Genomic DNA, 56,120 nt, shown 5'->3' on the forward strand with positions numbered 1-56,120 from the left:
CAGATCAATACCGACGCCAGTGGCCGCTCCGGCAGCCATACCGCCGCCGACTTTGATGCCGAGCTGTTTGAGGGTTTCCGGGTTGAACAGGTCGTTGCCCCAGCGACCATCGAGCAGCGGCAGGTCGCCTGCCTTGGCGTCTTCTTTGCGGAAAGCGTATAGACGCAGCAAGGCTTCCACACACTGCTGCTCGCGCTTGCGGATGCTTTGGTGCAGGTCGCTGATCGCGCTCTGCTCAAGGTTGCCTTCGGTTGCGACGCTACGGCGGCACGCGGCGACGTCCATCAACAGTTCGGCGATCAGGCGGGTGCCGCTGTCGCGGCGCATCTGCCGCTGGGCTTGATGATCGTCGATCAGGCGCTGCAACTGCGGACGAGCCTTTTCCAGCAGTAGGGCAAGGCTGTCGTACAGGCGACGCTCGCCATCCACAGGTGGTGCCACGCTGTCGAAGCCAACCAGGGCATGCAGGCCGATACGCGCCAGCGCCTCGCGCCATTCCTGTTCACGGTGCTGATGGCCGCTGACAAAGTTGAGCACCGGCAGCAGTGGGCGGCCACACATGGTCAGTACGGCCAGCTCGTCGCGGTACTTGGCCAGCACCGGCTCGCGGGCATCGATTACGTACAGGCCAGCGTCTGAAGTCAGCAGTTGGCGCAGGACTTTTGCCTCCTGCTCGAAGCGTTGCCTCGCTTCACTGCCTGCGAGGAAACGCTCCAGCCGCGCCGGGCCGTCCAGTCTTTCGCCGGGACGATCCAGTTGCTCCAGATAGTCGAGCAGGGCGATGGCGTCTTCTAACCCCGGCGTGTCGTACAGCTCAAGCAGGGCCTCGCCATCCACTGACAGCCGCGCGCCCTCCACATGTCGTGTTGTGCTGGGACGATGGGAGACTTTGCCGAAGCCGACATCACGGGTCAGAGTTCGTAGCAGCGAGGTTTTGCCGACGTTGGTGTGGCCGACCACGGCCAGTTTCAGGGCTTCAATCATGGCCGGACTCCAACCAGGTTAGCGGCGCGCTGTCGCTATGGGGCAGGCCGAGCTGATCCAGCGCCTGATGCCAGTCACCAAGGCGCTGACTGTCGAGGGCTTCGCCCTGCGGTGGTTGCAGCAGCCAGACCCGCGTTGCCGAGGCGTTGCGGGCCAGTTCGCCAATCAGCGCGAGCGTGCCACGGTCCGGCGAGCGTCGCGGGTCGCAGGTGATCAGCAGGCGCTTGGCTGGGAAACGGGCGAGTTGATCCAGTAACTGGCGGCGCTGCTCACGGCTGTCGATGACGCCGGCATCACTGATGCCTTTCGGCAGAGCGGGCGGCCATGGGCGTTGCGGGTCCAGCTCGATCGCTACGATCAGTGAGCCGTCGCTAGCCTGATCATGCTGACCAGCCTGAGGTTGATACAGCTGGCCCGGATCGGCGTCACATACGCCCAGGCGTTCGCTGCTCGGTTGCAGGCGTTCGCGCAGCAGGCTATAGCCGGGTAGGCTGAGGTCCAACTGCAGATTGGTGGTGCCGCGCCGCCAGCGCCAGGCACACAGCAGACTCAATAGCAGGCGTGGCAGCAGGCCGTAGATGATCAAGACGCCCACCAGCCAGTGCGCCCAGATTTGCCGCGCGCCTTCGTTGCTGATTGGGTTGTCGCCGCTGGCGCGGATCAGCTCGGCATCCGGCAGGGTGAAGCCAACCAGGGCAGGCAGCTGGCCGATGCTATGAGTCAGGGCGATAAATGTGTCGCTGCTGAGCAGGGTACTTTCCCAGACAAAACCATAGCGCCGTGTGGCCAGCAGGATCAGCAGGGTGATCAGTGCTGACAGCGAAGTGACCAGCCAGAAAGCGTGGCTCAGCAGGCCGACGCCCCAGCGTCCAACACGCTGGCGTTGCAGGAGCAGCATCAGTGCCGGCGCCAGTTGTGCAGCCTGAGCATCGCGGGCCAGCTTTTCGCTGAGCCACAACCATAGCCGGCCCAAGGCATTGCTACTGTCACGGGCGAACAGGCCCAACGCCCATGCCAGCAGCATCAGCCAGTTGAGGCCAAGCAGGCTGCCCAGCGCCCAGAACACATTAACCGGCCGCTGGCCGTCGCCCAGTGCAGCAACGGCAAGACCGCTGCCAGTGATGATTGCCACCAGCAGCAAAAGCATGCCGGCCAGCCTGGCACCTTGCAGCCAATGCAGGAGTCCTTGCTGTTGGCCGTCACGCTGAGCAAGAAAAAGGGCGCGGGTCTGAATGCGTTCAGTCAGGTCGCCGCCTTGCACTTGGGCATGGCGGTTGGCTTCGCTGTCTTCAAGCAGGCCAGCCTGCTCTTCACGCAGGCGAATGGCTTCAGTCAGCCAGAGCGAGGTGAGCTCGGAGCGCTTGGTGTCAGTCAAATTTCCTCCTGAGACATCTGTACCGCCGGATGAATTTTGTCCGGGCATACGAGTCTGTTAAGCGGCAAACATAGCAAAAAGCGCTATATCACTCATGTCTGCCGTGTTTGTAATGAATGTTTTTTGAGTCAGGGAAGGGGGAGGGACAGATGGCTAAACGAGGAATGTTGCCGTTGGTGTTGATGCTAGGGATGTGTGGCGCATCAGCGGAAGATTTGTCGTCAGATTCACTGTTGCAACGCTATGGCGTGCAACCCGATGAGCTGCCTGCAACAACTGTAGTGGAGTCTGTTGAAAACACACCGCGCTTCAACATCCAGCCAGAGTCGCCACCGGTGACGTTTGGCAGTACTGACACGCCACTGGAGAAAACCGGGAATCCATCCATTGATGCGATGCAGGAGCGTGACCGCAGGCTTTGCCAGGATCTCAAACAGCGATCGATTGAAAAGAACGGCTATTCACGCCTGACTTGCCCGTAAGTACGGTGCTGTGTGCAGCACCGTACGTTATTGCCCTCAGTGCTGCTGGCGTAGGCGCACAGCAATATCTGGCTGGTCGATGAACAGTCCGTCTATGCCTGCATCAAGGAAGCGTTTGATCTCTGTGTTGATATCGCCACGGTCTTGCGGGGCATCGCCTTTGCGCAGGTCGGTTGGCAGAAAGTTATTTTCTGCACGGAAGGTGTACGGGTGCACTTTAAGCCGGGCGGCGTGGGCGTCCCGGACCAGTGTGGTCGGTGAGCCCAGATTGCCGTTGGCGTCACGCGGGATGACTTGTCCTTTTTCAGGTCCTATTCCAGCCGCGTAGCGGGCGATGTTGCGCAGACCAGCCGGTGTAACCATCTGTGCATAAGTCAGTTTGCTGCCGGAGCTCAGCTGGTCAAACGGCTGTCCTTGGGCTTCGAGCAGTTGGATCAGCGGAATTTTGGTCTGTGTGCTCAGGAACTTCAGGTTGTCCACTTCAAAGGACTGGATGTAAACCGGAGCTTTTGGTGTGTCGTAACCGTTCTTGCGCAGAACCTTGAGCAGAGGGCGCTCAAGTGCCAGACCAAGTTGCTGGAAGTGGGTCGGGTGCTTGGTCTCAATGTACAGGCCGATGCTGCGGCGCTGGCTGATCTCCAGGCTTTTCACCAGATTGATGATTTCCTGCAGTGTCGGGATCTCGAATGTGCCATCCAAGCGTGCATTGCCGGGACGGATAGTCGGGATGCGCTCAATGGCGCGCAGGGTTTTCAGCTCCGCCAGCGTGAAGTCTTCACTGAACCAACCAGTAAGGTTTTGTCCGTCGATATTCTGGGTGCGCTTACGGTCGGCAAACTCAGGGTGATTGGAGACGTCAGTAGTCAGTCCCAGCTCGTTGTCATGTCGAGCCAGTAGAACACCGTCCTTGCTCATGACCAGATCCGGCTCGATGTAGTCCGAGCCCTGCAACACGGCCAGTGCGTAGGAGGCCAGTGTGTGCTCCGGAACATAACCACTGGCACCGCGGTGACCGATGATCAGAGGTTTCTGTTCAGTGTGTTGTGTCCCCGTGCTGGCGCTGGGGTGCTGATTGGCCCATCGGATGGCTTTATTGACTGGGTCAGCCAGTGCGCTTGCCGAAGCCGTGAACAGGAACAAACATAGAGCGGAGCGGGCGAGGTGTTTCATAAAAGCGAATCCTTGCTTGGTGGCTATCAGGCAGTGTGCAGACAGAAGGTGACGTCACAATGACAGTTTGGCAATGGCGTCATGCCGATGTGCGGGGATGAACGAAAGGTAGGCTGCGAGCTGAACAAGCCCTCTGATATGCTTGCCCGCATGAACAAGACACTCCCTCTCTCTCTTATCGCCGCCCTCGCCGAAAACCGTGTGATTGGCCGCGACAATCAGTTGCCATGGCATTTGCCGGCGGACCTCAAACACTTTAAGGCGCTGACTCTCGGCAAGCCGATCATCATGGGCCGCAAAACCTGGGATTCTCTCGGTCGGCCGCTGCCGGGTCGGTTGAATCTGGTAGTCACTCGCCAAGCGGGTCTGCAGCTTGAAGGCGCGGAGGTCTTCACCTCGCTGGATGCTGCCGTACAACGCGCTCAGGAATGGGGGCTGGCAGAGGATTCCGAAGAAGTGATGTTGATCGGTGGCGCGCAACTCTACGAGCTTGGCTTGTCTCAGGCTGACCGCTTGTATCTGACCCGTGTGCTGCTGAGTCCGCAGGGAGATGCCTTTTTCCCCGAGGTGCCGGAGCAGGACTGGCATCTGGCTTCCGCCATTGAACATGCTGCTGATGTGGAAACACCGGGCTACGTGTTCGAAGTCTGGGAACGTCGCTAACCTACTTCTCTGCCAAACCTCAGGAGACACCACGTGCGCGCTCATATTGATAGGCTCAGACTCCTGTATTGGCGCTTACGTGCCCGCTGGCATCTGCAGTGTAACGATGTGCATGGTGCCATGCACCGGGCTTGGGCGTATGTGCACGCCAGTCATGTCAGCGGCGACTATTACGAGTTTGGCGTATATCAAGGCTCTAGCTTGGTGAGTGCCTAGCTGTCTTACCGGCAGTGCCGCAAACATCTGGACTATTCGACCGACTTGCCGTTCGAACGCAGAGGCTCGGTGAGTACCTTCATGTCAAGTCGTCCCAGCTTCTACGGTTTCGATACCTTTCCCGGGATGCCGCAGAATGACGAGGGCGATGACACCTTGGCCAGCGGTTCCTTCAGGGCAGGCATCGAAATCGCCACGGCGCGTTGCCGAGCGGTCGGCCTCCAGGCCCCGGAGCTGCAGTTGGTGCCAGGTCTGTTCGCCGACAACGCTGACAGAATTGGCGATCGCCCGGCGGCGATCGTCCACCTAGATTGTGATTTACATGCTTCGACACGTGACGCCCTGTGCTTGATTGGCCCACGCTTGGTCCAGGGCTCGGTGCTGCCGTGCGACGACTATGACCTGTTCCGAGCCGACAACCAGGCTGGCCAGCGACGTGCCTTGCGGGAGTTCACCGAGGCCAGCGGCATTCAGCTTGAAACCTGGTTTGCCTATGGTGCAGCGTCGCGGGCCTTCCTCTGTCATGTGAACCCCACATAACCGCTTCGAGTGTACCGTGCGGTATTGACAGCCTCTTCGTCCTCTACTCGTTGTGCGAGGGCGTGCTCGCCCTGCTTTTGGCACTGCGCTGGAGGCCTACATATAGCGTGTCCAGGAATGGGCGCTGACAGAGGAGCCGTGATTGTTGGCGCGCAACTCTATGAGCTTGGCTTGTCCCTGGCTGACCGTTTGTATCCGCCCCGTGTGCTGCTGAGCCCGCTGGCGGATGCCTTTTTCCCCGAGGTGCCGGAGCAGGGCTGGCATCTGGCCTCAGCCATTGAACATGCTGCTGATGTGGAAACGCCGGGCTTGAGGTTTGGGAGTGTAAGTAATCGCCTGCTGCAGTGTCGCGCAGCAGTTTCTGCCAGGACTATGGACCCTTAACCTAACAAGACTGATGTTCATGTTTCTTCCTGGTTGATTGACGTGTTTAGCTCATCTTTTAAGTTGTTTATTCAGTTGTTTAACGCCGAACTTAGTGTTTTATTTTGTGGCTCTTATTTGTGTACTTAAGTGCATGTGGATTGGTGAGTGATTGGCTCTTTTGTTCATGTTTGTCTGTTTATTTATACGGCCTTGAATATGTATTTGCAGCGAGAATAAGCTGGATGCTTAAATCCATTCGGTAGATTCAAACCACCGGCGTATACCGTTAAAAGGAGTTGACGTGATGAACCGTGTATTGAAACTTTCAGTAGTTATGCTACTGCCGATTATTTCTATCATGAGCTTAAGTACTACAGCATGTGCTGCAGATTTGGGAGAAACCCCCGGGACTTATACCAATTATCGATTTCTCAGTACTTCAGGAGTGAATGTTAATCAGGGTTTTGATTCGGTAAAGTTCGCGATTACTGTGGATAAAGATCCTGGCTACAGCTCCAGTGTTTATTGGTCCAATCAGTTCACTTTAGTTGGAACTGCCTCCGGTGCTTATGCCGGATTGCAGAGTAATGGCGGTAGTGCGCGGACATTTCTCTTCTCCGCCTGGGATACCACCGAAGCCAGACCTGGCAGTGCCAACAGCTACTGTGTGACGTTCTCGGGTGAAGGTGAGGGCAGAAGTTGCCGTCTGCATCTGGACTGGCAGGAGGGGCACACCTACCAGTTTACGCTGGCTTACTCGGAGGACTCCTGGCTGACCGCCACGGTGACCGACCTGAGCAGCAACACTTCGTTTGTCCTGGGAAGTATCAAGACCTCTGCCCGGCGCATTTCGGCAAACGGTATGGTCAACTGGGCTGAGTACTTTGAATGGAACAGCCCGAAGGCCACCTGCCGTAGCCAACCGTACAGTAAAGCCACGTTTGCTGTGCCGCAGGGAACGCAGGGCAATAATACGATTACGGCCAGTATCAGCAGCGTCAGTAACTCCACAACCTGTTCAGATATCTCCAGGGTGACTCAGATCAGTGCTGGAAGTGTGCAGGAGAATGCTCTGGGGCAGTCTGTTCGCGGGGCGATTACTAACGCCGGCGCGTGCCTGGATATCAAGTCTGGGCTGGCTGAGGGGAATGCTGTGATCACCTATAGCTGTAATAACGGCAAAAACCAGGGCTGGGTGAGAAGCGGTACTGATAACAAACTCGTCACTGCCGATAATTTATGCCTGGATGGTTCCAGTGGTATCAAAGTGATCAGCTGTAAGAATGCTCAGAATAATTACAGTGACTGGTCAGTGGAAAATGGATTGATCCGTAATATCGGCAATAACAGGTGTATTACTGCAGTGGGCCGCGGCTCCGACACGACGTTGGAAGCCTGTGTCGGTTCAGATAATCAGAAATGGCAGGTTGTGCCGCTGTGATAGGGGCAGGAAAGGCAGTCGATGAAGACTGCTTTTCCTGCCAGCCTGAACTGCCAGGGCCCGAGTGGAGGATTGCTGAGATCAGCCTTTCCGATAGCACCAATGCCACGGTTCAAAGTTGTATCCATAAGGATTTCCTCGTGGAAACGACAGGTAAAAACCGAAGCTTGCTGCGTTATCCGTGAGCCAGGCGAAGGCTGGGGATTGTTCAAACTCTGTTTCAAGCAGGGCGTAACCAGCAGTGCCAACATCAACTGCGTTCCCGGTGTGATGCTCGCTGCAACCGGGGAGTGCCGAGACCGAAAGAACCTCCGTAATGGACTGACCGGCCGCGAGCTTGCGACGAATCAGTTCGGCCTGCCGCTGCACGCTGCGAAACGCCGACACGATAAACAGCGAAATACCTGAGTTCAGGGCTGCTGCGTGCATTTCTTTCCAAGCCTTGGCTGCTTCGGGGCTTAGCCTGTGCTCCCGTCCATCAGCATTTGTTGCGGCGGTGACTAGCTGTTCAGCTTCCTCGTACTCAAGCACTTGGCGACACAGGAAAAAGTCATCTGGAACACCGAACTCCTGAGCAAAGTGATGAAGGCGTGCAGAGTTCATCGGGTACCTCGGCTGCAGATTGAGTAGAAATCGAACTGTTCAGGCTCAGTCCTCACGTAATGCCTCGATCAGGCTTTTATTAAACCCTGCCGGATCCTCCATCTGTGGCGCATGGCCCATGCCGGGGCGTTCGATCAGGCGTGAGCCCGGAATCATGGCGTTTTGTAGTGGCCGATCTTCGCTTTGACCTCAGCTGGCGCTATATCACTGCCAATTGCCGTGGGGCGACATCACCGATCATCAGGATCGTAGGTGCCTCGAGAGCAGGCAGTTCGTAGTACACCGGTTGGGTGAAAATCATGCTGTAGATCATCGCCGAGTTCTACGCGAGAAGACGGTGGCCTGGGCCTTTGTTCAGAGCGGCCAGCATGGAAGCGGTGGAATGAGCAATCTTCTCGGCTCGCTTTAACTGCACAGAGGTCACTCTAGGAAGGTTGTTCACCTACGGACTGGGTAAGTGGACGGGAGTTCTTAGCGGTTTCTGTGCGCAGACAGGCGGGTGTTGTACGGCGTATTGCAGATTGGAACAGTGCATAAGTGCAATTGTCCGATCAGCCATCGACTTTTCATCGTGCTGCGGCCCGTAATTTGCTTTGATGTGTGCTCTTTCATCAAAGGAATGATGGCATGGCAAACCCTCCTCAAGCGTTTGCGCAATCACGACGGGCGTCGTTGATTGCCGCGATTTTTATGATGGCGACTTCAGCCATCGGCCCCGGATTTCTAACCCAAACAGCCACGTTCACCGCAACTCTCGGTGCGGCATTTGCGTTTGGCATTCTGGCCTCGATCCTGATCGACTTTGTGGTGCAGCTGAATGTCTGGCGCATCGTCACCCTGAGCCGCATGCGTGCCGCCGAACTGGCCAACCGTGCTGTGCCTGGCAGTGGTTATTTACTCGCCGTGCTGGTGATATTCGGCGGGCTGGTATTCAGCATCGGTAATATCGCCGGAGCTGGTTTGGGGCTTAATGCACTGGTCGGTCTGGACCCGCTATGGGGCGGTGCGCTGAGCGCCTTATTGGCAATTGGCATATTCACTTCGCACCGGGCAGGCATTGCCATGGATCGCATCATGATGGCTCTGGGGCTGGTTAAGGTCGGCCTGATTGCCTTCGCCGCCTTTGCCTCTCATCCGCCACTAGGCGAGGCGCTGCGCCAGACGGTGTGGCCAGAGTTTGTGGATTTTGCGGCGATCACCACCATTGTCGGAGGCACAGTTGGTGGCTACATCACCTATGCCGGTGCGCATCGCTTGCTGGATCGCGGCACGGTAGGCGTGGAAAACATTGAGGCGGTATCCAAGGCGGCGCTGACAGGCATTCTGGTGACCGGCGTTGTGCGTTATGTGCTGTTTCTCGCCATTCTGGGCGTGGTCGCCAGTGGTGTGGTGATTGATGTCTCCAGCCAGGCTGCCAACCCAGCTGCACAGGCATTCGGCGCAACGGCAGGCAAGATCGGCTTGATGGCGTTCGGGCTGGTGCTGTGGGCGGCAGGCATCAGCAGTGTGATCGGCGCGTCTTACACGTCGATGTCGTTTATTACCGTGTTCTCGGTAAACATCACCGAGCGTGGACGTCATCTGACAACAGTCGGCTTCATTCTGATCGCACTGGTTGCCTATCTGGCGCTCGGCAAACCACCAGCGGCACTGTTGGTGTTTGCGGGCGGTTTTAACGGTCTGATCCTGCCACTAGGCCTGAGCATCTTTATGTATGTGGGCTGGCGGCGAGCTGATCTTCTCGATGGCTACCACTACCCGCGCTGGTTGCTGGTGCTGGGCGTGATGACCTGCGTGTTGTCTTGGTATATGGCGTTTAAATCAGCCGGAGCGATATTTGCGTTTGTGATTGGGAGTTGATTCGCTTAATACAATGGCATTGCGAACTTAACTGGCGTCCTGGTCAGGCTCTGTACAGAAGGTTGCCAAGCAGAGGTCAGACAAGGCGAAATCGCTCGAAGAAGCTCAGCTCTAATGCAGCAAATGAGGACTCTGAGAGCGATTTCAACGCGCTATTACCGTCAATATTTATGTCCGACGATATAACTTATAAACATCAGTGCCATACCGATGCAAAGGCAGAGATTACCGAATAGCTCATATTTCCATTCATTCTGGCGCTCGTCGTAATGGTCGATGAGTTTTAACAGAAAGTAGGCCGCTACCAATGTGCAGCTTATTACAAGAAGGATCAACTCATTACCTGAATACACAATGTAGTGCGTTTTCTTGTTCCAGCCGATTTTTGTATATGAGAAAGATATTTTCTGGGCGTAAAGGGCATACGCTGAAAATGCAAAAAGTATGGTGGAGGTAACCGCTGCGAATGCTCTTTGCTTTGCTGTTAATTTGTTAGGTTTGTACGTTTTATTTGGGCTGTTAACCGACTTTTTCATGTGACATGCCAATAATTCTTGTCCCTATGAGAGCCTGCTTCAGCCGTAGCAGAAGCAGGCACAACTGTTAAAGCTCTGGCAACTGGCCAATCCGCCCAATCATTTCCGTAACGATTTGCAGATCAAGTTGGAATTGTTCCAGCGTTTTGAATTCGCCATCGGTATGGCCTGTGTATTTTTCGTCCGGGCGCGCTAGGCCGAATTGCACTCCGTTAGGCAGCTCGTGCACCGAGGTGGCGCCGGATGAGCTGCCGAACTCCGAAGGCAACCCCAGGTTTTCACTGGCCACACTCAGAAGCGCTTTGACCCATTCACCGTTCGGGTTGCGGTACATCGGCTCGGCGATTTTGTAATCCAGAGCCAGCACCACGCCGCTTTGCTGTTGCCATTGCTTGAGTTTGTCTGCGATCTCCTGTTGCAACTGCTCCGGTGTTTTGCCTTTAGGTACGCGCAGGTTCACCGCCAGTTTCAGGCTTTTATCGTCCAGCCCCACATAGGTCAGGGATGCAGTCAGCGGGCCCATAAAGTCGTCGCTAAAAGCCACTCCCAGCTTATTTCCAAAGTAATCCAGGCCCCAGTTGTCGGCGGCATAACGGGCGGCATCGGTGATGTGGTTGTGTTTAAGCGCCACTTTCGGCTCCAGCCCGGCGAGCAGGTCGAGCATGCGCGCCACCGGGTTTACTCCGGTTTGCGGTTTGGAGGAGTGAGCGGATACGCCAGTGACGGTGAGGTGTACCTGCTTGTTGATAACTTCAGCACTGACGCTGAAATCGCCGCCATTACGACTCGCATAGTCTTTACCGGCTGCTTGCAGTTGGGCTGCCAGTTGTTCTGGTTGATCAGTGACAAAGGTGGCGACAGATTTAGACGGAATCTGATTGGTCGCCAGCCCACCTGTGAGGGCAATGATTTCTGCGCCTTTGCCTGTCGCCGGGCGGCGGGCAAACTCGGCCATTACCGTGCCGTAGCCTTTCTCGGCAATCACCACCGGGTAGCTGCCATCAAGGGCTAGGTTGTAGTCCGGCATTGGGTTGCGGGCAAAGTAGTAGGGGATGGCATCGCCGGTCGTTTCTTCGGTGGTATCAATCAGCAGCTTGAAGCTGCGGGCCAGCGGTAGCTGCTCATCCTTGATCACCTTCATCGCATACAGCGCCACGACGATGCCGTTTTTATCGTCCTGAGTGCCGCGCCCATACAGACGGTCACCAATCTGCGTCACCTTGTAGGGATCAAGCTTGGTGCCATCTTCCAGCACCCAGTTGGCCGGGTTAGCCGGCACTACATCGGCATGCACATGCAGGCCAACAACCTCCTTACCGGTGCCGGGCAGAGAGACTTCATAAACCCGGTTATCAATATTGCGGAAGCTCAGGCCCAGAGATTGGGCCAGCTGCTCAATGTGTTTGGCAATGCGGTGAAACTCGGGGTTCTCATGCTGCTCCACACCCTCAACCCGTGCAGTGGGAATTGCCACCAGTTGGGTCAACTGCTCCAGCGCCGCCGCGCTGTATTTGACCCGAGCGTACAGGCCGAGCAGGCGGTAAATCTCATGCTGCTGATCTGTGGTTAATGACTGCTTATTCAGGTAGGCGTTGATGCTGCTGGCTAGCTGTACATCTTTACTCAGATTCAGTTGGCTGACCTGATTCAGAAAGGCTTTGAAGTCAGTAGGCGAGCTGGCCTTAACGCCCTGAATAATCGCAGCGCTTTGCTCGGGCGTCAGATTGGCGTAGGCGGTGGAGAGGGTGAAAAACGAGCTGAACAGTAGGGCAGTCAGAGCCAGCGGTTTGAAGCGCAGTTCCATAGAGGCATTCCTTTGCAGAGGTGGGGGGTCGTGAAAGACACAAGAGTGAACTTACCACTTGAGCGGCGATGGTTGCGGGGTTTTCTCCGAATTTTTAAGAATAGAGTTAGTAGGGTATGAACGTGGGCTGTGTAGGAAATATATGCCAGCCAAGGCGATAGTCTGAATAGACAAACGTTCAAAACACAGCTCAGGCCATAATCGTAAGAGGCCTGAGCTGCTTTTACTTACAGATAGGAATTAACAGTATCAATCAATTTTTCTGAATATGAGTAGATGTCATCTACTGAGTTTATAGGAATACGCGTTTCATTTTTTTCTACGTCAAATATTCCTAGATATTTCTGGCTGCGATTGAAATGTAAACGACAGATTGGTTTGCGATTGTTGTCGTCAAGTAGTACGCCACAGTAGCTTTGATTGTCACGAATCGCTACTCGCTTAACGTCTACGGCGCTTCTTACAATGGCTTTAACAATCATAAAGCCTTCTATTTCTTCCTCAGTGGTGACAATTTTCTCGCAGCCTGCCTGCTCAGTCTCAACAGGAGTAAGGTCAATATTTTCCACTAGGGGAATTGATACGGTTGCAGTACCGCTGATTGCTGACTTTAAACGATCATTAGCTTGGTCGTTTAAAAACTGGGTAGAAGCCTTTCGAGTCAACTAAGAGAATAGTTCTCGAACTTTTTGTGTAACTACTCCTTCGTATACTCGAGATGCTACAAACCTAATGAAATCTTCATCTGGGTTTGTTAGTAGGCGTGTAAGAAGTTTTTTAATTTGGCTAACGTATTTAAGTTCGCCAGCTGCATTCACGATGGATTCGACATCAAATGCAGTTTTAGTCAGTTTCAGCAGTTCAGGAACCACGTGTTCATCGATGTCTAGAAGATCTAGTTCTAAAAATGGCCGCTCATCCATTTTGTTCGGTGCATCGAGATCAGTGAAGAATTTATAGACTCTGCCGTTTGTCAGTATGGCTATACGAGCATTGGTAACGTGGAAGTACCGAAAAAGTTGGCTGGCATGATTTAGAGAGAGCTGCTCGCCAAGTTTTTTACACTCGATGAGTATCTGGATGTCGCCGTCCTTTAAGATTGCATAATCGATCTTTTCGCCCTTTTTCGTTCCAATATCGCAGACGTATTCAGGGATTACTTCAGACGGATCGAACACATCATATCCAAGCACCGCGTGTATGAATGGCATGATAAGTGCGTTCTTGGTGGCTTCTTCTGTCTGAATTGAGGCACTCTGTTGGCGAACTTTGACAGATAAGCTGTTCAGTTTTTCAGCAAATTCCATTGCAGCATCCTCAGTTATAAAAATGCACCATCGTACATATTGATGTCATTTTGATATGTGGGATGTCAACAGCTACACGAAGGGGAGTGGAATAACGTAACGGAGTGTGAAGTCGTTATTTTTGAGGAGAGCTGTCTAACTTGGATGTTTCACTGCATGATGGTTACATCGTCTCTCAAATAAATAAACCCGGCCTAAGCCGGGTTTCTTATTCACGCTACTAAACCAGCCTTAGCCGTCCAGAAACGCCTTATTACGTACCGCACCTTTATCCGCGCTGGTGGCCAGCAGGGCGTAGGCTTTGAGGGCGGTGGTGACTTTACGTGGACGCTGTTCGGCTGGTTTCCAGCCTTTTTTGTCCTGCTCAACACGGCGGGCGGCGAGTTCTTCGTCACTGATCAGCAGGTTGATGCTGCGGTTCGGGATGTCGATCAGCACTTTGTCGCCGTCCTGCACCAGGCCGATTGCACCGCCAGCAGCTGCTTCTGGTGAGGCGTGGCCGATGGACAGGCCAGATGTGCCGCCGGAGAAGCGGCCGTCAGTCAGCAGAGCGCAGGCTTTGCCGAGACCTTTGGACTTCAGGTAGGAGGTCGGGTAGAGCATTTCCTGCATGCCCGGGCCGCCTTTCGGGCCTTCGTAGCGGATGATGACGATGTCGCCTTCTTTCACTTCGTCCGCGAGGATGCCGCGTACGGCGCTGTCCTGGCTTTCGTAGATTTTGGCGTTGCCTTCGAAAACGAGGATGGACTCGTCCACGCCGGCGGTTTTCACCACGCAGCCGTCGAGGGCGATGTTGCCGTACAGCACGGCCAGGCCGCCTTCTTTGGAGTAGGCGTGCTCGACAGAGCGGATGCAGCCGTTCTCGCGGTCAGCGTCCAGCGTTTCCCAGCGGGTGCTCTGGCTGAAAGCGGTTTGCGTCGGGATGCCGGCCGGGCCTGCGCGGAAGAAGGTGTGTACGGCTTCGTCGTTGGTTTGGGTGATGTCGAACTTGGCAATGGCATCGGCCATGGTGCGGCTGTGTACGGTACTGACATCAGTGTGCAGCAGGCCGCCACGGGCCAGTTCGCCGAGGATGGAGATGATGCCACCGGCGCGGTGCACGTCTTCCATGTGGTACTTCTGGATGTTCGGCGCCACTTTGCACAGCTGCGGAACCTTGCGGGACAGACGGTCGATATCGCGCAGGTCGAATGGCACTTCAGCCTCTTGGGCAGCAGCCAGCAGGTGCAGGATGGTGTTGGTGGAACCGCCCATGGCGATGTCCAGAGTCATGGCGTTTTCGAACGCCTTGAAGTTGGCGATGTTGCGTGGCAGAACGGATTCGTCGCCTTCGCCGTAGTAGCGCTTGCACAGTTCAACGATGGTGCGGCCTGCTTGCAGGAACAGCTGTTCGCGGTCGCTATGGGTGGCCAGCATCGAGCCGTTGCCCGGCAGGGACAAGCCCAGCGCCTCGGTCAGGCAGTTCATGGAGTTGGCGGTGAACATGCCGGAGCAGCTGCCGCACGTCGGGCAGGCGCTGCGCTCGTATTCGGCGACTTTTTCATCGCTGGCGCTGCTGTCGGCGGCGATCACCATGGCGTCAACCAAGTCCAGACCGTGGCTGGCCAGTTTGGTTTTACCGGCTTCCATCGGGCCGCCGGATACGAAGATCACCGGGATGTTCAGGCGCAGGGCAGCCATCAGCATGCCGGGGGTGATTTTGTCGCAGTTGGAGATACAGACGATGGCGTCAGCGCAGTGGGCGTTGACCATGTATTCCACAGAGTCGGCGATGATTTCGCGGCTCGGCAGGGAGTACAGCATGCCGTCGTGGCCCATGGCGATGCCGTCGTCGACTGCGATGGTGTTGAATTCTTTTGCCACGCCGCCAGCTTTTTCGATCTCGCGGGCAACCAGTTGGCCCAGGTCTTTCAGGTGCACGTGGCCCGGTACGAACTGGGTGAAGGAGTTGGCTACGGCGATGATCGGTTTTTTGAAGTCTTCGTCCTTCATCCCGGTTGCACGCCACAGGGCGCGGGCACCGGCCATGTTGCGGCCTTGGGTGGAGGTCTTGGAACGATAATCTGGCATGGCTTTAAATCCTGCAAAGGCTAATCAGGTCACGCGCTCAGGCGTTGGCGCGGTACAGGCACGGTTTGACGGTGCGTATGTTGAGCCGGGTTCGGGCCTAAGGCAATGCATGTGTGCATCGGTCGGGCCGGGGCAAGGCGTGGCGCGGGGTGGGCGCTGGCGTGGCCGGGCTGCATGTCCGCCTGGGATGGGGCAGGGATTGGGAAGTTTAATCCTTATTGGGTTGAGGTCGAAAGGGCAAGTGACGAACATGGACGCACTCTTCTGTGCGCCTTGGTTCGGGTTACTACTTAATCATTTACTCGCAATGCTCACAGGCTTTTAAGAATCAGTTCTTTGAAAGCTGTAGCAACAGCATTGAGCGGTTTATTGCGCCTATGCACTAAATAGTCGGCACGTCCTGTACGGTATTGGAACGGACCTAAGCGCCGGACTTGCCCGGCCTCGAGCATTTCCCGCAGCATGAAGTCCCAACCCAGTGCTACGCCTTGGCCCCGTGCACAGGCATTCAGGGTCAGGGTGACCTGATTGTAGATCAGCATATTAGACGGCGGAGTGTAGGGGCACTCGAAGTGCTTGAACCAGTCAGCCCAGTTCATCCAACGCCATTGCTCCGGATCAAGCTGGATCAGGCGGAGTTTCAGCAGATCAGCGGGGTTCTCGATGTCGGGGCATGTGAATTGCGGGCCGCAGATGGGGTAAACCACTTCGTCAAACAGCTTGGATTTTTCCAGTCCCGGCCAATCGCCATCACCATAAAGAATGCCGAAATCAAAATCCGCGCAGCGGCTGAAATCCATATCGTTGGTCGACATGATGTTGACCGTGACGCCCGGCATAACCTGATTGAACAGCTCAATGCGTGGCACCAGCCAGTAGTGGGCGACCGCTTGAGTACAAATCACGCTGACCGAATTGCCGGCATGGGATTGGCGGATGCGCGCCACGCTTTGTTTGAGGGCAAGCAGCAGAGGCTGGGAAGCAGCCAGCAGCTCACTTCCGGCAGGGGTTAGGCGCAGGCCATTTCTCGCTCGCTCAAATAGGGGAAACCCGAGGCTGTCCTCCAGGTTACGCACCTGCTTGCTCACCGCGCTCTGGGTGACGCAAAGCTCTCTGGCAGCTTGAGTGAAGCTGAGTAAACGCCCTACTGATTCAAAGTAGGTCAAGGAATGTAGTGGCGGTAGACCAGATGGATTTGTAATCATGGGAGGCTCTGTAACGCGTATTTGGGCGATTGGACTGCCTGTTGTTTAGGTTAGGGTATTCCAAATCGTCATGCATGTATGCCGTAATATCGTTTGTCCGACTCTACTGGCAAGACCTAATGTCACGTCATGCACGTGGAGTCGATTTATGCAGACAATAAAAAAATTTCCAAAAATTGATGGTGATCTGGGCTGGTACGAAACCTCCCCCGGTAAAGATGAAGTGTTTGGTGAACGCCTCAAAGGTGTCCAGCACGCCGATATCACCATTATCGGTGCAGGTTATACCGGTCTCTCCCTGGCTCACCGACTAGCAGAACTGAACCCTGATGCACGCATCGCGTTGGTCGATGCACTGCGTGTAGGGCAAGGCACCTCGGGGCGCAATGCTGGTTTCATCATCGACCTGCCGCACAATCTGGATGCAGGTAAGCCGGATATTGAGCACGACCAAATGCTCTATCGGCTCAACACTTTTTCCATCTCGCGCCTGCGGGAGTTCAAAGAGCGTCATTCGATTGATTGCAACTGGCACCATGCGGGTAAATACATGGCCGCGCATGAGACCAGCAACCTCGAAGGGCTCGACAGCTTTGTCACAACCCTGCGCAACAACCGCTTCAAGTACGAAGACCTTTCAAGCGCTGAGCTCAAGCGCCGCTTGGGGACTGAGTATTATCAGCGGGCGATCTATACCCCAGACAACATTTTGATGAACCCCTCATCACTGGTACGTGGTGTGGCTAAGGCCCTGCCGGCCAATGTGCGGGTGTTCGAGCAAAGTCCGATTATCGCGTGTGAATATGGTTCGACCCATGTAGTGCGTAGCGTAGGTGGCGAAATTCGCAGCCGCTGCCTGATCCAGACCACTAACTCGTTCAGCGAGGAATTTGGTCAGGTACAAAACCGACTGGCGCCAGTGTTCACCTACGCCAGCCTCACCGAGCCGCTCAGCGACAGTGATTATCAGGCCTGCTTCAACGGTGTGGAGCCATGGGGCCTGACCTCTGCACACCCGGCTGGCACCACTGTGCGCCTGACCAACGACCGGCGGATATTCATCCGCAACGTGCTGGATTTTGAGCCGCAGCTGAGCAGTAACGTGCATGGTCTGGACGCAGCGTGGCAGCAACATCGTCGCTCTTTTGAACGACGCTTTCCCAAGCTCGCCCACATGGTTTTCCAGTACACCTGGGGCGGCATGCTGTGCATGACGTTGAATCACCAATCGGTATTTATGGACTGCGGTGACGAGCTTTATGTTGTCGGCGGTTGTAATGGCGTAGGCGTGGCCAAGGGCACTTACCTGGGCTACTACATGGCCGACTACATCAATCAGAAATCCAGTGCCGAACTGGATTTCATCCTCGCGCACAGCCAGCCCAGCTGGGTGCCGCCGGATCCACTGCGCACTATCGGTGCCCGGATTCGCCTCAAATATGAATCCCGTAACGCAGGGGGCGACATCTGATGAGCATTACCCGCTATCAAGAATCAGCACGCATGTCGCAGGTTGTGTGCTTTGGCTCCCATATTGAGACCGCCGGGCAAGTGGCCCACGACACCTCAGAAGGTATCAAAGGCCAAACCCAGCAGGCACTCGACGCAATCGACGCACTGCTGGCAGAAGTCGGCGCAAGAAAGGAGGACCTGACCCGAATTCAGATTTGGCTGGCTGATATGGATGATTTCAGCGCCATGAATGAAGTCTACGAACAATGGCTCAATGGCGTGGCTAAACCGGTACGCGCCTGTGTAGGTAGCCAACTGGTCAGCGGTGGCTACCTGATCGAGGTTCAAGCCTTCGCCTACCGCACTTAATAAACCCAGACGCTGTAAAAGTGCCGCCCCATAACGGGCGGTCTGTTGTACACCGATAACAATGACAAGAGGTTGTAGTATGAAACTCAATGCCTGCATTTTTGCACTGATGACCACCGCTTTGGCAGCTTTGCCTGCCCATGCGCTGACCCTGAAACTGGCTGGTCAATATGGCAACGACTCCGACGACACTCGCGACATGCTAGTGCTCAAGAAAGAGTTCGAAGATAAGACCGATAGCGACGTTAAGGTCCGCATTTTTCCGGCCAACCAACTGGGTGACTACACCCAAGTGTACGAGGAGCTACGCCGCGGCAGCATCGAGATGGCGCTGATCACCATTCCGAGTCAGTTCGACCGCAATTTGGAGCTGCCGTACATTCCTTACCTGGCCAAAGACTGGAACGAAGCCCGTCGCATCTATTCCAACGACAGCTTCCTGTTCAAGGAAATGGCTCAACTCAACGAGAAGCTGGGCGTCAAACTGCTGGCCTTCCAACCAGCCGGTTTTGGCGGTCTGGGCATGAACAAGGTGCCTGCTAGCGGCCTGCAAGACCCTGCCAGCGACAAGAGCGATGTGCTGATTCGCGTTCCCCCGCTGGCCGTATTCGCTGAGCCGATCAAAGATGTGGGCTTCAAAAGCGTTTCTATCCCATGGTCCGACACCTACTCGGCTATTCAGACTGGTGTAGCGGACGGCTGGACCGGCGGCTCGTCGATCCTGAACTACGAAACCATGCGTGATGCCATCAAATACTATTGGCCAATCAACAACTGGTTTGACGTTCGCGCCTGGCTGGTGAGCGAGAAGGCCTGGAACAAATTGTCTGAAGAGCAACGCGTGGAGCTGCAATCTATCACCGTTCGCCTGGCCACTGAGCGTATGAACGCTAACGAAGAAGTTGAGAAGGAATACACCCGTAAACTGGCTGAACACGGCGTGAAAATCCTGGAAGTAACACCTGAGCAACTCGACGCTTATTCCAAGCACGCTAAAGAAGTGACCTGGCCGAAACTAGAGAAAATCTATGGCGCAGAAACCATGAAAAAGCTGGCTGAATAATTTTCCTCAGGAGGGGCGTTCGCGCCCCTTCGCTAGGGTGTCACGTTTATGAATAAGTTCGGCGTGTGTCTTGCCTGGGTCGAAGACCATATTGTCTTGCTGGCCACCATTGGCGTTTTGTCTTCCATTACGTTGTCGGCTGCCTGCCGCTATCTATTTTCCTACGATTTGAACGGTGCCGAAGAAGTGCTTGGCCTGTTCAGTGCCTGGATGTTCTTTATCGGCGCTATCCGCGCCAGCCGTACACGCACTCAAATCACAGCCGACATTCTCGGGGTGATCTTCAAAGGCGGCGTTATGGGCTTTCTGATTCGCCTGACGCGCATTTTGTTGGGTTTGGCGATCTGTTCCACCATGGCCTGGTGGTCGGTCGAGTTCATCACCTGGGAAATGGAAAACGGTGGCAAAACTCCAGCCTTAGGCATCCCGATTCTGTTTGGCAAGCTGGCGCTGTTTTTATCCTTCATCGGCATGGCGGGTTATTGCCTGCGTGATCTTGCCTCTCTGTTTATGAAGCGCTAGGGGACTGAGCATGATTTTTATCGCACTGGCGTTAGTTTTCGTCGGCATCATCCTGGGCTTACCGATTCCCTTCGTGTTCCTCGGTAGCACCATTTTCCTGATTATGACGTTGGGTTATGGCCCGGACTTCCTCATGCCGTACGGCTACAGCATGATGGGCAACCCGGTCATTCTGGCCATTCCGCTGTTTATCATCGCGGGCGGCATCATCAACCGTAGCCATATTGCCGACAAACTGGTGGGCATTGTCGACCGCATGGTCGGCGGTATCAAAGGCTCTTTGGCGGTCGTCTCGATATTCTCTTGCGCTTTGTTCGGCTCAATAACGGGCAGCGGTGCAGCAACCATCGCCGGTGTCGGCAGCGTGATGTTCAAGAAGCTCGATGACCGAGGTTATCCAAAAGGCTTCTCCGCCGCGCTGATAGGAAGCTCGTCTGTTCTGGGTATGCTGATTCCGCCCAGTGCCATCATGATTTTGTACGCGTGGATTGCTAATCAATCAGTACTGGCAGCTTTTTTATCGACCGTTATACCTGGGTTGATTTTGGCCGTATTACTGTCGATCTTTTCCCTGATCTACCTGCGCAAAGACCCCAACGTCAAAGTTATCGAAAAAAGCGGCAACGTCAGCTATCAGCCACGTAAACGTCTGAGTTTGTTCAGCTGGATCAGCCGTGACAGTGCCGTACCCGCGTTGCTGATGCCACTGCTGATTCTGGGCTCGATCTATGGCGGTATCCTGACGCCAACCGAGGCGGCTGCCCTGGGTGTGGTCTACGCCATTCCGGTGGGTATGTGGATCTACCGTCAGCTTCAGGTTAAAGACATCAAGGAAGTACTGATCGACTCAGCCACCACCACTGGCTCGCTGATGATCATGCTGTTCTCCGTGATGCTGCTCAGTCGCATGTACGTGATGGAAGATGTACCGGGCACGATCATTGAATTCCTGATGCAAATCTCGGAAAACAAACTGGTCCTGCTGCTGATCCTCAACCTGTTCATGCTTATCGTTGCAGCGATCATGGACGACGTCAGCGCTGTGCTGTTGTGCACCCCGATCCTGTTCCCGATCAGTCAGCAAATGGGTATTGATCCGGTGCATTTTGCTGCCATCCTTGGGGTCAACCTCGGCATGGGCAACATCACTCCGCCCACTGCACCACTGTTGTTCCTCAGTGGACAAATGAGTGGAGCCGACACAGCAGAGATGCTCAAACCAGCGGCCCTGATGATTCTGTTTGCCTGGTTGCCGACCTTGCTGATCACCACGTACGTGCCAGAGCTGTCGACCTGGTTGCCGGGTCTGCTGCTGTAGTAGCTACAGCGAGCGACACTGAAGTATGGGGCTACTTGCCTATGTGGTAAGCGCTCCATACGGGCCGGTGTGTTGTCCCGGTCATAGCGCTTTCACCTTTGAGTCTTAAAGCTCTGCATTATGAATCCGCCAACGCACGCCGGTGACGCCCGGCTCTACGCTCAAGCGGCCGATGCAGGTTTCCAGTTTTTGGTCGCTGCGTTGATCGGCTTCCAGTAGCGCGCTGACTTTGCAGCGTTCGCCGTTGTCGGTTTCTTTGCTGTCCAGGCGCAGCAGGCGCAGGCCGCTTTGTTCGGCGGCGCGGGTGAGCTGGCTGCGGATGTGGGCTTCGTAGTCGACCAGGCAGGTGACGCTGACGGCGTATTGTTGCTCTTCCTCGGACTCGACTTGCGGCTGGCGGTTGATCATGCGCACGACTGGGCGCAGGGCGACGTTGGCCATCAGGATCAGGCCGGTCACGGTGGCCGCTTCGAGCAGAAAACCTGCGCCCGCCAGTATGCCGACGGCTGCTGAGCACCAGAGGGTGGCGGCGGTGTTCAGGCCGCTGATTTGTAAGCCGTCGCGCATGATCACACCAGCGCCCAAGAAGCCGATGCCGGAGACGATTTGCGCAGCGACCCGTGTCGGGCTGCTGTCGCCATCTACCAGCCCGGCGAATACGGTGAAGCTGGCGGCGCCAAGGCACACCAGCGCATTGGTGCGCAGCACGGAGAGACGCTGACGCCACTGGCGTTCTACGCCGATCAGGGCGCCAAGCATCAGGGCAGCAAGCAAGTTTATGGCGAACAGGAATTCACCCATGGAAATCTCCTTTTTCAGGCGGCTACAGCGTGAAGCAGCTGACTGCAGCCATGGTGAGGCAGCACTGGTAGAAATCATTCCAGCGCAGGCCTTGGGGAAGTAAAGCAAAGGTGCGCAGTTGCTGAGCGCAAAGTGGGCGGGCTAGCCCGCAAGGGTAGGCAGCCCTGCCGCTAAGGGCAAGGCTGTGACTGCTGTATCGGCTTTCCGTTCAGGTGGTGTTCAGGCTGAATCGGAAAAGTCTTAAGTTTGCTCCTGTGTTTCCGCCCCTCTCAGTCGCTCAGAACGACGGCGCAGCAGTTCCATGGTCACCAGCAAGGCGATGGACATCACAATCAGCAACGTCGCCACAGCAAGGATGCTTGGGTTGATCTGTTCACGCAGGCCGGAAAACATCTGCCGGGGGATGGTGCGTTGTTCCGGTCCGGCCATAAACAGGATCACCACCACTTCGTCAAACGAGGTGATAAATGCGAATAGCGCGCCGGAGATCACACCGGGCCGAATCAGCGGCAGGATCACATCAAAGAAAGCCCGCAGCGGACGCGCACCGAGGTTTAGCGCAGCGCGCACCAGCGAATAGTCGAAGCCAGCCAGTGTCGCGGTCACGGTGATGATCACAAACGGTGTGCCGAGTACGGCGTGAGCGAGGATGATGCCGAGGTAATTACCCGACAGGCCCAGGTCCGAATAGAAGAAGAACATCCCGGCAGCGGTGATGATCAGTGGCACGATCATCGGCGACAGCAGCAACGCGGTGATCAGTCGACGCGCAGGCATTTCCGCACGGGCCAGACCGACTGCGGCGCAGGTGCCGAGCACTGTCGCAATCAGTGTGGAGAAGATGCCGATGATGAAGCTGTTCTTGATCGACAGCAGCCAGGCGCTGTCGGTGAACACTTCCCGGTACCAGCGCAGCGAGTAGGCCTCCGGTTGTAAGGTGAGCATGCCTTCGGTAAAGCTGAAGAAGGGTTCGCTGTTAAACGACAGCGGCACGATCACCAGAATCGGCAGGATGAGAAACAGTAGAACCAGCCACGAGCAGAGTCGCAGCAGCCAGCTGCCCAGTCGGTGCCCCACGCTGTAATAAACGGTCGAGCTGCTCATGTTCACCCCAGTTTGATATTGCTGGTGCCGACAAAGCGGTCGTACACCCAGTACAGAATCAGGATCAGGCCCAGCAGCAGTGAACCCAGCGCGGCGGCCAGTTCCCAGTTGTTCGAGCGCTGCATGTGGAAGGCGATGATGTTGCTGATCATCTGCCCATCGGTGCCGCCGACCAGCGCCGGGGTGATGTAGTAACCAATGGAGATGATGAACACCAACAGCGCCCCGGCACTTAAGCCCGGCAGCGTCATCGGCAGGTAGATGCGGGCGAACGCGGGCAGTGGCTTAGCGCCCATGGACAGCGCAGCGCGGGTGTAGCTTGGGTCAATGCTGCGCATCACGCTGTACAGCGGCAGGATCATGAACGGCAGCAGGATGTGGGTCATCGCCAGAATGGTGGCGAATGAGGTGTAGAGCATTTCCACCGGCTCTGCGACCACGCCCATGCTGATCAGGAAGCTGTTCACCACACCGTTGGTTTGCAACAGCGCGATCCAGGCCGTGGTGCGTACCAGCAGCGAGGTCCAGAACGGCAGCAGAACCAACACCATCAGCAGGTTGGCGCGGTTACTCGGCAGGTGCGCCAGGTAATAGGCCAGCGGATAACCGATCAGGGCGCAGAGCAGGGTGATGATCAGTGCCATGTACAGCGTCTTGCCGTACAGCTTCAGGTAGATCTGGGTGGAGCGGCTTTCGATCTCGCCCTCGTGGGTCATTTCCAGATCGAGGGCGGTCAGGTAATTGTCGTAAGTGTACGGACGGCCGGAGCGCTCGATGGCGCGCCACAGGTTGACCTCGCTCCAATTGCGATGGGCTTTGAGCAAGGCACCGGCGCCTTTCTCCGGCAGCTCTTCGGCTTTCAGTTTGCCGATCTGTCGGGCGCTGGCTTTGACCACGCTGGACATGCCGCTGTAGGCGCGGTTGATCTCCTCGGCGAGCTTGCCGGACTGGCGGCTTTTATTCAGGGCATGTAGCTCGCTGGCGAAGGTGCCTAGCACCTGTTGGTCCGGCGTGCTTTCGCCGTCCCATTCGCTGAGTTGTTCCAGCGTTTGCGGAATCAATTCGATCAGTGTCGGGTGGTACACGCTGCGCCACAGCATGGTGCCGATCGGGGCCACGAAGGTGACGATCACAAACAGCAGCAGCGGCAAAACAAAGGCCAGTGCCACAAGGCGTTTGCGCCTGTGCGTCTGGGCGGCCTGACGGGCTTCGGATGTGCTAAGGGACGGCGACAAGACAGAACTCCAGTCAGCAAATCAGGAGGCGGGGGCTGGTGCCCCCGCAAGAGGTTTCAGGCGATTACTTCTTCAGCAGCCACTCGTTGAATTTCTCACCGAGGGTTTCGCCGTAGTCAGCCCAGAACTCGGAGTTGGCGTTCAGGCCGACATCCAGGTGCGAGGTTGGCAGGTTGGCGACCACATCTTTTTCCAGCAGCGGCATGGACGATTTGCGGGTCGGGCCGTAGGCCACGTCTGCCATACCGGCCAGTGGCTTGGACTCGGTGCTGTAGCTCACGAACTTCATGGCCAAGTCTTTTTTCGGCGTGCCTTTCATCACCGACCACACATCCATGTCGTACAGGTGACCGTCCCAAACGATTACGAACGGTTTGTTCTCACGGCGTATGGCGTCATAGAAACGCCCGTTAGCCGATTGCACGATCACTGCGCCGCCATCGTTGAGCAGTTGCGGGGCTTGCGACCAAGAGTCGAACCAGACGATGTCTTTCTTGATGGTGTCGAGTTTGGCAAAGGCGCGGGCCTGACCTTCGTCGGTTGCCAGCACTTCGTAGACTTTGTCTTTAGCGACGCCGTCGGCCATCAGTGCCCATTCCAGTGCTACTTGCGGACGCTTCTGGAAGGCGCGTTTGCCGGGGATTTTGTTCAGGTCGAAGACGTCTGCAACGCTCTGCGGCACAGCCGAGCCTATGGTGTTTTTGTTGTAGGCGAACACTACCGAGAAGATGTCGGTGGCCACGGCGCATTCGCTGGCCAGCGCTTCCGGGAAGAAGTCTTCGGCAGCTGGTTTGCCGTCGATGCCTGCGGGCAGTTTGCTGTGGTCGATGACTTCCAGCAGGCCTTCTGAGCAGGCGCGCTCCAGGTCGATGGCTTCAATGCTGACCACGTCCCAGGTGATGCGGCCGGATTCAACCTGCGCCTTCATCTCGGCGATGCCGCCCGAGTAGCTGTCCATAAGAATTTTAGTGCCGGTGTCCTTTATAAAAGGATCAACCATGTGCTGCTTGTGCGCAGCGCCGTAAGCGCCACCGAATGAGATGACCGTCAGACTTTCCTCAGCCACGGCTCCCGTGCATACAGCGCTGAGGGCGGCGGCCAGTGCATAGCGGGAGAAACGTTGTGTCAGTGCTGCCATGTCGATGCTCCATTTCGCTTTTTTAGTGGTGTCAGACTTACTGCTTACGAACCCGGATGATCGAGCGCATGACTGTGCTCGGGCAGCCAGGCCAGGGTTACCTCTTGTTCGGGCTGGAAGTGCGGGGCGGAACTGTCGTTAAGGTATTTCACGACCAGTTCAGTGCCGCACGGGCTGGTGAAGTGATAGCGGATGTATTCACCAACGTAGTGACGAATCACGAAGCGCGCTTTGATGCGGTTGCCTTCGTCGCCCAGTTTGTCGGTGAAGGTGAGTTTTTCCGGGCGGATGCACACGCTGGTGGCAAGACCTGCTTCGTGGCGGTTAACGCGGCGGGCGCGCACACTTTCGCCGCCTTTCAGACGCACTTGGCAGTAGTGTTCTTCAACGCTTTCAATCGTGCCTTCGAGGGTGTTGCTCTCGCCGATAAAGTCGGCAACAAACAGGTTGGCCGGCTGCTCGTAGAGCACGTGCGGCGCGTCGCACTGCTGCACCACGCCGTTGTTGAACACGGCGATGCGGTCGCTCATGGTCAGGGCTTCAGTCTGGTCATGGGTCACGTAGATCACGGTAAAACCGAGCTGCTGGTGCAGGCGTTTGATCTCGTACTGCATCTGCTCGCGCAGCTTTTTATCCAGCGCGCCGAGGGGCTCGTCCATCAGCACAATGTCGGGTGCAAAGATCAGCGCACGGGCCAGGGCTACACGCTGCCGTTGGCCGCCGGAAAGCTGCGCCGGGTAACGCCCACCGAAGTCTTTCAGCTCAATCAGGTTGAGGTATTCGTCGACCTTGGCGCGGATCTCAGCCTTGGGCAATTTGCGCAGTTGCAGCGGGTAAGCCAAGTTCTCGCGGATGGTCATGTGCGGGAACAGTGCGTACTGCTGAAACACCATGCCGATGTTGCGATCGTAGGGCGCGATGCTGGTGACGTTGCGGCTGTTGATAAGAATCTCGCCGCTGGTTACATCTTCAAAACCGGCGAGCATCATCAGGCAGGTGGTCTTGCCGGAGCCGGATGGCCCGAGCAGGGTGATGAATTCTCCTTTGGCTACATTCAGGTTGAAGTCTTTAACTACCAGCGTCTTGTGATCGTAGGTCTTCTTGACGTTGGTGAACTGCAGAAACGCTTTTTCCTCAGCCATACCTCTCCCCAATGCTTACGACTCAGATAACCCAGGCGGGTATCTGCCTGCATGAATGCGCTGTCCCATCCCCGTTGTGGTGACGGCCTATGCTTGAAAGTAGTACAGCAAGCTGTGTGCCAGTCATGGGATTGAGCTTGGGATGCTTTAGATCAAGGGGTTAGCCAGTGCCGGTTGCGTAACGGCATGGTGCTGTTGTGGATGGAAGTAACACATCGGGGAACATGTTGCTTCTGCACCTGTGGAGTGCGAACGCACAATTCTGGGGCGGCGCTAATACCCTCGGAGGGATGTTGGCGGAGTGGGCGGGGGGGCTACATGAATGTGCCGCAGCAGGCTGCCGCGATGTCGCACGGCAGCCTGTGAATAGTGCGTAGAAGGTTAGGCCTGACCTGCCAGCTCCCGCAGTTTGGCCAGCTCGTCAGCGTTCAGGCTGACACCTTCCACCAGCGCTTTGGCGCGGTTCTGATGGCGGTTTTGGCCGGGCATGCGCTCCTGCCCCACGCCCTGCATGCGCTCAACCAATGTTTCGCAGCGGTTGGCGAAGGCTTCGCCGGAGGACTTGCTCGGATCAATCACGATCAGCAACTGGCCGGTCCACGGTGTCTGTGCGCCGGGGTGTTTGCTCCAGTCGAATTCGAAGGAGAAGTTACCGCCGGTGAGACCCGCCGCCAGCAGCTCCACCATCATCGACAGGGCCGAGCCTTTGTAGCCGCCGAAGGTGAGCAGGGCGCCGCCATCCAGCACTTCTCGCGGATCATTGGTCGGCTGGCCGTCACGGTCCACGCCGGTGCCCGGTGCCAGTTCTTTGCCCGCACGCGCTGCCAGTTGCACGTCACCGTGAGCGATGGCGCTGGTGGCCATGTCGAACACCAGCGGTTCGCCGCCTGCACGTGGCGCGGCAAAGGCAATCGGGTTAGTGCCGAACAGTGGCTTGCGTGCGCCGTGGGGCACTACGCAGGTCATGCTGTTGACCACAGACAGGGCGATCAGACCTTCTTCGGCAAACGGCTCCACATCTGGCCACAGTGCGGCGAAGTGGTGGCTGTTGTGGATGGCCAGCAGGGCAATACCGTTCTGCCGGGCTTTCTCCACCAGTAATGGGCGGGCTGCAGCCAGTGCCGGTTGGGCGAAACCGCCGCCGGCATCGACGTTGATATAGGACGCTGCGGCATCGCTCACCACCGGCTCAGCCTGGCCGTTGACCCAGCCGCTGCCCAGCGACGACAGATAACCGGGGATGCGGAACACGCCGTGGCTGTGAGCGCCATCGCGTTGTGCGGAGGCGCAGTTGTGCGCCAAAACCTCGGCCACCCGCTGGCTGGTGCCGTGGCGGACAAAGATTTGCGCGAGCAGGGTTTGCAGGTCTTCAAACGGGATTTTGGCCAGGGACATGAACGACACCTTGGTGGGATTACGGAATGAGTTTTTGCAAGTTTACTGTCAGATATTGACTTACTGGCAGAAAACCATCAATTTCCTTTCCATTCTTACAAGAGCATTGCCATGAACCTTTCCCTCAAACAGCGTCTGGAAAAGAGCCTGACGTCGAGAACGGCGTCGAGTCGGGCAATTGCAACCTACATGTTGGCTAACCTCAACGAGCTGGCATTTTCCAATGCCGCCGAGGTGGCCGCCAAAGTCGGTGTGAGTGAATCCACGGTCGGACGTTTTTGCCGGGCACTGGGTTATCCACACCTCAAAGCTTTGAAAGAAGACTTGCGTGATGATTTGGGCGACAGCCCCTGGCTGATTGGGGACCGTCTCAAGGCGTTCCGTCGCAGCACAGCGGATGAAACCAGGGGCAGTGGACTCGAGCGTGAAATTGCAGCGCTGGTGCGAGTGCATGAGCATCAGCACTCGGCTCAGTGGAAGGGCATTGTCCAGCGCCTGGCACAACGCCCGAAGGTGTTTGCGGCGGGCTTTCAGACTGAGCGCGGTATCGCATCGTCCTTTGTGCACCTGTTGCAGTACCTGCGTGACGGCGTGCAGCTGGTGGACGGTGCAGCCGGCCACTATGCCGACGTGCTGCTCAGCGCGCCTGAGCAGACTGCGCTGGTAGTGTTCGAAGCGCGGCGCTATTCGCGGCACGCCCTGGAGCTGTGCCAACAGGCTCAGGCCCGTGGCATTGCGGTCACGCTGATCACCGACGATTACTGCGACTGGGCCGAGCAGCATGCCGATGAAGTGCTGCGCGTGCCGACTGATTTCAACCTGTTCTGGGAATCGGCAGCGGCCATGCTGTCGCTGGTTCACCTGCTGATCAACGATGTATTCAGGCTGCTGGGCCCGGAAGTCGATCAGCGCCTGGAGTCGGTTGCCCGTTTACACAATGCGTTTGTTGGTTACACCTCGTCCCTTAAAGAAAATAATTAGGAAAACACCATGAAGCGATTAATCAGTACGACTCTTGCGTCTTTGGGTCTGTTTGTTGCGGCAGCAGGCGTGCAAGCCGACACCATTCGTATCGCCACTGAAGGTGCTTACCCACCCTTCAACTACGTGGATTCCAACAACCAACTGCGTGGCATGGACGTGGACATTGCCAATGCCCTGTGCGCCAAAATGGGGGCTGAGTGCACGCTGGTTGCGCAGGATTGGGATGGCATTATTCCAGCGCTGCTGGCGAAGAAGTACGACGCGATTGTTGCTTCCATGGTGATCACCGAAGAGCGTCAGAAGAAGGTTGCCTTCACTGATCGTTACTACAGCACTCGTCTGGCCATGGCTGTAGGCAAAGATTCGACTCTGAGCGACACCAAGCCTGAGACCTTCAAAGGGCTGGTGGTCGGTGCGCAGTCTTCCTCCACTCAAGGTGTTTACGCTGAAGACGTACTGGCTCCGGCTGGCGCTGAAATCAAACTCTATCCAACTCCGGAAGACGCCCACATGGACCTGGCCAGCGGCCGTCTGGACGCTGTGGTTCACGACAAATTCCCGCTGCTGGACTGGCTGAAGGATGGTGGTAAAGACTGCTGCCGCCTGCTCGGTGATGTCGACGGCACCGACGATCAGGTTGGTATCGCTGTACGTCAGGAAGACAACGAGCTGCGCGAGCGCCTGAACAAGGCCCTGGCAGAAATCATTGCTGACGGCACCTATGCGGAAATCGTTAAGCGTTACTTCGACGCTGACATTTACTAATCCGCGTTTTTTGCGGCGTGCGGTTAACCCCGTGCGCCGCACTGCTCTGAGTGTTTAAACATGCTTGAACAACTGGCACTGCTTTCTCTGGGCGAAGGCGGGTGGGGCATGGCCTTGCTTGCCGGTGCCATGGTGACCATTTCCCTGGCCTTAGCCTGCGTCCCGTTTGGTTTGCCATTGGGCCTGCTGGTGGCTGTTGCCAGCCGCTCGAACAATCCGCTGGCCCGCGCTTGGGCGGCGACATTCTCTACCGTATTCCGTGGCTTGCCGGAGCTGCTGACACTGCTGATCGTCTATTACGGCTGTCAGATCGGCGTGCAAAAAATTCTGGCTCACTTCGGTTATCAGACCGATATCACCATCAACGCATTTCTCGCAGCGATGGTGGCTTTCAGCATGGTGCTGGCGGCGTTCTCCAGTGAGGTCTGGCTGGCTGCATTTAAGGTGGTCGGCAAAGGCCAGATGGAGGCTGCGCAGGCGCTGGGCCTGTCGCGCACGACCACCTTCTTCAAAGTGACCTTGCCGCAGCTGACCCGCGTCGCGCTGCCAGGCCTGTCCAATAACTGGCTGACCCTGCTCAAGGATACGTCGCTGGTCTCGACCATCTCGCTGGTGGACATCATGCGCCAGACCAACCTGGCGGTCAGCGCGACCAAAGAGCCCGTGTTGTTCTACCTCTGCGCCTGCTTGATGTACCTGTTCTTTGCTGCTGTCTCAGGGCGCATCTTCGCCTTTGCGGAAAAACGCTACGCACGCGGATTCGGAGGAACCCACTGATGAGCCTGGAAGCCGTGCTGCATTTTTTTGTCGACCCGGAATTGTTCGACCGCTACGGCCCGCGCATGCTCGACGGGCTGTGGGTCACGATCAAACTGGTAGGCATTTCGTTCACCTTGGGCATGGTGTTGGGGCTGCTTATCGCCCTGGCGCGCAATAGTCGCTGGCGTGTACTGAGTAACGCCTGTGCCTTTTATATCTACGTGCTGCGTGGCACGCCGATTCTGGCTCAGCTGTTCCTGCTGTATTACGGCGCGGCAGCGTTTCGTGATGTGTGGCAGGAGCTTGGGCTGTGGTGGTTCTTCCGCGATGCGTGGAACTGCACCTTGCTGACCTTCACCCTAAATACTGCGGCCTATCAGGCTGAAGTATTCCGCGGCAGCTTGCTGGCGATTGCGCCGGGGCAATACGAAGCAGCCCGCGCCCTGCACCTGAGCCGCAAGGACACCTTGCTTAAAGTAGTGCTGCCGCAGTCGATGCTGGTGGCGGTCGGCCCGCTGGGCAACGAGCTGATTCTGCTGATCAAGGCCAGCGCGATTGCTTCACTGGTCACCATCTACGACCTGATGGGCGTGGCCAAGCTGGGTTTCTCCCGCACCTTCGACTTCCAGATCTACCTGTGGGCGGCGGTGCTTTATCTGATCATCGTCGAGATCGTCCGGCGCTCGGTACGTCTGCTTGAGCGGCGTCTGGCGAGGCATCTGGCATGAGTGCGAATCTTCAGGAACCGCTAATGGATTTTCAGATTGTTGTACTCGGTGCGGGCATTGTCGGTGTATCCACAGCCCTGCATCTGCAGGAGCGTGGCTATAACGTCTGTTTGCTCGACCGTGACGATCCGGGCAACGGCACCAGTCACGGCAATGCCGGGTTAATCGAACGCTCCAGTGTTGTGCCTTATGCCTTCCCCCGGGATGCCATGCGCCTGCTGCGTTATGGCCTCAACCAGCAGCCGGATGTGCGTTACAACCCGCTGTATGTACCGCGTATCGCCAAGTGGCTGCTGAATTACTGGCAACACTCGGCTCCCGGCCCGCTGCAGGTGGCGACTAATGCCATGCTGCCGCTGGTGGAGCGCAGCGTGATTGAACATGACCGTCTGATTCAGCAGGCCGGTCTGGAACACTTGATTGAATCCCGAGGCTGGATCGATCTGTACCGCGATCCGGCTGCCCTATTGGCTGCGCAGCAGGACGCTGTGGCACTCACGCCGTACGGCCTTAAATTCAGCCTGCTGGATGCTGAGCAATTGCACGCCCTTGAACCGCAGCTGAGCAGCGCAGCTGTGGGCGGTGTGCACTGGCAGGACCCGAAAACTGTGCGAGATCCGGGCGCTCTGGTGCGTGGCTATGCCGAGTTGTTCACGCGTCGCGGTGGCACCTTCCTGCGTGGCGATGCCAACAGCCTGCGCGCTTCAGTGGCGGGCTGGCAGGTTAACGCCGGTACACGGGTGTTGCAGGTTGAGCAGGCGGTGATCGCTCTCGGCCCGCAGTCCGGCGAACTGTGCAAACGCTTCGGCTACGACATTCCGCTGGTGGTCAAACGTGGCTATCACCTGCACTTTGCCCCGGTTGAAGGCAGCCCGCTGACCCATTCGATCTGTGACAGTCAGGGCGGCTATGTGCTGGCTCCTATGGCGCGGGGTATTCGCCTGACCACCGGCATTGAGTTTGATCACCCGGATGCGCCGGCCAACGAAATCCAGCTGCGCCGTACTGAAGCGCTGGCGCGCAAGCTGATGCCGCTGGGCCAGCGTCTGGACGCTGAACCCTGGTTGGGCAAGCGCCCGTGCCTGCCGGACATGCGCCCGGTGATTGGCCGTGCCTCGCGCCATCAGGGGTTGTGGTTCAACTTCGGCCACGCTCACCACGGACTGACACTTGGCCCGGTAAGCGGTCGCTTGCTGGCCCAGATGATTAACGGTGAAGCGCCGTTTACCCCCACTGCGCCTTACAGCGCTGACCGTTTTAGTTAAGCGCGCCGTGTGCGCGCCGAGAACCGAGGACCATCATGACCAGCCGTCCCCTTAATCAAACCGCCGCGGCTCTGGCTGTCGAGCTACGCGGGCTGCACAAATCCTATGGTGAGTGCCAGGTGCTCAAAGGCGTCGACTTGCAGGTGCGCGAAGGTGAACGCATCGTTCTGTGCGGACCTTCAGGCTCGGGTAAGTCGACCCTGATCCGCTGCATTAATCGCATTGAGCAGATCAGTGCCGGGCAGATTCTTATCCAGGGGCAGGATCCGGACAAAGACAACAAAGTTCTGCGCAACGTCGGCATGGTGTTTCAGCACTTCAACCTGTTTCCGCATATGAGCGTGCTGGATAACTGCACTTTGGCACCGATGTCTGTGCGCGGCCTGAGCCGCAATCAGGCTGAAGAATTGGCAATGCATTACCTGAGCAAAGTCGGCATCGACAGCCAGGCTCAGAAGTTTCCCAGCCAGCTCTCAGGTGGCCAGCAGCAGCGCGTAGCGATTGCCCGGGCGCTGTGCATGGAACCGAAGATCATGCTGTTCGACGAGCCCACCAGTGCGCTGGACCCGGAAATGGTCGGTGAAGTGCTGGATGTTATGGTCAAACTGGCCGATAGCGGCATGACCATGATGTGCGTCACGCATGAGATGGGTTTCGCCCGCCAAGTGGCGCAGCGTGTGTTGTTTCTGGAAGGTGGACAGATTGTCGAAGACAGCCCGCCGGAAGAGTTCTTCACCGCTCCGAAAAGCCCGCGTGCGCAGGCGTTTCTGGCGAAGATTCTGCATTGATGCATGCGGTCGCCGGGCGGCGACCGCAGTGTTTGCTGCTAATCAGGCGTTAGGCAGCAAACGGCAGGTGAGGCTCTTGATGTAGCGGGTTTCCGGAATGGCCGGGTGCACCGGATGGTCTGGGCCTTGGGCACCGCGCTCGAGCAGTTGGATATTGCGGTCCAGATGGCGGGCGCTGGTCAGCAGGATGTTCTGCAGGTCATCTTCCGGCAGGTGCATGGAGCAGCTGGCGCTGACCAGGATGCCGTCCTTGTTGAGCAGGCGCATGGCTTGCTCATTCAGGCGACGGTAGGCGGCTTCGCCGTTCTTCAGGTCCTTCTTGCGCTTGATGAAGGCAGGTGGGTCGGCAACGATCACGTCGAAGCGCTCTTCGGCGGCTTTCAACTGGCGTAGGGCTTCAAACACATCACCTTCAACGCAGGCGACTTTATCGGTCAGGCCGTTCAGGGCAGCGTTGCGCTCAACGCCGTCCAGCGCGAAGCCGGAGGCGTCGACGCACATCACATCGCTGGCACCGAATGCGGCAGCTTGCACACCCCAGCCACCGATGTAGCTGAACAGGTCAAGAACGCGCTTGCCCTTAACGTAGGGTGCCAGACGTGCACGGTTCATGCGGTGGTCATAGAACCAGCCGGTTTTCTGGCCTTCGATGACTGGTGCTTCAAACTTCACGCCGTTCTCTTCCAGCGCTACCCACTCCGGCACCACACCAAAAGCGGTTTCCACATAGCGGTTGAGGCCTTCGGCGTCGCGGGCTGCGGAGTCATTCTTGAACAGGATACCGCTGGGCTTGCACACCTGAATCAGGGCGTTGAGCACGTCGTCTTTGTGTCGTTCCATGGTGGCGGAGGCCAGCTGCACGACCAGAATGTCGAAGAAACGGTCGACAACCAGGCCCGGCAGTAGGTCGGAATCACCGTACACCAGGCGATAGCACGGCTGATCAAACAGACGCTCGCGCAGGGACAGGCAGACGTTCAGACGGTGAACCAGCAGGGATTTATCCAGCACGTGCTTGGTGTCGCGGGACAACACGCGGGCGCAGATCAGGTTGTTCGGGCTGACTGCAACAATACCCAGCGCTTTGCCGCCTGCTGCCTCAAGAATCGCCTGATCGCCGGCGGCAAAGCCGTTCAGGGGCGTTGCGGCCACATCAATCTCGTTGCTGTAGACCCACAAATGGCCGGCGCGAAGGCGTCGATCTGCGTTGGCTTTCAGGCGCAGGCTGGGCAGGGACATGCTGGGTAACTCCGAAGGGCAAAGTGCGTGATTATAGCGGGTTGGAGATGCTCCGGTGCAGACAAACCATCTGGACGTAGTGGCTTATTTGGTTAGACTGGCGGTTTCATATCGCCTGGTCGTCTGACATGTCACAAGAGCTTTCCGCCGAGTATATTCAGCAGGTGCTACAGGGAATTAGTGTGCCGCCGCAGCCGCAAATCATGGTGGATTTGCAGATGGAACAAGTCATGCCTAATCCTGACTTGCAAGCCATCGCCAAACTGATCAGCCAAGACCCGGGCTTGTCCGGGGCGCTGTTGAAGCTGGTCAACTCGCCGACATTCGGCCTGAGCAATCGCATTGCATCGATCCAGCAAGCGGTCAATTTGCTGGGCTGCAACACCGTAATCAACCTGATCAATGCTCAGTCGATTCGTGGCGAACTGACCGATGAGGCCATCGTCACCCTTAATCGTTTCTGGGATTCAGCTCAGGACGTGGCCATGGCCAGCCTGAGCCTGGCCAAGCGCATTGGCTACCACTCACCGGATGAGGCGTACACGTTAGGCCTGTTCCACAACTGTGGTATTCCGCTGATGATCAAGCGCTTCCCAGACTACATGACCGTGCTGGAAGAGGCTTACGCCAGCGCCAGTGATGAGCGGCGCGTGGTGGACACTGAGAACCGCCTGCTCAATACCAACCATGCGGTTGTCGGTTATTACACCGCCAAGTCCTGGCGTTTGCCGCTACACCTGTGTGAAGCCATTGCCAGCCATCACAACGCCCTGGCGATTTTCACCGACGAGACCAGCCGTGACGGGCAGCTGAAAACGCTGCTGGCCATCCTGAAAATGGCCGAGAACACCTGTGCCAGCCATCGCGTGCTGGGTAATCAGGAGGAGGATCACGAGTGGCAGAGCATCGAACAGTTGGTGCTGGAGTACGTCGGACTGTCCCAGTACGACTTTGAAAACCTGCGTGAGAGTATCCGCGATCTGGGGATGCGCTAGCCCGGTCGAGCAGGGTTTCCTGCTAAGGTGAGGCCCTGTTTAATCGTTGAATTACCGCCATGCCAGAACTACCTGAAGTTGAAACAACCCGTCGGGGCATTGAGCCGCATTTGAAGGGCCAGCGTGTCAGTCGCGTGGTTGTCCGCAATAGCCGCCTGCGTTGGCCAATCCCTGAAGATCTGGATGTGCGCCTGTCTGGTCAGCACATCGTCTCGGTGGAGCGGCGGGCAAAATATCTTCTTATTAAGGCTGAAAGTGGCTGCCTGATCGCTCATCTGGGTATGTCCGGCAGTTTGCGGCTGGTTCAGAGCGGTTTGCCGGCGGCCAAACATGAACATGTGGATATTGAGCTGGAATCCGGGATGGCCCTGCGTTACACCGATCCGCGTCGGTTCGGGGCCATGCTCTGGAGCAGCAACCCTTATGAGCACGAGCTGCTGAGCAAACTCGGGCCTGAGCCTTTGACCGATGCCTTTGACGGCGAGCGCCTGTTCCAGATGTCCCGGGGGCGGGTGATGGCGATCAAACCGTTCATCATGGATAACGCGGTTGTGGTCGGCGTCGGTAACATTTACGCCACCGAAGCCCTGTTTGCGGCGGGGATTGATCCGCGTCGTGAGGCCGGATCGGTGTCACGGGCGCGCTATTTGAAGCTGGCCGAACACATCAAACGCATTCTGGCCATTGCGATTGAGCGCGGTGGCACTACCTTGCGCGATTTTGTTGGCGGGGACGGACAGCCAGGCTACTTCCAGCAGGAGCTGTTCGTGTATGGTCGCGCAGGGGAGTTTTGCAAAACCTGTGGCAGCACATTGCGTGAAGTCAAACTTGGCCAGCGAGCCAGTGTGTATTGCCCGCGTTGTCAGCGTTAATCGCTTAACCGGTAATAGTGCAGTTCGCCGGGCTAGGGCAGGCGAATAAATAGAAAAACCAGTAACAGGCCTGTCTGCAACAGGGCTGATAAGAATAACCAGAGGTAGAGATGTCTGCTAATTACCTGCCCCGCAACCGTTTGGTTGAGGGTATTGGCCGCTTGGTCATGAAACTTATGGGCTGGCGCATCGAAGGTGAACTGCCAAAACTCGACAAGTTCATTGTTATTGGTGCGCATCACACGTCTAACTGGGACTTCGTATTATTTATCGCGGCGAAGTTTATCCTGCGTCTTAATGCGCGCTGGTTTGGTAAGCACACTATCTTCCGCTGGCCATTTACCGGCATCTTGCAACGCTGGGGCGGCATACCGATTCGCCGTGAACGTCAGGGCAACACGGTTGAGCAAGCTGTTCAGGCCTTTGCCGAGCACAAACAGTTTGTTTTGATTCTCTCTCCTGAAGGTACGCGTAAGAAAGTCGAACGCTGGAAAATGGGCTTCTACCATATTGCGATGGGGGCGGGTGTCCCGTTTGTTTTAGGGGCGCTGGATTATCAAAACAAGCGTATTGTTTTGGGGCCGGCGTTTTACCCGACGGGTAATGTTGAAGCTGACTTCAAAGAAATATTCAGTTTTTACCGGGCGTATGTGCCGAAGAAACCTGAATATGCGTTTCATGGTGAGTAACAGCTCACAGGCTGTTATTTACGCGAGCGCTGTTATAGTTAAACTTCATGCCGTCTGCTATTCGTCTAATAACACTTAAAAGGACTGCTCCATGAACCTGTTTCGCACAACCGCTGCTGCTCTGGCGTTGACCACTGGCCTGCTGGCGCTGCCGGTTCAGGCAAATACTGTGTCTAGTAATGTGAGTGGCGACCCTGTTTACCAGGTTGAAACGCCTAAAGCCTTTGCGATGACAGCTGACCTGCTGATTGCCCGTCCGCTGCTGATCGCCGCTACTGCCATCGGTGCCGGGCTGTTTGTGGTGACGCTGCCGTTCTCTGCCGGTGGTGGCAACATCAAAGAAGCGGCCAACGCATTTGTTGTTGAACCGGGCGAAGCTGCATTCGTGCGTTGCCTGGGCTGCACTACTTCGGGCTACAAGCGCGACTGATCTGACAGTCGCAAGCCTGTTTGCGCGAGGTTTTCAAAGCGTTTTGAGAGGCCCTTTACTCAGGTAAAGGCGGCGCTCACGTTTTGAAGCCTCGCTTCGGCACGTCTGGAGACTGGCTGTCTCCTGCTCTGCTTGTGTTCTCCTCAGCCCTCTTCTCTATAGTGGTTCGACTCGCCGTGTGGATCGTATTACTGGTCGCTTTAGCCGTTAGTTTCTGGTTCAGCGAGAGCTGGGTGCAGCTGTGTGCTGGTCTGGCGCTGTTTCTGTTTGGTATGCAGTGTCTGGAAGAAGGCTTGCGGCAGTTGGCGGGCGGCAAGCTGGAGCAGCTGCTGGCTAAAAGCACGGCCACGCCGTTCAAAGGCATGATGTTCGGTGTGTTCGGCACCTTTCTGTTGCAGTCCAGCACGTTGGTCTCCCTGCTGACCATTGCCTTTATCAGTACCGGACTGATCCAGCTGGCGGGCGGTATTGCCATTCTTCTGGGGGCCAACCTCGGCGCTACCAGCGGTATTTGGCTGCTGGCGATGGCCGGACAGAATTTCAGCCTGAGCCCGCTGGCCTTACCACTGCTGGTGCTGGGCGTAGTGGCGGGGTTCAACGGGCCGAAGAGTAAGGCGGCTGGCCGTATCGTGCTGGGTATCGCCTTCATCTTCCTGGGTATCGATCAGATCAAAGAGGGTTTCACCAGTTTCGGTGAAGGCTTTGATATGACCGAATACCAGCTGCCAGGCCTGCTCGGCAGTTTGCTGTTCGCCAGTATCGGCATGTTGCTGACCGTGGTGCTGCAGTCTAGCCATGCCACGCTGATGTTGACGCTGGCCGCGCTGGCTGGCGGGCAAGTTGGGCTGGATCAGGGGCTGGCGCTGGCCATCGGGGCTAATGTTGGCAGTAGCATAAGCACCGCCTTTGTCGGCGCCATGGGCGGCAATCGCAGCGGCCAGCGGTTGGCGTTGGCTCATGTGCTGTTCAATGTGTTGACCGGCGTGTTGGCCTTCATCTTGTTGAGCCCGCTGACCTGGCTAGTGCAGGCGCTTGCAGAGCCGTTGGGGCTTGCGGACAACAGCCTGATTCAACTGGCGATGTTTCACACCTTATTCAATGGCATGGGCGTTGCGCTGTTTTGGCCCTGGCAGAAACAGTTGGCGGAGCGCTTGGTGCGCTGGCTGCCTGATCCGGTTGAGCCTGCGGTACTGATTAGCGAAATCGCCATGCCGGAGGAAAAGGCCGCGCCTGCATTGCCAGTCACTTCGGCTCGTTATCTGGATGAAAACGCCTTAGCCAGTGCAGACACCGCTGCTCATGCGGTGGTCCAGGAGCTGCAGCATCTCGGACGCCTGAGCCTGGAAGTGATCTGCCACGCGCTGTACCTGCCAATCGAGCTGCTTAACCGTGATCACCCGGACCGCAGCGCACTGGCCGCAGCGCCTGAGCACCACGCGCTGGATGCCGAGCAACTGTATCAGCGTCATATCAAAGGCGTGTACGGCGATCTGCTCGGCTTTATGGGGCGTCTGGAAGTGAATCTGGATGAGGAACACCAGCGCTTTTGGGTCAGTTGCCAGCTAGCCGCACTGCAACTGGTGGACGCGGTGAAGGACGCCAAGCATTTGCAGAAGAACCTCAGCCGCTATCTGCGCGAAGAGCCCGGCGCGCCGCGCCAGGCTTATGTTGAGCTGCGTTGTCACTTACTCAGCGTGCTGCATGAAGTGCGCGAGCTGGGGCGTATGGATTTGCCCGAACAGGCCTGGAATGAGCGCCTGGATCTGTTCGATGAGATGGCGGCAGACTTCGACAGCCGTTTCCGCCAGCGCCTGTTCGCTGAGGTGCGTGAGCAGCGTCTGAACGGGCAGCAGGCTAGTTCACTGATGAATGATCTGGGTTACGCCAGTCGCATTACTCAGAGCCTGCGTAACGTGCTGATGCTCAGCCAGGGCGAGGGCAACGAGCTGTTTCGCTCGCTGCGCCAGATGCTTAATGAAAGCGGCCCGCTGATCGAGCTCGACTAGGTTCTGTACGAAAAGTGCCTGCGCTCGATGATGCTTCGTTTAAAAACGGTTCGGGATGCTCATTTACCACTTGTAATCTCGGATGCGAGCCCAGTCCGTTCCTCATCGTTTTTTGCCTCGCCTGATCTTCGCTCGGAGACTTTTCGTATAGAACCTGCCCCTACTGCGGTTCGGCCAGCCCGATCCCCCTTGGATCGCTGGCCGCTTCCAGTGCCTGAGTGCGCTTGTTCCAGCGCAAAACCTGCTGGTTACCATAAGGCCGGCTGGTGGCTTTCAGTTGGTGGCCAAGTTGTTCCAGCTGTTGAATCTGTGCCGGGCTGAAAGCGCCGGGCTCGTATTCAATCACGTCCGGCTTGTACTGATGGTGGTAGCGGGCAACGGCGGGCCAGCGTTGGATCGGCTGGTTGTCCAGGTACTCCAGCATCGCCAGCAGCACCATGCTGGGGATGCGGCTACCACCGGGTGTGCCGAAGCTGACAAATTCCTCTGGGCTTTCAATAAAACTCGGGCTCATGCTCGACAGCGGACGTTTACCTGCGGCAATGCTATTGGCCTGGCTGCCACTGAGACCGTAGGTGTTGCTGCCCTGGATGTCGGCGGCAAAATCGTCCATTTCATTGTTCAACAGCACGCCGGTGCCCGGCACGGTGAAGGCCGCACCAAATGGCAGGTTCACGGACAGTGTGGCGGCTACTGCATTGCCGTCAGCGTCCAGCACTGTGAAGTGGGTGGTGTGATCGCCTTCATGCCAGTCCGGTGCCGCTGGCAGGCTGGCGCTGGGTGTGGCTTTATTCGGATCAATGTTGCTGAGCAGGGTCTTGATATGGGCCGGTGCTAGCAATTGCTGAACCGGGTTGCGGACATAGTCAGGGTCCCCCAGCAGGCCGCGGTCACGGTAAGCGCGGCGCAGGGTTTCCACTACCAGATGGGTACGCTGGACTTGTGTGCCTTGTTGCCACGGCAGTTGTTGCAGCATCAGCAGGCTCTGGGCGATGGCTACGCCGCCGGCTGAGGGCGGTGGGGCGCTGATCAGCTCGCGTTTGTTGTTGAGTTGCACACGCAGCGGCTGGCGCTCTGCAATTCGGTATTTGGCCAGATCCTGCAGCGTCCAGATACCGCCAGCAGCCCGCACGGCGTTGACCATTTTTTGAGCAACAGGTCCGGCATAGAAGCCATTCCGGCCCTGATCGCCGAGCTGCTCCAGCGTGCGCGCCAGTTCCGGTTGGCGGAACAGGGCAAGCTCCTGCGGGACTTCGCCATTATCGAGGAAGAGGCGGGCGGTCTCCTTGTCTTTACGCATGGCCTCAAGCCGCCACTGCGCCCGTTCTATGTACACCCGGTCGATACTCACGCCGCTGCGCGCCAGACGAATTGCCGGTGCCAGGGAGTCGCGCAGGGGCAGGCGGCCGTAGTGTTGCGCTAACTCCACCAGTCCGGCAGGAAGTCCCGGAATTGCGGCGGCGAGTGCGCCGTTTAGCGATAGCTCCGGTACCACCTTGCCATCCATCTGATACATCGCTGCATGTGCCGCCGCTGGCGCACGTTCGCGTGCGTCGATAAAACGGTAGTCGGGCTTATCACCGCCCTTACGCAGAAGGAAGAAACCGCCGCCACCAATACCTGAACCGTAAGGCTCAACCACGGCCAGTGCGGCACTGACTGATACGGCGGCATCAAAGGCATTGCCGCCCAGAGCGATGGTTTCAAGCCCTGCAACGGTGGCCGCCGGGTGGGCGCTGGCAATGGCGGTTTTCGGCGGGTAAGTCGCTGCGTGCAGGTCAAGGGCGCAAAACAGCAGGACGGTGGCAATAAAACGGCGGGACAGATGACGCATACGTCAGACCTCTACGTAGCGGGGCTGGAGGGTGGCGGGAGGTGTCTGGCAGAAATTGCAGACACCTACAGCATAGCCCGCTCTGGGGCTGATCAGGCCTTGCCGGTGATGATCAGGTATTTCTGCATCAGCTCGTCGCGGCTTTCGACGTTGTTAGCGTCGAGGGGAATGCAGTCAACCGGGCATACCTGCTGGCACTGAGGTTCGTCATAGTGGCCGACACATTCGGTGCAGAGGTTGGGGTCGATCTCGTAGATTTCCTCGCCTTGGGAGATCGCCGAGTTCGGGCATTCAGGTTCGCAGACGTCGCAGTTGATGCAGTCGTCGGTGATGATCAGGGACATGAAATAACCACTCCTGCTGCTGCCAGAGGCGCAGCCTTTCGCGTGCAGATAATCGAGGACGCAAATTGTGCCGCATCGGAGCCGCGCATGCACGCGGCCCGCGATATGCGTCCCTGAAAACAGCTGGCTGCATTCAGGGGCTGCCAGATGAAGCTTAGCGCTTGAAACGTTCGGTCAGCGCTGCGGCGACGGCAGGGTGGACGAAGTTAGAGATATCTCCGCCCAGCGCTGCGATTTCCCGCACCAGCGTTGAGGAAATAAACGAATACTTTTCTGACGGGGTCAGGAACATGCTTTCTACGTCCGGTGCCAGTTGGCGGTTCATGTTGGCCAGCTGAAATTCGTATTCGAAGTCGGATACTGCCCGCAGGCCGCGCACGAATACATTGGCACCCTGTTCCTTGGCAAAGTCGGCCAACAGGTTGGAAAAACCCATGACTTCGACATTTGGCAGGTGGCTGGTGACTTCCTGGGCCAGCGCAACCCGTTGTTCAAGGGTGAACAGCGGGTTTTTCTTGGGGCTGGCGGCTACTGCGATAATCACGCTGTCGAAGAGACGCGCGGCGCGTTCGACCAGGTCGCCGTGACCTTTGGTAATGGGGTCGAAGGTGCCTGGGTATAGCACTCGATTCATCGTGATGTCCTGGCAGGTTCCGTTGGGGAGACGGATGGTAGCGTAGCGTTTTGCGCGGGCCAAGAGAACCGTGATGCATGGGCACTGCCCAGCGGTCCAGATAGACGCGCTGAGCAGCCTTTAATCAGGCGGTTTTAAGGCGTTCGGCGAGTTTCGTCGCCAGTTTGGCAGTGAGGCCGTAGATCGACAGTTGTGGGTTGGCACCAATACTGGTGGGGAACAGCGAACCGTCGTGGATCGAAAGGTTGCTCAGATGATGATGGCGGCCAAGGCTGTCGGTCACGGCATGCTTCGGGTCTTCACCCATCGCGCAGCCGCCCATCACGTGGGCGCTGCCCAGGCGGGTGCGGTACAGCTCAAGGCTGAGGCTGTCGATCAGGGATTTGGCTTCGCTAAGGGTTTTCACATAACCGGCATCAGCATGCAGCGGTAACACTTGTTTGGCTCCAGCGGCGAACTGAATCTCGGCCATGGAGTGGAAGGCGCGACGCATGCCGTCCCAGGTGTAGTCGGTCATCTGGTAATCCAGAACTGGTGTACCGTCGCCGCGCAGCTCTACGGTGCCTTCCGCGCTGTCCGGGTGGAAGCCGTCGCGCATCAACGCCAGCATCATGTTGGTGTTGGGCAGTTGTTCCATGCGCAGCGCGTTCTCCACGCCAAACTGGCCGAGCAGGGTGGCGGCTAGGGCCGGATGCAGTGGCGGCACTTCCAGTTTGTAGGACATACGCCCGGTGGTGCCGTCGTCCCATAGGAAGTGCGGGGAATAGATGGACTGCGGTGCGCCGTAGAACGGGTTGATCTTCTCTTCAAACAACGCCGCGGAGAAGTTCACTGTATGCAGGAAGGTGCGTTTGCCGGCGCGTTTGTACGGGTCCGGTGCGCCGGAACGCATCAGCAGTGCCGGACTGTTGATACCACCACCGGCGAGCACGTAATGGCGCGCCTTAACGTGTATTTTGTGGCCAGTTGGAGCGACGCTGCGGTCGTCCATGGCAACGCATTCCAGAGCGTTGACCTTGTCCCCTTCGATGATGAGGTTTTCCGCACGGGCCAGATACAGCAGTTCGCCGTTCTTCTCCAGTGTGGCTGGAATGGTGGTAACCAGCATGGATTGTTTAGCATTGACCGGACAGCCCATGCCGCAGTAACCCAAGTTCCAGCAGCCGCGTACGTTGCGTGGAATAACCGCCCATTTGTAGCCGAGCTTCTCGCAGCCGGCGCGCAGTACGTCGTTGTTCGGGTTAGGCGGCATGATCCAGGGGGCAACGCCCAGGCGTTTTTCCACCTGCTGGAACCACGGTGCCATCTCTGCCTCGCTGTGGCCGATAACGCCGTGTTCTTTGGCCCAGTGTTCCAGCGTCGGGGCGGGCGTGCGGAAGCTGGAGGTCCAGTTGATCAGTGTGGTGCCACCTACGGCGCGGCCCTGCATGATGGTGATCGCGCCGTCTTTACTCATGCGGCCGATGCCTTCCTGATACAGGCTGGTGTAGGCCTTGCCTTCGTGCATTTTGAAGTCGTCGCTGGTTTTCAGCGGGCCTTCTTCAATGATCAGCACTTTGAAACCTGCTGCGCTGAGGATTTCCGCCGTGGTGCCGCCGCCTGCGCCGCTGCCGATAACGGCAACGTCAGCTTCCAGAACGAGATCGCTGGTCAGGCTTGATCCGTCATAGGTTTTCCAGCCACGTGCGAGGCCTTCTTTGAAAATATCAGGTACCGGCATTGCTCTGTCCTCGTGGTACGGCCGCAGCAGAAATGGGCGGCTTCACCGGAATACGTGTGGTGTGCGTTGCTCAGAAGCGGGGTGGACCGGGATAACCGCAATGGGCCCAGGCGTCCGGGTTGCTGTACCAGCTCATCAGGATCAGTTGCAGGATCGAGGAGTGACCCATTTTCAGCAGGCTGATTGAGCTGTTTTCCCAGCGCTTGAGAAAGTGCACGACGTCATCTGAGGATGCGTTCTGCCAGCTTCCCCAAATACCGGTCAGCGGGCCACGGGTGATGGGCAGGGCCAGCACGTCGAATAGCTGCACCGTCAGTTTGAGCATTTCCGGAGACAGGTGATTGAGGCTGTAGTCGAGGTATTCCAGGGTGGTCTCGACGGCCTGTGTCATCTTCTCGGCAGGCACCGCACCGGCCAGCACGGCAGGTATCAGAGCGTGGAATAGCGGCAGGTCGGATTCGCGCAGTACGGCGTAACCTGCTTTAGGTGTCTCCGATGAGCAACCGGTCAGGGTGGCGGTCAGCCCGGCGGTGCCAAGAAAGGCGGTGCCGAGCAGGCCGACTTTAAGCAGGCCGCGGCGGGACAGCTGGAGTGATTCGGGTTCGGTCTTCATATTATTAATTTCACCGAGTCGTGCTGTTGCCCCGGCAGGCCGGGGCGGGATCAGTCAGCGTACAAACAGTTTGTAGACCAGCTTGTGCAGCAGGCTGCCGTAAGGCGGGTAAATCATCTTGGCAGCGTTGTAGCTCTGTTTGATAAACACACCTTTGGCCTTGCTGAAGGTCAGGAAGCCTTCATGGCCGTGGTAATGACCCATGCCGGACGGGCCAACGCCGCCGAATGGCATATCGTCCTGGGCTACGTGCAGCAGGGTGTCGTTCAGGCACACGCCGCCGGAGTGGGTTTCGTGCAGGACGCGCTGCTGTTCCTGCTTGTCGTAGCCGAAGTAGTAGAGCGCCAGCGGACGGTCGCGCTCGGAGATATAGGCGAAGGCGTCTTCGATTTTGTCGTAAGGGATGATGGGCAGCAGCGGGCCGAAGATTTCCTCCTGCATGATGCGCATATCGTCGTTTACGTTCAGCAGAACAGTCTGCGGTAGGCGACGGCCCTGGCCTTCAGGGAACAACTGGATCAGCGTTGCGCCTTTGCTTTCGGCGTCCTGCAGGTAGCTTTGCAGGCGTGCGTGCTGGCGGTCGTTGATGATGGCGGTGTAGTCCGGGTTATCCGTAAGTTTCGGGAAGAAGGAGGCAACCGCCTTGCGGTAGGCCTCGACAAACCCGTCTACGCGATCGCGCGGACATAGTACGTAATCAGGCGCTACGCAGGTTTGCCCGGCGTTCAGGGTCTTGCCGAAGGCAATGCGCTCTGCAGCGTGATCCAGCGGCACGTCGGCGCTGACAATCGCCGGGGACTTGCCGCCCAGCTCCAGGGTGACCGGGGTCAGGTTGTCCGCTGCGGCACGCATCACGTGCTTGCCGATGCTGGTAGCGCCGGTGAACAGCAGGTGGTCGAACGGCAGTTTGGAGAAGGCTACGCCCACGTCGGCTTCGCCTTGAACCACGCTGACCAGGTCTTCCGGGAAGATTTTGCCCAGCATGTCTTTGATCAGCTGCGAGGTAGCCGGAGTGGATTCACTCATTTTGATCATCACCCGGTTGCCGGCAGCCAGCGCGCCGGTCAGCGGGCCGATAGCCAGAAACAGTGGGTAATTCCACGGCACGATCACGCCGACCACACCCAGCGGTTGGTAGATGACCTTGGCCTGAGCAGGCATGAACTGCATGCCCACACTGCGCTTGGAAGGCTTCATCCACTTCTTGATGCGTTTGCTGGCGTAGTGAATGCCATGCAGGCTGGGCATCAGTTCGGCGAGCAGGGTTTCGTCGGCGCTGCGGTTGCTGAAGTCCGTGGAAATGGCGTCGATCAGCGCCTGGCGCTCATTGCGCAATTGGTCGCGCAGCATGTTCAGCCATTGAATCCGCTGCTCTGCGGACGGCATCGGGTTGGCCTGAAATGCCTTGCGCTGAAGAGCAAAGGCGCTCTGCATCTGGCTAATCTGCTGTTGGCTTTGCTGCAGGCTTTGTTCCAGGTACGTAGCTTCGGCAACCATGGTGATGCTCCTCAACGTTCCGGCAGGGCAGTTTGTCAGGCAGGTGACATGACTGCATATAAGGGATGCTGGATTTTTAGAGTAATTACTCTAGTGTGTCAATTAGCATGCCTGTGCAAGTGGCGCTCTACAGCCCAACGAAAAGTTAGTGTGTCGGCGAATCTCATTGATTGGTAACACAAGGTGTTTGCGGGCGTGTACCTTTGCCGGGCTTTAAATCTGGAATGAATCTTTTTATGGCTGCACCACAGAAAACCCGCGATCGCATCATCCAGGAAAGCCTGGCGCTGTTTAATGCCCAGGGTGAGCGCAACGTCACCACCAATCACATTGCCGCGCATCTGGGGATTTCACCGGGCAATCTGTATTACCACTTCCGTAACAAACAGATGATCATCTCTGAGCTGTTCAGTCTGCTTGAGAAGCAGGTGGATGCATTTTTGCGTCGCCCGGAAGGGCGCGAGCTCACTGTAGACGACAAGACCTTCTATCTCGAGGCAGTACTGGCCGCGATGTGGCATTACCGCTTTTTTCACCGTGATCTTGAGCACTTGCTGGAAAGTGATGATGAGATGGCGGAGCGCTATCGGCTGTTTGCCAAGCGCTGTCTGCAGCAGGCGCAGGAGATTTATCAGGGCTTTGTTGATGCCGGGATTCTGCACATGACGGCCGAGCAGATCGAAGCGCTGACCCTGAACAGCTGGATCATCATGGCTTCGTGGATTCGCTTCCTCAGTACGTCCCGCGGCAGCCTTGGCGATTTGAATGAGGACATGCTGCGCCGCGGCGTTTATCAGATTCTGGCGCTGGAAAGTGGCTATGTGACTGAGCAGGCCCGTGATGCGGTAGAGGCCCTGAAAAAACGCCTCTATGTACCGTTGGATCAGGTGATCTGATCAGCGTGTCAGCCACTCGGGAATGCGTTTTTCCAAATAGTACTCAGGCTGTTTCAGCGAGCCGCCGATAAAACCAACGTGGCCGCCACGGGCATGGCGTTCAAACTCAATGCAGGGCGCGAGTTCATCTGCCTGAGGCAGGCTGTGGCGGAACACGAAGGGGTCATCCTCAGACTGAATCAGCAGCGTCGGGGTTTCGATTCTGCGCAGGAAAAAACGGCTGGAAGCGCGCCGGTAATAATCCGCTGCGTCAGCGTAGCCATGTAGCGGCGCGGTGAAGCGCCCGTCGAAATCCCAGAAGGTGCGCATGCCGGTGAGCGGACCGAGTTGTTGCAATGCAAGCAGATGATCGTTTTGACCGATGCGGGCGAAGAGCTGTTGTTTGTCCCGCACGTAGGCGGTCAGCTCCTTCATAAAATGTGCCTGATAGATTTTTGAAAAGCCCTGATCGATCCGTTGCGCACACTCGTCCAGTCTGAACGGCACGCTGACTGCCACCGCGCCTTGCAAGCCTGAGTCAGCACCTTGTTCGCCCAGATACTTGAGTAGCACATTGCCGCCCAGCGAGTAGCCCACCGCATACAGCGGCGCCAGCGGGCGTTTGGCTTGCAGGTGACGAATCACATGCAGCACATCTTCACTCACGCCGGAGTGATAGCCACGTGGCAGCAAATTTGGCTCCCCTGAACATCCCCGCCAGTTCAGCGCAACGCTAGCCCAGTTGCGCTGCGCCAGCTGCTGTTGCAGGCCGAGAATGTAATGGGAACTGGATGAGCCGGTGAGGCCGTGCAGCAGCAACACCAGCGGCGCTTCAGCATCGTGCGGGCCGTGCCAGTCCATATCGAGAAAATCGCCATCCTCCAGCCACAGTCGTTCGCGCTGGCGCTGCAATTGCGGCGGCGTTCGGCAAAAAGAAGCCCAGAGCGTCTGCAAATGTGGGTTGGACAGGTAGCGGGCGGGTTGAAAGGCTGGCATCAGCAAGCGGCTCGTTTGAGGACATGCTCGGCTCAGTCACAGCCAAAGACATCCCGGGTATAGACTTTGTTGGCTACATCATCCAGCGCAGCGCTGTGACGGTTGCACAGAATGAGATCAGACTGCTCTTTAAACAGGCTCAGATCATTGACCACCCTGGCACCGGCAAATTCGCCGTAATTGAGGGTCGGTTCGAAAATGATCAACTCCACGCTCTCTGTACGCAAGTGCTGCATGATGTCCTGAATGCTGGATGCACGGAAGTTATCCGAGCCGGATTTCATGATCAGCCGGTAAATCCCGACTGTCCGGGGTTTGCGCTTGAGGATTTGTTCCGCCACGAAGTTTTTGCGTGTGGCATTGGAGTCGACGATGGCGCGGATCAGGTCGTGAGGCACGCTGTCATAGTTGGCCAGCAACTGGCGGGTATCTTTCGGCAGGCAGTAACCGCCGTAGCCAAATGAAGGGTTGTTGTAGTGGCTACCGATGCGCGGGTCAAAACACACACCTTCGATGATCTGCCGGGTATTCAGACCGTGGCTGATGGCGTAGGAATCCAGCTCATTGAAATAGGCTACGCGCATGGCCAGATAGGCGTTTGCAAACAGCTTGATGGCTTCGGCTTCAGTTGAGTCGGTCAGCAGCACCGGCGTGTCGGGGGCGTTGCTGGCGGCAAGCAGCAGTTGGGCAATTTTCTTAGCTCGCTGCGAGCGTTCGCCGACCACAATCCGGGACGGATGCAGGGTGTCATAGAAGGCGCTGCCTTCACGCAGAAATTCCGGGGAGAAGATCAGCCGGTCGCAATCGAGCTCAGTACGCATGCGTTGGGTGTAGCCCACTGGCACGGTCGACTTGATCACCATCAGGGCCTGCGGATTAATGGCCATCACGTCATGAATGACCGCCTCGATTGAGCGCGTGTTGAAGGCATTGGTTTGTGGGTCGTAATCGGTGGGAGTGGCGATGAAGATGTAATCGGCGTCTCGATAGGCGCTCTGCTTGTCCAGCGTGGCGCGCAGATTCAGTGACTGATGGCTGAGGTAATCCTGCAGGTCAGGATCAGTGACTGGCGATTGCTGTTGGTTCAGGGCTTCAACTTTGGCAGGGTCGATATCCAGTGCCACCACCTCATGTTGCCGAGCCAGTAGTACGGCGTTGGCCAGACCCACGTAACCGATACCGACAATTGCAATCTTCATGCATGAGTCCTTGCGTTAGGTGGAGCGTTTAAGTGTCCTTACTGCCGCTTTGCGTGCGCCAAAAAAGCGAAAGCGCCGCTGCTTGGCAATCTCCAACTCAAGATCCACCTGTTTGCCGGTGCAATCCGTCAGCCCTTTGGCCTGCACCTGAATGGAAAAGGTTGCAGGCAGATCGCGGAAGTCCCTGAAATAGTCGCTGATAGTTCCCAGCATGGTACGACGGGTTTCGAAGGGAATATCGCGGATGCTCGTTTCAAGAAGATGACGCTTGGTTTTCACATAGCAGCTGTTGATCAGACCCTGGATTCTGACGTCTTTGATGCTGTGGTATGTCGTGCGCTCATCATCTGCATGGTTGATAGGGTTGACGAAGCTATTGGGGTATTCGGCGGCTCGTACGCCCGCCTCGATGGGGAGGCGCGTGTACAGATCAATGTCTTCACCACCCCATCCGCGAAAGGCCTCGTCATATCCGTTACAGGCCTCGAATGCCTGCCGGGTGCAGAGAAAAGTACCGGCAATTTCCGGCAGGTACTTGCCGTTATGTTTGGAGGGCAGGTAAAAGTGCTGGCTGTCAGCGTGCGCGGCCATCCACCCGAGCCAGCCCTTATCCACCAGAATGTCGGCATCAATAAAGCACAGCCAAGGCGATGTGGACTGGGCCGCGCCGAGATTGCGGGCGCGGGGCAGGCAGAAGCCAGGGTCGTCAGTCACCCGCACTACCTTGACCTGTGGATAATTAGCCTCAACCCAGTCAGCGGTTGCGTCGGGGCAGTTGTAATCCACAACAATTATTTCCGCCGGATTGAGTCTGACTAATGCCGGCAGTGTTTGTTTTAAATGGTGCAGGCGGCCTTTGCAGGTGGTTACGAAGGCTATGGGGAACATAATCAATCTCGGACATTAATAATGAGAGTTCTGGTCACCGGCGGCGCAGGTTTTATAGGTTCACATTTATGTCGTCGCCTACTTGAAGACGGACATGATGTGATATCGGTAGACAACTATTACACCGGTACGCGCCAAAATATTCAGGACTTGCTGACGAACTCGCGTTTTGAAGCAATACGCCATGATGTGACCTTTCCCTTATATGTTGAAGTGGATCGCATCTACAACTTTGCTTGCCCAGCGTCGCCCATTCATTACCAGCGTGATCCGGTACAGACCATTAAAACCAGCGTCATGGGCGCAATCAATCTGCTTGGCCTGGCCAAACGCACCGGTGCCCGAATCCTGCAGGCCTCAACCTCTGAGGTGTATGGCGATCCTGAATGCCACCCGCAAACGGAAGATTACTGGGGACGAGTCAATCCAATTGGAATCCGCAGTTGTTATGACGAGGGGAAGCGCAGCGCTGAAACCTTGTTCTTCGACTATCACCGGCAACACAACCTCGCCATTAAAGTGATCCGGATTTTTAATACGTACGGTCCGGGTATGCAGTTGAATGACGGGCGGGTGATCAGCAACTTTATTGTTCAGGCATTGCGTGGTGAAGAGATCACCATTTATGGCGACGGATCGCAAACGCGTTCGTTCTGTTTTGTATCCGATCTGATCAATGGAATCAGTGCGATGATGGACAGTCCGGAAGATTTTACCGGGCCGGTCAATCTCGGGAGTCCGAACGAATCCAGCATCGCTGAAATAGCTGAGACGATTGTGGAGTTGTGTGGGTCGTCATCCCGGGTAACTTATAAGCCATTACCTCAGGACGATCCGCGTCAGCGTCAGCCTGACATCAGCCTCGCCAAGGAGCGTTTGGGCTGGCAGCCAACGGTGAGCCTGCAGGATGGCCTGCGAGAGACCATCCAGTATTTCCGCAGGGTGCTAGAGCAGGGCTGAAGGGCTCAGCCGCGCTCCCACAGCGAGTAGTAGACCTGCCCGGCATGCTTCTCCCGGTGCAGACGCCAGTTGCCGGGCAGGCCGAGTGTGGAGGGTGGGGTTTCGCTTTCGCAATAAATCCACGCGTTCTCGGCTAGCCAGGCTCGTTCCTCCAGCAGACTGCATGCCGGAGTCAGCAGGTTCTGATGGAAGGGCGGATCAAGAAACACCAAATCAAACGGTGTTGCCGGCTGGTTTTGCAGATAGCTCAGCGCATCGGTTTGCAGCACCTGTCCGGCCGAGCAGTTCAGGGTTTGCAGGTGGCCGCGCAGCGAGGCCACTGACTGTGGATTCATATCCAACGCAAGAGCCGAACTGGCACCGCGGGAAAGCGCCTCAAGGTATAGCGCGCCGCTGCCGGTAAAGCAGTCCAGCACGCGGGCTCCCTCGATGTACGGAGCTAGCCAGTTGAACAGGGTCTCCCGTACCCGGTCCGGCGTAGGGCGCAAGCCCGGGCCTTCCGGGAAGCTGAAACGGCGCGAACGCCACTCCCCGGCTATGATTCTCAGTTGGCCGGAGCCGCCATGGGGCTGGGCGGCGCGTTGGGGTCTTGCAAGCTTGCTCATCAATGCTCCGGTATGGCTGAAGGCTGGGGAACTGGGCGGTCTGTAGGCGCTGGCAGCTCCTTCTGCTCAACAGTCGGGCCGGCGGTGACAATCACCAGCGCGTCTGGGTTCAGGTGTTTGGCCATGGCAGTTTTAACTTGCTCAATGTTCAGGGCCTGTACGTCGCGTACAAAGTCTTCCAGATACGTCAGCGGCAGGTTGTAGAAGCCCATCGAGCCCAGTTGGCCGACAATGGCTGAGTTGCTGGCGGTAGACAGCGGGAAGCTGCCGGCCAGCTCACGCTTGGCCTTATCCAGTTCTTCCTGCGTCGGGCCGTTTTTGATGAAGTCGGCCAGCAAGTCTTTGACCAGCTGCAGCGATCCGTCGGTCAGCTCGGCGCGGGTCTGCATGCCGATGGTGAACGGCCCACGAGCCTGCATGGTGCTGAAGCCAGAATAGATGCCATAGGTCAGACCGCGTTTTTCACGCACCTCGGTCATCAGGCGAGTGCCGAAGCCGCCGCCTCCGAATACCTGATTGCCCAGATAGAGCGCAGCATAGTCCGGATCCAGGCGATCGATGCCCATCTGCGCAATGGTGATATGCGTCTGGTTGGACGGGAACTCGATATGCACGGTGCCCGGCTCCGGTTCTTTCGGTTGGGCGATTGCCGGAAGGGCAGGGCCTTTAGGCAGCGCCGCAGACACACGTTCGGCCAACGCTTCAGCATCGCTGCGGGACAGATCGCCTACCAGTGCAATCACTGCGTTCTCTGCAGTGTAGGCCTTCTGGTGGAAGGCCTGCAGCTGGGCGCGGGTAATGCCGGGAATGGATTGCTCAGAGCCTTCGCTCGGGTGGCCGTAAGGGTGCGAACCGTACAGGCGTTCATACAACGCCAGGCTGGCGAGTTTTCCGGGGTTCTGCTTCTGGTACTCAAAGCCAGCCATCAGCTGGTTTTTGATGCGTGCCAGGGAGTCTTCAGGGAAGGTTGGCTGGCCAATCACTTCCGTGAACAGTTGCAGGGCCGGCTCACGCTGCTCCTGAGCGCTCAGGCTGCGCAGGCTGGCGATAGCCATGTCGCGGAACGAACCGTTGCCGAAATCGGCACCGAGGTCCTCAAAACCTGCCGCAATAGCGCTGACGTCCTTGCCGGGCACGCCTTCGTTAAGCATGGCGTTGGTCAGCATGGCCAGGCCCGGAGTGCCTTCGTCGCGGCTGCTGCCGGCGGCGAAAGTTACCTGCAGGTCGAACATCGGCAGCTCGCGAGCTTCCACGAACAGCACTTTGCTGCCTTCGCTGGTTTTCCAGCTCTGGATATTAAGATCGCGGCGGCTGGGAGCTTTGTCACCAAGGGCTGCCAGTGATTCGATTTTCGTCGATTCGGCAACCGGTTCCGGTTGTGGCTTATCGCCGTCCAGGCGGTTGTTAAAGGTGGCCAGCAAGGCCAGCACAATCAAAAGCGCCAGGCCAATCAGGGCGTAGCGCAGGCCAGTACGCTTAGTCATTGCGCTTCTCCTCGGGCAGAACATAGGCGACGCTCAGGCGGTCGCGGGTGAAGAAGGTTTTAGCCGCTTGTTGGATATCTTCCGGCGTTACGGCCTCCAGATCGGCCAGCTCCTGATCCATCAGTTTCCAAGACAAGCCGACACTTTCCAGCTGGCCGATGGTGCTGGCCTGGCTGGTGATGGAATCGCGCTCGTAGACCAGGCCGGCAATGACCTGGGCGCGTACGCGGGCCAGCTCTTCAGCGGTCGGTGGGGTGTCTTGCAGGTTCTTCAGTTCGCGCCACAAGCCTGCTTCAACGTCGGCCAGGGTTTTACCGGTTTGTACGTTAGGGGTTGCGCTCAACGTGAACAGGGTGTCACCTCGGGTGAAACCGTTGTACCAGGCAGATGCACCTGCAACCAGCTCTTCACCCCGCTCCAGTCGGCTGGCCAGACGAGCACTGTAACCGCCGTCCAACAATGCAGCGACAAGGCGCAGGGCGTGTACCTGGCGCGATTGTTCAGCGGTGCTCACGCTCGGCGTATTGAAGGCCATGATCAGGCTGGGAAGCTGAGTCTTCAAATGCAGGGTGATGCGGCGCTCGCCGGGTGCGGCTAGTTCAAGCGGTGCTTTGGCGGTTGGGATGGCTCGCTTGGGGATCGGGCCGAAGTAGCGTTGGGCGAGCTCTTTTACTTCGTCTACGGTCACGTCACCGACAATCACCAGTGTGGCATTGTTGGGCGCGTACCAGCTTTCGTACCAATGGCGCAGGTCTTCCACCGTCATGCGGTTGAGGTCCGCCATCCAACCGATGGTGGGGATGCGGTAGCCGCTGGCCGGATAGGCGATGGTCTGGAAGCGCTCATAAGCCAGAGAGTTTGGCTTGTCGTCAGTGCGCAGACGGCGCTCTTCCTTAATGACCTCGATTTCCTTGGCGAACTCGTCAGCCGGAATCTTCAGGCCGGCCAGACGGTCTGCCTCCAGCTCAAGCGCAACCGGCAGGCGATCTCGTGCCAGCACCTGATAATAGGCGGTGTAGTCGTCGCTGGTGAACGCGTTTTCCTGAGCCCCGAGTTCGCGCAAAATCAGCGACGCCTCACCTGGCCCGACTTTCTGGCTGCCTTTGAACATCATGTGCTCAAGGGCGTGGGAAAGACCGGTCTGACCGGGCGACTCATAGCTGGAGCCGACCTTGTACCAGAGCTGGCTGACCACTACCGGGGCGCGGTGGTCTTCACGGACAATCACCTTTAAACCGTTATCCAGACTGAATTCGTGAGTGGGTTGCGGGGCGGCAGCAAAAGCCGAAAGCGGCAGGCAGAGAATACTCAGCAGTAGCGCAGTGGTACGTTTTGAAATCATTGGCATGACTTTAAGACCTGTCGGACGGACCCGCGTGTACTTAGCGTCAGCGGGTGCGGAGATGCTAGGATACGCATCCGTTTTACTGGCGGCCACGCCTGCTATGGTTTCTGAGGGTTTCAATAAGGCTCTGTCGAGCTGGAACTTCGCGAATCCGACCCATTAACCTTGTGCAGCGCGGCGCAAATTTGAGATAGCCATCCTCCATGTTTGGTTCCAACGACGATAAAAAGACCCAGAACCCGTCAAATGTGGGTTCTCCGGAAAAGCCGGCCGAGAAAAAAGGCCTGTTCAGCTGGTTTCGCAAAAAGCCCGAAGCGGCTCCGGTTGCGCCTTCAGAGCCGGAAGTGCAACCAGTAGAAACAGTTCAACCCGCTGCCACTGAAAGTGCGCCTGCTCCGGTTGCAACGCCTGTTGAAACGCCGGTTGCAGCGGAGCCCGCTCCTGTCGCACCGGTTCAGAGCCCTGCTCCGGTCGTTGTCAGTGCTGAGTTGTCTGCTGCCGAAACCAGTCTAGCCGCCGAACCGGCTACCGCTGTGTCCCCCGCAGCCGCACCTGTTGTGGCTGAAGTGCAGCCGCAAGCACCGGCGGTTGAAGTCGCCACGGTGGTTGAAGCTTCTGCTCCCGAGCCCGAGCCCGAAGCTGTCCCGGCTGCCGTTGCTGAACCTGTGCCGGCAGAGCCGGTAAAAAAGGAAGAAAAGCGTCTGGGCTTCTTCGAACGCCTCAAACAAGGCCTGTCGAAGACCAGCAGCAGCATCGGCGAAGGCATGGCCAGCCTGTTCCTGGGCAAGAAAGCCATTGACGATGACCTGCTCGAAGAGATCGAAACCCGCTTGCTGACTGCCGATGTGGGCGTGGAAGCCACCACTGAAATTGTGCAGAACCTCACAAAGCGTGTCGCCCGCAAAGAGTTGGCCGACAGCGGTGCCTTGTACAAAGCACTTCAGGAAGAACTCGCTTCCCTGCTGCGCCCGGTTGAGCAGCCGCTGCAAATCGACAGCAGCAAGCAGCCTTATGTGATTCTTGTCGTCGGTGTGAACGGCGCGGGCAAGACCACCACCATCGGCAAGCTGGCGAAGAAGCTCCAGCAGGAAGGCAAGAAAGTTATGCTGGCTGCAGGTGATACCTTCCGTGCTGCTGCCGTGGAGCAGTTGCAGGTGTGGGGTGAGCGCAACCAGATTGCGGTTATTGCCCAGCACACCGGTGCCGACTCGGCCTCGGTGATTTTCGATGCGGTAAATGCGGCCAAATCCCGTGGTGTGGATGTTCTGATCGCCGACACGGCGGGGCGTCTGCACACCAAAGATAATCTGATGGAAGAGCTGAAGAAGGTTCGCCGGGTAATCGGCAAGCTGGATGAGACAGCTCCCCATGAAGTGCTGCTGGTGCTGGATGCCGGCACCGGGCAGAACGCAGTCAATCAGGCCAAACAGTTCAACCAGACGGTG

52 protein-coding genes and 2 pseudogenes (2 of these 54 only partly in view) are annotated in these 56,120 nt (G+C 57.3%); 25 read left to right on the forward strand and 29 right to left on the reverse strand.

Annotated features, from left to right (window positions below; translation table 11 throughout):
* Together AO726_RS09180 and AO726_RS09185 are read right to left on the reverse strand one after the other, a co-directional pair.
* On the reverse strand, positions 1-984 hold the 5' portion of the coding sequence (locus AO726_RS09180; RefSeq protein WP_058067761.1) for a GTPase/DUF3482 domain-containing protein. Its footprint begins 402 nt before the window's first position; the window shows 984 of its 1,386 coding nt (coding positions 1-984); the start codon lies at positions 982-984; the stop codon falls past the left edge of the window.
* Entirely contained in the window at positions 977-2,359 is a 1,383-nt protein-coding gene (locus AO726_RS09185; protein WP_058067762.1) for a DUF2868 domain-containing protein, read from the reverse strand. The genes AO726_RS09180 and AO726_RS09185 overlap by 8 nt, the downstream gene beginning before the upstream one ends.
* 149 nt (positions 2,360-2,508) lie before the next feature.
* Here AO726_RS09185 and AO726_RS09190 point away from each other — a divergent pair, with 149 nt between their 5' ends.
* Complete coding sequence (locus AO726_RS09190) at positions 2,509-2,841, forward strand: hypothetical protein (RefSeq protein WP_058067763.1); 333 nt, start codon at positions 2,509-2,511, stop codon at positions 2,839-2,841.
* 36 nt (positions 2,842-2,877) lie between these two features.
* On the opposite strand, the gene AO726_RS09195 is transcribed toward AO726_RS09190, so the two are convergent.
* Entirely contained in the window at positions 2,878-4,011 is a 1,134-nt protein-coding gene (locus AO726_RS09195) for a glycerophosphodiester phosphodiesterase (RefSeq protein ID WP_058067764.1), read from the reverse strand.
* Positions 4,012-4,149: 138 nt separating this feature from the next.
* On the opposite strand from AO726_RS09195, the gene AO726_RS09200 reads away from it, so the two are divergent.
* The 4 genes from AO726_RS09200 to AO726_RS09215 all read left to right on the forward strand — a co-directional run bounded on the left by AO726_RS09200 (position 4,150) and on the right by AO726_RS09215 (position 7,237).
* On the forward strand, positions 4,150-4,674 hold the full coding sequence (locus AO726_RS09200) for a dihydrofolate reductase (protein WP_058067995.1): 525 nt from the start codon (positions 4,150-4,152) through the stop codon (positions 4,672-4,674).
* Positions 4,675-4,971: 297 nt separating this feature from the next.
* Positions 4,972-5,430, forward strand: a complete 459-nt coding sequence (locus AO726_RS09205) for a TylF/MycF/NovP-related O-methyltransferase (protein WP_206542508.1) — start codon at positions 4,972-4,974, stop codon at positions 5,428-5,430.
* Between the two features lie 117 nt (positions 5,431-5,547).
* Positions 5,548-5,814 (forward strand): dihydrofolate reductase, encoded by a 267-nt coding sequence (locus AO726_RS09210; RefSeq protein WP_058067765.1) that lies wholly within the window; start codon positions 5,548-5,550, stop codon positions 5,812-5,814.
* A 286-nt stretch (positions 5,815-6,100) separates the two neighbouring features.
* On the forward strand, positions 6,101-7,237 hold the full coding sequence (locus AO726_RS09215) for a DUF3472 domain-containing protein (protein WP_082629097.1): 1,137 nt from the start codon (positions 6,101-6,103) through the stop codon (positions 7,235-7,237).
* A gap of 81 nt (positions 7,238-7,318) precedes the next feature.
* On the opposite strand, the gene AO726_RS09220 is transcribed toward AO726_RS09215, so the two are convergent.
* A complete protein-coding gene (locus AO726_RS09220) occupies positions 7,319-7,840 on the reverse strand; it encodes a M15 family metallopeptidase (protein WP_058067767.1) in 522 nt (173 codons plus the stop codon).
* 45 nt (positions 7,841-7,885) lie between these two features.
* Positions 7,886-8,210: pseudogene (locus AO726_RS21260) on the reverse strand (alpha/beta fold hydrolase); the annotation flags it as partial.
* Positions 8,211-8,467: 257 nt separating this feature from the next.
* On the opposite strand from AO726_RS21260, the gene AO726_RS09225 reads away from it, so the two are divergent.
* The gene (locus AO726_RS09225; RefSeq protein WP_058067768.1) at positions 8,468-9,700 is read left to right on the forward strand and encodes an NRAMP family divalent metal transporter; all 1,233 of its coding nucleotides are present in this window, start codon (positions 8,468-8,470) and stop codon (positions 9,698-9,700) included.
* A gap of 161 nt (positions 9,701-9,861) precedes the next feature.
* Here AO726_RS09225 and AO726_RS09230 read toward each other — a convergent pair whose 3' ends face one another.
* The 5 genes and pseudogenes from AO726_RS09230 to AO726_RS09250 all read right to left on the reverse strand — a co-directional run bounded on the left by AO726_RS09230 (position 9,862) and on the right by AO726_RS09250 (position 16,622).
* Complete coding sequence (locus tag AO726_RS09230) at positions 9,862-10,236, reverse strand: hypothetical protein (protein ID WP_058067769.1); 375 nt, start codon at positions 10,234-10,236, stop codon at positions 9,862-9,864.
* 67 nt (positions 10,237-10,303) lie between these two features.
* Positions 10,304-12,040 carry a dipeptidase gene (locus AO726_RS09235; RefSeq protein WP_058067770.1) on the reverse strand — a complete coding sequence of 579 codons (1,737 nt, stop codon included), beginning with the start codon at positions 12,038-12,040 and terminating at the stop codon, positions 10,304-10,306.
* Between the two features lie 227 nt (positions 12,041-12,267).
* Positions 12,268-13,347, reverse strand: a pseudogene (locus AO726_RS09240) (type I restriction endonuclease).
* A gap of 231 nt (positions 13,348-13,578) precedes the next feature.
* Positions 13,579-15,417, reverse strand: coding sequence for a dihydroxy-acid dehydratase (ilvD, locus tag AO726_RS09245; RefSeq protein WP_058067771.1), 1,839 nt, complete (start codon positions 15,415-15,417; stop codon positions 13,579-13,581).
* Between the two features lie 311 nt (positions 15,418-15,728).
* Entirely contained in the window at positions 15,729-16,622 is an 894-nt protein-coding gene (locus AO726_RS09250) for a LysR substrate-binding domain-containing protein (protein WP_082629098.1), read from the reverse strand.
* A gap of 148 nt (positions 16,623-16,770) precedes the next feature.
* Here AO726_RS09250 and AO726_RS09255 point away from each other — a divergent pair, with 148 nt between their 5' ends.
* From AO726_RS09255 to AO726_RS09275, 5 genes are all read left to right on the forward strand, one after another.
* A complete protein-coding gene (locus tag AO726_RS09255; RefSeq protein ID WP_058067773.1) occupies positions 16,771-18,093 on the forward strand; it encodes an NAD(P)/FAD-dependent oxidoreductase in 1,323 nt (440 codons plus the stop codon).
* Positions 18,093-18,443 (forward strand): RidA family protein, encoded by a 351-nt coding sequence (locus tag AO726_RS09260; protein ID WP_058067774.1) that lies wholly within the window; start codon positions 18,093-18,095, stop codon positions 18,441-18,443. The genes AO726_RS09255 and AO726_RS09260 overlap by 1 nt, the downstream gene beginning before the upstream one ends.
* 79 nt (positions 18,444-18,522) lie before the next feature.
* On the forward strand, positions 18,523-19,506 hold the full coding sequence (dctP, locus tag AO726_RS09265; RefSeq protein ID WP_058067775.1) for a TRAP transporter substrate-binding protein DctP: 984 nt from the start codon (positions 18,523-18,525) through the stop codon (positions 19,504-19,506).
* 48 nt (positions 19,507-19,554) lie between these two features.
* Positions 19,555-20,028, forward strand: coding sequence for a TRAP transporter small permease (locus AO726_RS09270; protein WP_058067776.1), 474 nt, complete (start codon positions 19,555-19,557; stop codon positions 20,026-20,028).
* Positions 20,029-20,038: 10 nt separating this feature from the next.
* Positions 20,039-21,346, forward strand: a complete 1,308-nt coding sequence (locus tag AO726_RS09275) for a TRAP transporter large permease (RefSeq protein WP_058067777.1) — start codon at positions 20,039-20,041, stop codon at positions 21,344-21,346.
* A 105-nt stretch (positions 21,347-21,451) separates the two neighbouring features.
* Here the strand turns inward: AO726_RS09275 and AO726_RS09280 are convergent, their stop codons facing one another.
* The 6 genes from AO726_RS09280 to AO726_RS09305 all read right to left on the reverse strand — a co-directional run bounded on the left by AO726_RS09280 (position 21,452) and on the right by AO726_RS09305 (position 28,161).
* Positions 21,452-22,147 (reverse strand): MgtC/SapB family protein, encoded by a 696-nt coding sequence (locus AO726_RS09280; protein ID WP_058067778.1) that lies wholly within the window; start codon positions 22,145-22,147, stop codon positions 21,452-21,454.
* Between the two features lie 240 nt (positions 22,148-22,387).
* Positions 22,388-23,251: an ABC transporter permease gene (locus AO726_RS09285; protein WP_058067779.1), complete on the reverse strand. Its 864-nt coding sequence runs from the start codon at positions 23,249-23,251 to the stop codon at positions 22,388-22,390.
* Positions 23,252-23,253: 2 nt separating this feature from the next.
* Positions 23,254-24,486, reverse strand: a complete 1,233-nt coding sequence (locus tag AO726_RS09290) for an ABC transporter permease (protein WP_058067780.1) — start codon at positions 24,484-24,486, stop codon at positions 23,254-23,256.
* Positions 24,487-24,550: 64 nt separating this feature from the next.
* Positions 24,551-25,624, reverse strand: a complete 1,074-nt coding sequence (locus tag AO726_RS09295) for an ABC transporter substrate-binding protein (RefSeq protein WP_058067781.1) — start codon at positions 25,622-25,624, stop codon at positions 24,551-24,553.
* Positions 25,625-25,668: 44 nt separating this feature from the next.
* Positions 25,669-26,766, reverse strand: a complete 1,098-nt coding sequence (locus AO726_RS09300; protein ID WP_058067782.1) for an ABC transporter ATP-binding protein — start codon at positions 26,764-26,766, stop codon at positions 25,669-25,671.
* Between the two features lie 381 nt (positions 26,767-27,147).
* Positions 27,148-28,161: an Ldh family oxidoreductase gene (locus AO726_RS09305; RefSeq protein ID WP_058067783.1), complete on the reverse strand. Its 1,014-nt coding sequence runs from the start codon at positions 28,159-28,161 to the stop codon at positions 27,148-27,150.
* A gap of 111 nt (positions 28,162-28,272) precedes the next feature.
* Here AO726_RS09305 and AO726_RS09310 point away from each other — a divergent pair, with 111 nt between their 5' ends.
* Genes AO726_RS09310 through AO726_RS09335 form a run of 6 tightly spaced genes read left to right on the forward strand, consistent with a single transcriptional unit; the run spans position 28,273 to position 33,450 of the window.
* A complete protein-coding gene (locus AO726_RS09310; protein WP_058067784.1) occupies positions 28,273-29,142 on the forward strand; it encodes a MurR/RpiR family transcriptional regulator in 870 nt (289 codons plus the stop codon).
* Positions 29,143-29,151: 9 nt separating this feature from the next.
* Positions 29,152-29,910 carry an ABC transporter substrate-binding protein gene (locus tag AO726_RS09315; RefSeq protein WP_058067785.1) on the forward strand — a complete coding sequence of 253 codons (759 nt, stop codon included), beginning with the start codon at positions 29,152-29,154 and terminating at the stop codon, positions 29,908-29,910.
* A 60-nt stretch (positions 29,911-29,970) separates the two neighbouring features.
* The gene (locus AO726_RS09320; protein ID WP_058067786.1) at positions 29,971-30,687 is read left to right on the forward strand and encodes an ABC transporter permease; all 717 of its coding nucleotides are present in this window, start codon (positions 29,971-29,973) and stop codon (positions 30,685-30,687) included.
* A complete protein-coding gene (locus tag AO726_RS09325; protein WP_058067787.1) occupies positions 30,687-31,397 on the forward strand; it encodes an ABC transporter permease in 711 nt (236 codons plus the stop codon). The genes AO726_RS09320 and AO726_RS09325 overlap by 1 nt, the downstream gene beginning before the upstream one ends.
* Positions 31,398-31,420: 23 nt before the next feature.
* Positions 31,421-32,662, forward strand: coding sequence for an NAD(P)/FAD-dependent oxidoreductase (locus AO726_RS09330; RefSeq protein WP_058067788.1), 1,242 nt, complete (start codon positions 31,421-31,423; stop codon positions 32,660-32,662).
* Between the two features lie 35 nt (positions 32,663-32,697).
* A complete protein-coding gene (locus AO726_RS09335; RefSeq protein ID WP_058067789.1) occupies positions 32,698-33,450 on the forward strand; it encodes an amino acid ABC transporter ATP-binding protein in 753 nt (250 codons plus the stop codon).
* 42 nt (positions 33,451-33,492) lie between these two features.
* Here AO726_RS09335 and AO726_RS09340 read toward each other — a convergent pair whose 3' ends face one another.
* Complete coding sequence (locus AO726_RS09340) at positions 33,493-34,689, reverse strand: class I SAM-dependent rRNA methyltransferase (protein WP_058067790.1); 1,197 nt, start codon at positions 34,687-34,689, stop codon at positions 33,493-33,495.
* Positions 34,690-34,871: 182 nt separating this feature from the next.
* Between AO726_RS09340 and AO726_RS09345 the strand changes: the two genes are divergently transcribed.
* The 5 genes from AO726_RS09345 to AO726_RS09365 all read left to right on the forward strand — a co-directional run bounded on the left by AO726_RS09345 (position 34,872) and on the right by AO726_RS09365 (position 39,681).
* The gene (locus tag AO726_RS09345; RefSeq protein WP_162491582.1) at positions 34,872-35,684 is read left to right on the forward strand and encodes an HDOD domain-containing protein; all 813 of its coding nucleotides are present in this window, start codon (positions 34,872-34,874) and stop codon (positions 35,682-35,684) included.
* Between the two features lie 59 nt (positions 35,685-35,743).
* Positions 35,744-36,556: a bifunctional DNA-formamidopyrimidine glycosylase/DNA-(apurinic or apyrimidinic site) lyase gene (gene mutM, locus AO726_RS09350; protein WP_058067792.1), complete on the forward strand. Its 813-nt coding sequence runs from the start codon at positions 35,744-35,746 to the stop codon at positions 36,554-36,556.
* A 110-nt stretch (positions 36,557-36,666) separates the two neighbouring features.
* Positions 36,667-37,245, forward strand: coding sequence for a lysophospholipid acyltransferase family protein (locus AO726_RS09355; RefSeq protein WP_058067793.1), 579 nt, complete (start codon positions 36,667-36,669; stop codon positions 37,243-37,245).
* A gap of 91 nt (positions 37,246-37,336) precedes the next feature.
* Entirely contained in the window at positions 37,337-37,675 is a 339-nt protein-coding gene (locus tag AO726_RS09360) for a hypothetical protein (RefSeq protein ID WP_058067794.1), read from the forward strand.
* A 176-nt stretch (positions 37,676-37,851) separates the two neighbouring features.
* A complete protein-coding gene (locus tag AO726_RS09365; RefSeq protein WP_241492084.1) occupies positions 37,852-39,681 on the forward strand; it encodes a Na/Pi cotransporter family protein in 1,830 nt (609 codons plus the stop codon).
* Positions 39,682-39,841: 160 nt separating this feature from the next.
* Here the strand turns inward: AO726_RS09365 and ggt are convergent, their stop codons facing one another.
* The 6 genes from ggt to AO726_RS09395 all read right to left on the reverse strand — a co-directional run bounded on the left by ggt (position 39,842) and on the right by AO726_RS09395 (position 46,323).
* A complete protein-coding gene (ggt, locus tag AO726_RS09370) occupies positions 39,842-41,515 on the reverse strand; it encodes a gamma-glutamyltransferase (RefSeq protein WP_058067795.1) in 1,674 nt (557 codons plus the stop codon).
* A gap of 92 nt (positions 41,516-41,607) precedes the next feature.
* On the reverse strand, positions 41,608-41,859 hold the full coding sequence (locus AO726_RS09375; RefSeq protein ID WP_058067796.1) for a YfhL family 4Fe-4S dicluster ferredoxin: 252 nt from the start codon (positions 41,857-41,859) through the stop codon (positions 41,608-41,610).
* A gap of 154 nt (positions 41,860-42,013) precedes the next feature.
* Positions 42,014-42,493: a pantetheine-phosphate adenylyltransferase gene (coaD, locus tag AO726_RS09380; protein WP_058067797.1), complete on the reverse strand. Its 480-nt coding sequence runs from the start codon at positions 42,491-42,493 to the stop codon at positions 42,014-42,016.
* Positions 42,494-42,617: 124 nt separating this feature from the next.
* Positions 42,618-44,213 carry a GMC family oxidoreductase gene (locus AO726_RS09385; protein WP_058067798.1) on the reverse strand — a complete coding sequence of 532 codons (1,596 nt, stop codon included), beginning with the start codon at positions 44,211-44,213 and terminating at the stop codon, positions 42,618-42,620.
* A gap of 70 nt (positions 44,214-44,283) precedes the next feature.
* Positions 44,284-44,826: a hypothetical protein gene (locus AO726_RS09390; RefSeq protein WP_058067799.1), complete on the reverse strand. Its 543-nt coding sequence runs from the start codon at positions 44,824-44,826 to the stop codon at positions 44,284-44,286.
* Positions 44,827-44,880: 54 nt separating this feature from the next.
* Positions 44,881-46,323 (reverse strand): coniferyl aldehyde dehydrogenase, encoded by a 1,443-nt coding sequence (locus AO726_RS09395; RefSeq protein WP_058067800.1) that lies wholly within the window; start codon positions 46,321-46,323, stop codon positions 44,881-44,883.
* A gap of 236 nt (positions 46,324-46,559) precedes the next feature.
* Here AO726_RS09395 and AO726_RS09400 point away from each other — a divergent pair, with 236 nt between their 5' ends.
* The gene (locus AO726_RS09400; RefSeq protein WP_058067801.1) at positions 46,560-47,219 is read left to right on the forward strand and encodes a TetR/AcrR family transcriptional regulator; all 660 of its coding nucleotides are present in this window, start codon (positions 46,560-46,562) and stop codon (positions 47,217-47,219) included.
* Here the strand turns inward: AO726_RS09400 and AO726_RS09405 are convergent, their stop codons facing one another.
* The 3 genes from AO726_RS09405 to AO726_RS09415 are packed head-to-tail and all read right to left on the reverse strand — an operon-like array spanning position 47,220 to position 50,281.
* On the reverse strand, positions 47,220-48,194 hold the full coding sequence (locus AO726_RS09405; RefSeq protein WP_058067802.1) for a hydrolase: 975 nt from the start codon (positions 48,192-48,194) through the stop codon (positions 47,220-47,222). It abuts the gene before it with no gap.
* Between the two features lie 32 nt (positions 48,195-48,226).
* Complete coding sequence (locus tag AO726_RS09410; protein WP_058067803.1) at positions 48,227-49,393, reverse strand: nucleotide sugar dehydrogenase; 1,167 nt, start codon at positions 49,391-49,393, stop codon at positions 48,227-48,229.
* Positions 49,394-49,408: 15 nt separating this feature from the next.
* A complete protein-coding gene (locus AO726_RS09415; RefSeq protein WP_152987263.1) occupies positions 49,409-50,281 on the reverse strand; it encodes a glycosyltransferase family 2 protein in 873 nt (290 codons plus the stop codon).
* A gap of 21 nt (positions 50,282-50,302) precedes the next feature.
* On the opposite strand from AO726_RS09415, the gene AO726_RS09420 reads away from it, so the two are divergent.
* Positions 50,303-51,241 (forward strand): UDP-glucuronic acid decarboxylase family protein, encoded by a 939-nt coding sequence (locus tag AO726_RS09420; RefSeq protein ID WP_177330544.1) that lies wholly within the window; start codon positions 50,303-50,305, stop codon positions 51,239-51,241.
* 5 nt (positions 51,242-51,246) lie between these two features.
* Here the strand turns inward: AO726_RS09420 and rsmD are convergent, their stop codons facing one another.
* The 3 genes from rsmD to AO726_RS09435 are packed head-to-tail and all read right to left on the reverse strand — an operon-like array spanning position 51,247 to position 54,672.
* Positions 51,247-51,846 (reverse strand): 16S rRNA (guanine(966)-N(2))-methyltransferase RsmD, encoded by a 600-nt coding sequence (rsmD, locus tag AO726_RS09425; RefSeq protein ID WP_058067805.1) that lies wholly within the window; start codon positions 51,844-51,846, stop codon positions 51,247-51,249.
* Positions 51,846-53,330, reverse strand: coding sequence for a M16 family metallopeptidase (locus AO726_RS09430; protein WP_058067806.1), 1,485 nt, complete (start codon positions 53,328-53,330; stop codon positions 51,846-51,848). Before AO726_RS09430 ends, rsmD begins: the two co-directional genes overlap by 1 nt.
* Positions 53,323-54,672 carry a M16 family metallopeptidase gene (locus AO726_RS09435; RefSeq protein ID WP_446737420.1) on the reverse strand — a complete coding sequence of 450 codons (1,350 nt, stop codon included), beginning with the start codon at positions 54,670-54,672 and terminating at the stop codon, positions 53,323-53,325. Before AO726_RS09435 ends, AO726_RS09430 begins: the two co-directional genes overlap by 8 nt.
* A gap of 206 nt (positions 54,673-54,878) precedes the next feature.
* Between AO726_RS09435 and ftsY the strand changes: the two genes are divergently transcribed.
* Positions 54,879-56,120, forward strand: partial view of a signal recognition particle-docking protein FtsY gene (gene ftsY / locus AO726_RS09440; protein ID WP_058067808.1) — the 5' portion only. 177 nt of this gene lie beyond the right edge of the window; only the first 1,242 of its 1,419 coding nucleotides appear in the window; it begins with the start codon at positions 54,879-54,881; its stop codon lies off the right edge, out of view.

This window comes from Pseudomonas sp. TTU2014-080ASC, from assembly GCF_001446935.1.
Taxonomy (GTDB): domain Bacteria; phylum Pseudomonadota; class Gammaproteobacteria; order Pseudomonadales; family Pseudomonadaceae; genus Aquipseudomonas.

Excerpts from the sequence above, each read along its gene's own strand:
- AO726_RS09330 (WP_058067788.1), top strand. The coding sequence starts at position 31,421 with ATGGATTTTCAGATTGTTGTACTCGGTGCGGGCATTGTCGGTGTATCC.
- AO726_RS09415 (WP_152987263.1), bottom strand. The coding sequence starts at position 50,281 with ATGTTCCCCATAGCCTTCGTAACCACCTGCAAAGGCCGCCTGCACCAT.
- AO726_RS09275 (WP_058067777.1), top strand. The coding sequence starts at position 20,039 with ATGATTTTTATCGCACTGGCGTTAGTTTTCGTCGGCATCATCCTGGGC.
- AO726_RS09405 (WP_058067802.1), bottom strand. The coding sequence starts at position 48,194 with ATGCCAGCCTTTCAACCCGCCCGCTACCTGTCCAACCCACATTTGCAG.
- coaD (WP_058067797.1), bottom strand. The coding sequence starts at position 42,493 with ATGAATCGAGTGCTATACCCAGGCACCTTCGACCCCATTACCAAAGGT.
- AO726_RS09305 (WP_058067783.1), bottom strand. The coding sequence starts at position 28,161 with ATGTCCCTGGCCAAAATCCCGTTTGAAGACCTGCAAACCCTGCTCGCG.
- AO726_RS09205 (WP_206542508.1), top strand. The coding sequence starts at position 4,972 with ATGTCAAGTCGTCCCAGCTTCTACGGTTTCGATACCTTTCCCGGGATG.
- AO726_RS09215 (WP_082629097.1), top strand. The coding sequence starts at position 6,101 with ATGAACCGTGTATTGAAACTTTCAGTAGTTATGCTACTGCCGATTATT.
- AO726_RS09430 (WP_058067806.1), bottom strand. The coding sequence starts at position 53,330 with ATGACTAAGCGTACTGGCCTGCGCTACGCCCTGATTGGCCTGGCGCTT.
- AO726_RS09355 (WP_058067793.1), top strand. The coding sequence starts at position 36,667 with ATGTCTGCTAATTACCTGCCCCGCAACCGTTTGGTTGAGGGTATTGGC.
- AO726_RS09280 (WP_058067778.1), bottom strand. The coding sequence starts at position 22,147 with ATGGGTGAATTCCTGTTCGCCATAAACTTGCTTGCTGCCCTGATGCTT.
- AO726_RS09390 (WP_058067799.1), bottom strand. The coding sequence starts at position 44,826 with ATGAAGACCGAACCCGAATCACTCCAGCTGTCCCGCCGCGGCCTGCTT.
- AO726_RS09260 (WP_058067774.1), top strand. The coding sequence starts at position 18,093 with ATGAGCATTACCCGCTATCAAGAATCAGCACGCATGTCGCAGGTTGTG.
- AO726_RS09300 (WP_058067782.1), bottom strand. The coding sequence starts at position 26,766 with ATGGCTGAGGAAAAAGCGTTTCTGCAGTTCACCAACGTCAAGAAGACC.
- AO726_RS09335 (WP_058067789.1), top strand. The coding sequence starts at position 32,698 with ATGACCAGCCGTCCCCTTAATCAAACCGCCGCGGCTCTGGCTGTCGAG.
- AO726_RS09195 (WP_058067764.1), bottom strand. The coding sequence starts at position 4,011 with ATGAAACACCTCGCCCGCTCCGCTCTATGTTTGTTCCTGTTCACGGCT.
- AO726_RS09190 (WP_058067763.1), top strand. The coding sequence starts at position 2,509 with ATGGCTAAACGAGGAATGTTGCCGTTGGTGTTGATGCTAGGGATGTGT.
- AO726_RS09250 (WP_082629098.1), bottom strand. The coding sequence starts at position 16,622 with ATGATTACAAATCCATCTGGTCTACCGCCACTACATTCCTTGACCTAC.
- AO726_RS09210 (WP_058067765.1), top strand. The coding sequence starts at position 5,548 with ATGGGCGCTGACAGAGGAGCCGTGATTGTTGGCGCGCAACTCTATGAG.
- AO726_RS09410 (WP_058067803.1), bottom strand. The coding sequence starts at position 49,393 with ATGAAGATTGCAATTGTCGGTATCGGTTACGTGGGTCTGGCCAACGCC.
- AO726_RS09230 (WP_058067769.1), bottom strand. The coding sequence starts at position 10,236 with ATGAAAAAGTCGGTTAACAGCCCAAATAAAACGTACAAACCTAACAAA.
- AO726_RS09320 (WP_058067786.1), top strand. The coding sequence starts at position 29,971 with ATGCTTGAACAACTGGCACTGCTTTCTCTGGGCGAAGGCGGGTGGGGC.
- AO726_RS09225 (WP_058067768.1), top strand. The coding sequence starts at position 8,468 with ATGGCAAACCCTCCTCAAGCGTTTGCGCAATCACGACGGGCGTCGTTG.
- dctP (WP_058067775.1), top strand. The coding sequence starts at position 18,523 with ATGAAACTCAATGCCTGCATTTTTGCACTGATGACCACCGCTTTGGCA.
- AO726_RS09400 (WP_058067801.1), top strand. The coding sequence starts at position 46,560 with ATGGCTGCACCACAGAAAACCCGCGATCGCATCATCCAGGAAAGCCTG.
- ilvD (WP_058067771.1), bottom strand. The coding sequence starts at position 15,417 with ATGCCAGATTATCGTTCCAAGACCTCCACCCAAGGCCGCAACATGGCC.
- AO726_RS09200 (WP_058067995.1), top strand. The coding sequence starts at position 4,150 with ATGCTTGCCCGCATGAACAAGACACTCCCTCTCTCTCTTATCGCCGCC.
- AO726_RS09360 (WP_058067794.1), top strand. The coding sequence starts at position 37,337 with ATGAACCTGTTTCGCACAACCGCTGCTGCTCTGGCGTTGACCACTGGC.
- AO726_RS09385 (WP_058067798.1), bottom strand. The coding sequence starts at position 44,213 with ATGCCGGTACCTGATATTTTCAAAGAAGGCCTCGCACGTGGCTGGAAA.
- AO726_RS09420 (WP_177330544.1), top strand. The coding sequence starts at position 50,303 with ATGAGAGTTCTGGTCACCGGCGGCGCAGGTTTTATAGGTTCACATTTA.
- AO726_RS09270 (WP_058067776.1), top strand. The coding sequence starts at position 19,555 with ATGAATAAGTTCGGCGTGTGTCTTGCCTGGGTCGAAGACCATATTGTC.
- AO726_RS09435 (WP_446737420.1), bottom strand. The coding sequence starts at position 54,672 with ATGATTTCAAAACGTACCACTGCGCTACTGCTGAGTATTCTCTGCCTG.
- AO726_RS09255 (WP_058067773.1), top strand. The coding sequence starts at position 16,771 with ATGCAGACAATAAAAAAATTTCCAAAAATTGATGGTGATCTGGGCTGG.
- AO726_RS09325 (WP_058067787.1), top strand. The coding sequence starts at position 30,687 with ATGAGCCTGGAAGCCGTGCTGCATTTTTTTGTCGACCCGGAATTGTTC.
- AO726_RS09340 (WP_058067790.1), bottom strand. The coding sequence starts at position 34,689 with ATGTCCCTGCCCAGCCTGCGCCTGAAAGCCAACGCAGATCGACGCCTT.
- ggt (WP_058067795.1), bottom strand. The coding sequence starts at position 41,515 with ATGCGTCATCTGTCCCGCCGTTTTATTGCCACCGTCCTGCTGTTTTGC.
- AO726_RS09315 (WP_058067785.1), top strand. The coding sequence starts at position 29,152 with ATGAAGCGATTAATCAGTACGACTCTTGCGTCTTTGGGTCTGTTTGTT.
- AO726_RS09375 (WP_058067796.1), bottom strand. The coding sequence starts at position 41,859 with ATGTCCCTGATCATCACCGACGACTGCATCAACTGCGACGTCTGCGAA.
- AO726_RS09310 (WP_058067784.1), top strand. The coding sequence starts at position 28,273 with ATGAACCTTTCCCTCAAACAGCGTCTGGAAAAGAGCCTGACGTCGAGA.
- AO726_RS09285 (WP_058067779.1), bottom strand. The coding sequence starts at position 23,251 with ATGAGCAGCTCGACCGTTTATTACAGCGTGGGGCACCGACTGGGCAGC.
- rsmD (WP_058067805.1), bottom strand. The coding sequence starts at position 51,846 with ATGAGCAAGCTTGCAAGACCCCAACGCGCCGCCCAGCCCCATGGCGGC.
- AO726_RS09395 (WP_058067800.1), bottom strand. The coding sequence starts at position 46,323 with ATGGTTGCCGAAGCTACGTACCTGGAACAAAGCCTGCAGCAAAGCCAA.
- AO726_RS09220 (WP_058067767.1), bottom strand. The coding sequence starts at position 7,840 with ATGAACTCTGCACGCCTTCATCACTTTGCTCAGGAGTTCGGTGTTCCA.
- AO726_RS09235 (WP_058067770.1), bottom strand. The coding sequence starts at position 12,040 with ATGGAACTGCGCTTCAAACCGCTGGCTCTGACTGCCCTACTGTTCAGC.
- mutM (WP_058067792.1), top strand. The coding sequence starts at position 35,744 with ATGCCAGAACTACCTGAAGTTGAAACAACCCGTCGGGGCATTGAGCCG.
- AO726_RS09295 (WP_058067781.1), bottom strand. The coding sequence starts at position 25,624 with ATGGCAGCACTGACACAACGTTTCTCCCGCTATGCACTGGCCGCCGCC.